Annotated in this window: 47 protein-coding genes, 14 tRNA genes and 1 rRNA gene; 12 read left to right on the plus strand and 50 right to left on the minus strand. The window is 41.4% G+C overall.

The window, feature by feature from the left end; genetic code table 11:
• Positions 1-121: 121 nt before the first annotated feature.
• From CFS60_RS13875 to CFS60_RS12835, 10 genes are all read right to left on the minus strand, one after another.
• The gene (locus tag CFS60_RS13875; RefSeq protein WP_159457913.1) at positions 122-262 is read right to left on the minus strand and encodes a hypothetical protein; all 141 of its coding nucleotides are present in this window, start codon (positions 260-262) and stop codon (positions 122-124) included.
• A gap of 246 nt (positions 263-508) precedes the next feature.
• Positions 509-1336 carry a carbohydrate ABC transporter permease gene (locus tag CFS60_RS12800; protein WP_088809397.1) on the minus strand — a complete coding sequence of 276 codons (828 nt, stop codon included), beginning with the start codon at positions 1334-1336 and terminating at the stop codon, positions 509-511.
• Positions 1337-1349: 13 nt separating this feature from the next.
• Positions 1350-2255 carry a carbohydrate ABC transporter permease gene (locus CFS60_RS12805; protein WP_088809398.1) on the minus strand — a complete coding sequence of 302 codons (906 nt, stop codon included), beginning with the start codon at positions 2253-2255 and terminating at the stop codon, positions 1350-1352.
• 19 nt (positions 2256-2274) lie between these two features.
• The gene (locus CFS60_RS12810; RefSeq protein WP_088839341.1) at positions 2275-3528 is read right to left on the minus strand and encodes a sugar ABC transporter substrate-binding protein; all 1254 of its coding nucleotides are present in this window, start codon (positions 3526-3528) and stop codon (positions 2275-2277) included.
• Between the two features lie 96 nt (positions 3529-3624).
• A complete protein-coding gene (locus CFS60_RS14110; RefSeq protein WP_255377387.1) occupies positions 3625-3759 on the minus strand; it encodes a hypothetical protein in 135 nt (44 codons plus the stop codon).
• A 16-nt stretch (positions 3760-3775) separates the two neighbouring features.
• Complete coding sequence (locus CFS60_RS12815) at positions 3776-4645, minus strand: sugar phosphate isomerase/epimerase (RefSeq protein WP_088809400.1); 870 nt, start codon at positions 4643-4645, stop codon at positions 3776-3778.
• Positions 4642-5622 carry a Gfo/Idh/MocA family protein gene (locus tag CFS60_RS12820; protein ID WP_088809401.1) on the minus strand — a complete coding sequence of 327 codons (981 nt, stop codon included), beginning with the start codon at positions 5620-5622 and terminating at the stop codon, positions 4642-4644. The genes CFS60_RS12815 and CFS60_RS12820 overlap by 4 nt, the downstream gene beginning before the upstream one ends.
• Positions 5619-6098 (minus strand): hypothetical protein, encoded by a 480-nt coding sequence (locus CFS60_RS12825; RefSeq protein ID WP_240310420.1) that lies wholly within the window; start codon positions 6096-6098, stop codon positions 5619-5621. Before CFS60_RS12825 ends, CFS60_RS12820 begins: the two co-directional genes overlap by 4 nt.
• Positions 6098-7261 carry a Gfo/Idh/MocA family protein gene (locus CFS60_RS12830; protein ID WP_088839342.1) on the minus strand — a complete coding sequence of 388 codons (1164 nt, stop codon included), beginning with the start codon at positions 7259-7261 and terminating at the stop codon, positions 6098-6100. The genes CFS60_RS12825 and CFS60_RS12830 overlap by 1 nt, the downstream gene beginning before the upstream one ends.
• A 2-nt stretch (positions 7262-7263) precedes the next feature.
• Positions 7264-8190, minus strand: coding sequence for an AraC family transcriptional regulator (locus CFS60_RS12835; RefSeq protein WP_088816421.1), 927 nt, complete (start codon positions 8188-8190; stop codon positions 7264-7266).
• A gap of 209 nt (positions 8191-8399) precedes the next feature.
• Between CFS60_RS12835 and CFS60_RS12845 the strand changes: the two genes are divergently transcribed.
• Positions 8400-9425, plus strand: a complete 1026-nt coding sequence (locus CFS60_RS12845) for a Gfo/Idh/MocA family protein (protein WP_088839343.1) — start codon at positions 8400-8402, stop codon at positions 9423-9425.
• A gap of 133 nt (positions 9426-9558) precedes the next feature.
• Here the strand turns inward: CFS60_RS12845 and CFS60_RS12850 are convergent, their stop codons facing one another.
• Genes CFS60_RS12850 through CFS60_RS12880 form a run of 7 tightly spaced genes read right to left on the minus strand, consistent with a single transcriptional unit; the run spans position 9559 to position 17703 of the window.
• Positions 9559-11190: a phospho-sugar mutase gene (locus CFS60_RS12850; protein WP_088839344.1), complete on the minus strand. Its 1632-nt coding sequence runs from the start codon at positions 11188-11190 to the stop codon at positions 9559-9561.
• Complete coding sequence (locus tag CFS60_RS12855) at positions 11175-12251, minus strand: glycoside hydrolase family 130 protein (protein ID WP_088809406.1); 1077 nt, start codon at positions 12249-12251, stop codon at positions 11175-11177. Before CFS60_RS12855 ends, CFS60_RS12850 begins: the two co-directional genes overlap by 16 nt.
• Positions 12252-12254: 3 nt before the next feature.
• Positions 12255-13169 carry a DUF1861 family protein gene (locus tag CFS60_RS12860; protein WP_088839345.1) on the minus strand — a complete coding sequence of 305 codons (915 nt, stop codon included), beginning with the start codon at positions 13167-13169 and terminating at the stop codon, positions 12255-12257.
• A 1-nt stretch (position 13170) separates the two neighbouring features.
• Positions 13171-14676, minus strand: coding sequence for an alpha-amylase family glycosyl hydrolase (locus tag CFS60_RS12865; RefSeq protein ID WP_088839346.1), 1506 nt, complete (start codon positions 14674-14676; stop codon positions 13171-13173).
• A gap of 13 nt (positions 14677-14689) precedes the next feature.
• Entirely contained in the window at positions 14690-15523 is an 834-nt protein-coding gene (locus tag CFS60_RS12870; protein ID WP_088809409.1) for a carbohydrate ABC transporter permease, read from the minus strand.
• Complete coding sequence (locus tag CFS60_RS12875) at positions 15510-16388, minus strand: carbohydrate ABC transporter permease (RefSeq protein WP_088816407.1); 879 nt, start codon at positions 16386-16388, stop codon at positions 15510-15512. The genes CFS60_RS12870 and CFS60_RS12875 overlap by 14 nt, the downstream gene beginning before the upstream one ends.
• Positions 16378-17703 (minus strand): ABC transporter substrate-binding protein, encoded by a 1326-nt coding sequence (locus CFS60_RS12880; protein WP_088809411.1) that lies wholly within the window; start codon positions 17701-17703, stop codon positions 16378-16380. The genes CFS60_RS12875 and CFS60_RS12880 overlap by 11 nt, the downstream gene beginning before the upstream one ends.
• Before the next feature lie 242 nt (positions 17704-17945).
• On the opposite strand from CFS60_RS12880, the gene CFS60_RS12885 reads away from it, so the two are divergent.
• Entirely contained in the window at positions 17946-18968 is a 1023-nt protein-coding gene (locus tag CFS60_RS12885) for a substrate-binding domain-containing protein (protein WP_088809412.1), read from the plus strand.
• 77 nt (positions 18969-19045) lie between these two features.
• Here the strand turns inward: CFS60_RS12885 and CFS60_RS12890 are convergent, their stop codons facing one another.
• The gene (locus CFS60_RS12890; RefSeq protein ID WP_088809413.1) at positions 19046-19546 is read right to left on the minus strand and encodes a GNAT family N-acetyltransferase; all 501 of its coding nucleotides are present in this window, start codon (positions 19544-19546) and stop codon (positions 19046-19048) included.
• Positions 19547-19659: 113 nt separating this feature from the next.
• Between CFS60_RS12890 and CFS60_RS12895 the strand changes: the two genes are divergently transcribed.
• Positions 19660-20250 (plus strand): biotin transporter BioY, encoded by a 591-nt coding sequence (locus tag CFS60_RS12895; RefSeq protein ID WP_088809414.1) that lies wholly within the window; start codon positions 19660-19662, stop codon positions 20248-20250.
• Between the two features lie 62 nt (positions 20251-20312).
• Entirely contained in the window at positions 20313-21011 is a 699-nt protein-coding gene (locus CFS60_RS12900; RefSeq protein ID WP_088825957.1) for a Crp/Fnr family transcriptional regulator, read from the plus strand.
• Between the two features lie 37 nt (positions 21012-21048).
• On the opposite strand, the gene CFS60_RS12905 is transcribed toward CFS60_RS12900, so the two are convergent.
• From CFS60_RS12905 to CFS60_RS12920, 4 genes are all read right to left on the minus strand, one after another.
• The gene (locus CFS60_RS12905; RefSeq protein WP_088809416.1) at positions 21049-21876 is read right to left on the minus strand and encodes an acyltransferase; all 828 of its coding nucleotides are present in this window, start codon (positions 21874-21876) and stop codon (positions 21049-21051) included.
• Positions 21877-21994: 118 nt separating this feature from the next.
• A complete protein-coding gene (locus tag CFS60_RS12910) occupies positions 21995-22450 on the minus strand; it encodes a DUF523 domain-containing protein (protein ID WP_088809417.1) in 456 nt (151 codons plus the stop codon).
• An 82-nt stretch (positions 22451-22532) separates the two neighbouring features.
• A complete protein-coding gene (locus CFS60_RS12915) occupies positions 22533-23444 on the minus strand; it encodes a pseudouridine-5'-phosphate glycosidase (protein WP_088809418.1) in 912 nt (303 codons plus the stop codon).
• The gene (locus tag CFS60_RS12920) at positions 23441-24559 is read right to left on the minus strand and encodes a carbohydrate kinase (protein WP_088809419.1); all 1119 of its coding nucleotides are present in this window, start codon (positions 24557-24559) and stop codon (positions 23441-23443) included. Before CFS60_RS12920 ends, CFS60_RS12915 begins: the two co-directional genes overlap by 4 nt.
• Before the next feature lie 282 nt (positions 24560-24841).
• Between CFS60_RS12920 and CFS60_RS12925 the strand changes: the two genes are divergently transcribed.
• The 5 genes from CFS60_RS12925 to CFS60_RS12945 all read left to right on the plus strand — a co-directional run bounded on the left by CFS60_RS12925 (position 24842) and on the right by CFS60_RS12945 (position 29410).
• The gene (locus CFS60_RS12925; protein ID WP_088816412.1) at positions 24842-26035 is read left to right on the plus strand and encodes a glycine betaine/L-proline ABC transporter ATP-binding protein; all 1194 of its coding nucleotides are present in this window, start codon (positions 24842-24844) and stop codon (positions 26033-26035) included.
• Entirely contained in the window at positions 26028-26879 is an 852-nt protein-coding gene (locus CFS60_RS12930; RefSeq protein WP_088809421.1) for a proline/glycine betaine ABC transporter permease, read from the plus strand. The genes CFS60_RS12925 and CFS60_RS12930 overlap by 8 nt, the downstream gene beginning before the upstream one ends.
• An 11-nt stretch (positions 26880-26890) precedes the next feature.
• Positions 26891-27787 (plus strand): glycine betaine ABC transporter substrate-binding protein, encoded by an 897-nt coding sequence (locus tag CFS60_RS12935; protein ID WP_088816413.1) that lies wholly within the window; start codon positions 26891-26893, stop codon positions 27785-27787.
• Positions 27788-28043: 256 nt separating this feature from the next.
• Positions 28044-28739, plus strand: a complete 696-nt coding sequence (locus CFS60_RS12940; RefSeq protein WP_088809423.1) for a cAMP-binding domain-containing protein — start codon at positions 28044-28046, stop codon at positions 28737-28739.
• Positions 28740-28744: 5 nt separating this feature from the next.
• Positions 28745-29410 carry a Crp/Fnr family transcriptional regulator gene (locus tag CFS60_RS12945; protein ID WP_088825954.1) on the plus strand — a complete coding sequence of 222 codons (666 nt, stop codon included), beginning with the start codon at positions 28745-28747 and terminating at the stop codon, positions 29408-29410.
• Positions 29411-29465: 55 nt separating this feature from the next.
• Here the strand turns inward: CFS60_RS12945 and CFS60_RS12950 are convergent, their stop codons facing one another.
• Positions 29466-30920, minus strand: coding sequence for a lytic polysaccharide monooxygenase (locus CFS60_RS12950; protein WP_088839347.1), 1455 nt, complete (start codon positions 30918-30920; stop codon positions 29466-29468).
• Positions 30921-31210: 290 nt separating this feature from the next.
• Entirely contained in the window at positions 31211-31972 is a 762-nt protein-coding gene (locus CFS60_RS12955) for an SDR family oxidoreductase (protein ID WP_088809426.1), read from the minus strand.
• Positions 31973-32133: 161 nt separating this feature from the next.
• On the opposite strand from CFS60_RS12955, the gene CFS60_RS12960 reads away from it, so the two are divergent.
• A complete protein-coding gene (locus CFS60_RS12960) occupies positions 32134-32703 on the plus strand; it encodes a TetR/AcrR family transcriptional regulator (protein ID WP_088839348.1) in 570 nt (189 codons plus the stop codon).
• On the opposite strand, the gene CFS60_RS12965 is transcribed toward CFS60_RS12960, so the two are convergent.
• From CFS60_RS12965 to CFS60_RS12985, 5 genes are all read right to left on the minus strand, one after another.
• Positions 32686-33399 (minus strand): 16S rRNA pseudouridine(516) synthase, encoded by a 714-nt coding sequence (locus CFS60_RS12965; protein ID WP_088839349.1) that lies wholly within the window; start codon positions 33397-33399, stop codon positions 32686-32688. The genes CFS60_RS12960 and CFS60_RS12965 overlap by 18 nt on opposite strands.
• 229 nt (positions 33400-33628) lie before the next feature.
• Positions 33629-33859 carry a hypothetical protein gene (locus CFS60_RS12970; RefSeq protein WP_088809429.1) on the minus strand — a complete coding sequence of 77 codons (231 nt, stop codon included), beginning with the start codon at positions 33857-33859 and terminating at the stop codon, positions 33629-33631.
• A gap of 249 nt (positions 33860-34108) precedes the next feature.
• On the minus strand, positions 34109-34459 hold the full coding sequence (locus CFS60_RS12975) for a hypothetical protein (protein WP_088809430.1): 351 nt from the start codon (positions 34457-34459) through the stop codon (positions 34109-34111).
• 79 nt (positions 34460-34538) lie between these two features.
• Positions 34539-36311, minus strand: a complete 1773-nt coding sequence (locus CFS60_RS12980) for an ABC transporter ATP-binding protein (protein WP_088809431.1) — start codon at positions 36309-36311, stop codon at positions 34539-34541.
• Entirely contained in the window at positions 36304-38031 is a 1728-nt protein-coding gene (locus tag CFS60_RS12985; protein ID WP_088809432.1) for an ABC transporter ATP-binding protein, read from the minus strand. The genes CFS60_RS12980 and CFS60_RS12985 overlap by 8 nt, the downstream gene beginning before the upstream one ends.
• Before the next feature lie 293 nt (positions 38032-38324).
• Here CFS60_RS12985 and CFS60_RS12990 point away from each other — a divergent pair, with 293 nt between their 5' ends.
• Together CFS60_RS12990 and CFS60_RS12995 are read left to right on the plus strand one after the other, a co-directional pair.
• Positions 38325-39101, plus strand: coding sequence for an ABC transporter ATP-binding protein (locus tag CFS60_RS12990; RefSeq protein WP_088809433.1), 777 nt, complete (start codon positions 38325-38327; stop codon positions 39099-39101).
• Positions 39091-40887, plus strand: a complete 1797-nt coding sequence (locus tag CFS60_RS12995; RefSeq protein ID WP_088839350.1) for an ABC transporter permease — start codon at positions 39091-39093, stop codon at positions 40885-40887. The genes CFS60_RS12990 and CFS60_RS12995 overlap by 11 nt, the downstream gene beginning before the upstream one ends.
• A 284-nt stretch (positions 40888-41171) precedes the next feature.
• Here CFS60_RS12995 and CFS60_RS13005 read toward each other — a convergent pair whose 3' ends face one another.
• The 21 genes from CFS60_RS13005 to rrf all read right to left on the minus strand — a co-directional run bounded on the left by CFS60_RS13005 (position 41172) and on the right by rrf (position 47879).
• Positions 41172-41576: a VOC family protein gene (locus tag CFS60_RS13005; RefSeq protein WP_088811077.1), complete on the minus strand. Its 405-nt coding sequence runs from the start codon at positions 41574-41576 to the stop codon at positions 41172-41174.
• Positions 41577-41605: 29 nt separating this feature from the next.
• Positions 41606-43174, minus strand: coding sequence for an amidohydrolase (locus CFS60_RS13010; protein ID WP_088839352.1), 1569 nt, complete (start codon positions 43172-43174; stop codon positions 41606-41608).
• Positions 43161-44402, minus strand: coding sequence for an MFS transporter (locus CFS60_RS13015; protein WP_088839353.1), 1242 nt, complete (start codon positions 44400-44402; stop codon positions 43161-43163). Before CFS60_RS13015 ends, CFS60_RS13010 begins: the two co-directional genes overlap by 14 nt.
• 107 nt (positions 44403-44509) lie before the next feature.
• A complete protein-coding gene (locus tag CFS60_RS13020; RefSeq protein WP_088839354.1) occupies positions 44510-44983 on the minus strand; it encodes a GNAT family N-acetyltransferase in 474 nt (157 codons plus the stop codon).
• Positions 44980-45411 (minus strand): MarR family winged helix-turn-helix transcriptional regulator, encoded by a 432-nt coding sequence (locus CFS60_RS13025; RefSeq protein WP_088839355.1) that lies wholly within the window; start codon positions 45409-45411, stop codon positions 44980-44982. The genes CFS60_RS13020 and CFS60_RS13025 overlap by 4 nt, the downstream gene beginning before the upstream one ends.
• Positions 45412-45507: 96 nt before the next feature.
• Positions 45508-46047, minus strand: coding sequence for a Crp/Fnr family transcriptional regulator (locus tag CFS60_RS13030; protein WP_088811082.1), 540 nt, complete (start codon positions 46045-46047; stop codon positions 45508-45510).
• Positions 46048-46436: 389 nt separating this feature from the next.
• A tRNA-Leu gene (locus CFS60_RS13035) sits at positions 46437-46520 on the minus strand.
• Between the two features lie 48 nt (positions 46521-46568).
• Positions 46569-46642: transfer RNA gene (locus CFS60_RS13040), tRNA-Cys, on the minus strand.
• 14 nt (positions 46643-46656) lie between these two features.
• Positions 46657-46728 (minus strand) — tRNA-Gly (locus tag CFS60_RS13045).
• A gap of 5 nt (positions 46729-46733) precedes the next feature.
• A tRNA-Gln gene (locus CFS60_RS13050) sits at positions 46734-46805 on the minus strand.
• A gap of 15 nt (positions 46806-46820) precedes the next feature.
• Positions 46821-46893: transfer RNA gene (locus tag CFS60_RS13055), tRNA-His, on the minus strand.
• 28 nt (positions 46894-46921) lie between these two features.
• Positions 46922-46995, minus strand: a tRNA-Trp gene (locus tag CFS60_RS13060).
• 13 nt (positions 46996-47008) lie between these two features.
• A tRNA-Tyr gene (locus CFS60_RS13065) sits at positions 47009-47092 on the minus strand.
• A 15-nt stretch (positions 47093-47107) separates the two neighbouring features.
• Positions 47108-47180: transfer RNA gene (locus CFS60_RS13070), tRNA-Phe, on the minus strand.
• A gap of 3 nt (positions 47181-47183) precedes the next feature.
• A tRNA-Asp gene (locus tag CFS60_RS13075) sits at positions 47184-47259 on the minus strand.
• A 4-nt stretch (positions 47260-47263) separates the two neighbouring features.
• A tRNA-Met gene (locus CFS60_RS13080) sits at positions 47264-47337 on the minus strand.
• 9 nt (positions 47338-47346) lie between these two features.
• A tRNA-Val gene (locus CFS60_RS13085) sits at positions 47347-47422 on the minus strand.
• 47 nt (positions 47423-47469) lie between these two features.
• A tRNA-Glu gene (locus CFS60_RS13090) sits at positions 47470-47541 on the minus strand.
• A gap of 32 nt (positions 47542-47573) precedes the next feature.
• Positions 47574-47661 (minus strand) — tRNA-Ser (locus tag CFS60_RS13095).
• A gap of 17 nt (positions 47662-47678) precedes the next feature.
• A tRNA-Asn gene (locus CFS60_RS13100) sits at positions 47679-47753 on the minus strand.
• Positions 47754-47763: 10 nt separating this feature from the next.
• Positions 47764-47879, minus strand: a 5S ribosomal RNA gene (gene rrf / locus CFS60_RS13105).
• Positions 47880-47886: the final 7 nt, after the last annotated feature.

The following is a 47886-nucleotide window of genomic DNA, read 5'->3' on the forward strand; positions in this document are numbered from 1 at the left end:
AAATAATCCGCCGAATAACGAAAGGCGCTTGCTTGTACCGCTTGAATACGAGCACGCATGGTGGCATTGGCCTTTTGTAAGGCTTCTTGAAAGGCACGTACTTCGGCAATACTAATCCGGCTCATGAGGACAACGCCTTTCGAAGCTCGGCTTGTTGCGCCTCTAGCTCTCGTAAGGTCTGATAAGGTTCCCCGCCGCTTGCCTCCCGTAAGTCGCTGGCATGGGTCCGCAGTTCGCTTTCGCTAATTTGAATTTTAATCATGTTCATCACCTCTTGGTTGTTTTATAAATGCATCCATTCCGGTTTCATTATAACACGTGGAAGTTATAATTTAGCAAATTGCATTCAAACTCAAAGAAACGAGACTGGGACATAAATGAAAAATAAGAAAAAATCCAGTAAAATCCATTTTCAAAAATGGCATAATTACTGGATTTTTTGCTTGTCTATTTTCCTTTTTTATGGAACAAAGTCTAACTATGTCCCAAACTCGTTTTCTCGCTTCTTTTAATTCTTCGAGCCACTAAGCGCAATTCCTTCAATAAATTGTTTCTGGAATATTAAGAATGCAATGATGAGTGGAATAATCGCTAGGAATGAACCCGCCATGATGAGTGGATAATTCGTTGCATACTGCCCACTTAATGAAGCAAGTCCGGCGGAAAGCGTCATTTTATCGGTAGATGTGTTGACAATTAATGGCCAAAGTAGCGAATTCCAGCCATATAATAGCGCGAAAATTGCCAAGGACACTAAGGCAGAGCGCGAAAGCGGCAAAATAATGCTAAAGAAAACCCTGATGCGCGAGCAGCCATCAATAATGGCCGCCTCCTCAATTTCTTTTGGAATCGTCATGAAGAACTGCCGGAGTAAAAACGTTCCAAAGGCTGAAAACAATCCGGGAATAAATAGCGCCGGAATGGTGTTGAGTAAGTTCATGTTTTGGATAATCAAATATTGTGGAATAAGGAAAATTTGAGCAGGTACCATTAAAACCGACAAGATTAAAATAAATAGCGCATTTTTAAAAGGGAAATTAATTCGCGCGAAGGCGTAGGCGGCCATGGCACAAAGGAAAACTTGGCCGATTGTAATGACTGCGGTCGAAACGAATGTATTTAAATAGAACTTCCCGAACGGAAAAATGACAAAGATGTCTTTATAATTGTGCCATTGCCATTCACTTGGGAAAATGGTCGGCGGAATGGCAATGGATTCTGCCGTCGTCTTTAGTGATGTCATAATCATCCAGAAAAAGGGGAAAACCATCATAAAGGCTCCGAGAATCAACAATAGATGGACAAGCCATTTTTTGGAATAGCGATTTTTAAGCACGTTTTCCACTCCTTTACTGGTAATGAACCCATTTTTTTTGTAGCCCAAAGTTAACTACGGTAATCACTAGCGTTAACATGAGTAGCACGACTGTAATTGCGGCACCATAACCTTTGTCATTCAAAATAAAGGCATTTTTGTAGAAAAGGTAGGCGAGTGATTGCACGTCTTGAAGTGCTGGATTTGTTTGGCTGTACATTAGGAAAATTAAATCATACACCTGAAGGGCTGAAATGAGAGATGTAATTAAATTGAAAAACATCGTTGGTGTTAAAAGCGGCAGTGTAATTTTGAAAAATTTGCGTATTGGTCCTGCCCCGTCCATTTCAGCGGCTTCATAAAATGTTGTTGGCACGCCTTGTAAGCCTGCTAAATAAATCACGATGGATGTGCCGAGCGAACTCCAAACGCCAACAATGATGAGCGCTATCATCGCGGTATTCGAATCCGTTAGCCAAGCTGGGCCATCTATGCCAAATAGGCCTAGGAATTGGTTGATAATCCCGTATTGTGAATTGAACATCCACTTCCATATCATCGCGACGGCGGACGTCATGGTCACGGCAGGTAAGAAATAGATCATCCGGTAGGCCGTGACGCCTTTAATTTTATTGTTGAGTAGCGTCGCAATGAAAATGGAAATCGCCATTGCAATTGGTACTGTGAAAATTGCATACGTTAGCGTATTCTTTAGCGCTTTCAACACTTCTGGGTCGGTAATCATTTTTTTATAATTGGCAAGGCCAGTAAAATTGTAGCCGCCAAACATGCCCCACTCCGTAAAGGAATAAAATACGCTTTGAACCATTGGTATCAAGTAAAAAATGAGTAGCCCCAAAAAAAGCGGACCAACAAAAAATAAGGCAGATAGCATATCTCTTTTCTTATATTTTTTCACAGAAAGTGTTTGTTTTGCCATGCTTATCAGTCCTTATTCATTATTTGTTTAATAGCGCGTTCGCTTTATCTGCGAGTTCTTTGCAGGCCGCTTCAATGCTCTCCTCACCTGTCCATGCTTTCGAGAGAACGTCACTTTCAATTGCGATGGCCGCGGAGCTGTTTTTTGTATTTGGTAGTGGCACCGCATAATCAACCGCTTCTGTGAAAACTTTTAAATTCTTGTCCGGATAGGCATTAATCCATGCATCAGCTGCACCTTGGTACGCTGGAATAACAACGCCTGATTCGGCTACTTTTTCACTTGCTTCTTTTGTGGATAAAAATGCGACCCAGCGCTTGGCGGCATCTTCATTTTTTGTCCCTGCTGAAATGACATTCGCGAGTGAGTTGGAAGTTGTCGCGCGCGTCTTCCCTTTTGGAAGCGGAGCTACGTCAATGTTATCTTTTCCATATTTTTCCTTAAAAATAACGGGTACCATGTAAGAACCTTCGATCGACATTGCAACTCGGCCATTAAGGAGCAACTCGGACCCTGTTGTCCCTGCCATATCTTTTAGTGGGGTTGCTGAGCCATTTTTTGTAAAACTGTACCAAAAATCAACGCCATCAATGGTCGCTTGATCTGAAAAGCCTGATTTCTTTCCTTTATCCACAAATGGGCTTCCTTCATTTTGATAAATGGTGTCATAATAGCCGCCTTGCCAAGTGAGTGGCGCTGCTAAGCCATAAATATTCTCATCTGCTTTTGTAAGCTTTTTCGCTGCATCTTGCCACGTTGCCCATGTCCAAGTGTCGTCGGGATAGCTTATTCCTGCATCATCAAACATTTTTTTATTGTAAAAGAGAGCATTTGTATCAAAATCTTTTGGTACGCCGTATAATTTTCCGTCTTTTGAATAAGCTTTTAAGTATTGTTCAGGAATTTTATCTTTATCAAATTTCACATCGTCAACTGGCATTAAAACGCCGTTGTTAATGTAATCTGGCGCTCGTGGGATATTGACCCAAAATACATCTGGCGCATTTTTTCCCGTGATGGCCGTTTCCAGTTTAGTAAAATATTGTGCAAAGGGTGTAATTTCAAATTTCACCTTTACATCTGGATTTTCTTTTTCAAAATCTTTTGCAATTTCTTGATAAACGGGTGCTTGTTCTTTATCCCAAAGTGCATACGTGATGACTTTCTGATCACTTCCGCTGCCGTCGTCACTACTGCTTCCTCCTCCACACGCCACAAGTACTAGGCTTAAAAGTAATACAGCTAAAGCAACTGCCCAACTTTTTCTTTTCATGTTAAAATAACCCCTTTCCTTTTTGTTATGGTTGGTTAATATGTAATCCGCTTCACCTTGCGAAAGATGCGGCGGATAACTTCTCCTTCTAGGGCGTTAATTTACTTGCTCGATTTCCACATTTCCACTGCCATAATTTTTGCCGCCACCTCCGCCGCTGCCCCCACATGCTGCGAGTGTTGAACTTAGAAGCAACATCACTAACACAATTGTCCATCCTTTTCTTTTCATCTCAAAATCGCTCCTCTCATTTTTTATAACAAGCTAATATATAATCCATTGCCTGGCTCGCATCTCTTGAAAGTTGCAATGGGTTCTCCCTATACGGGGTTAATTCACACGTAAGAGGGCCGTCATAACCAATTGTTTGAAGGGACTCCATAAGTTTCGGCCAGTTCATGTCGCCTGCGAGTAAGCCTGTGAAACCATGAATATTGCCAATAACTTTTGAGAAATCTTTAATATGCACTTTTTGAATGCGGCTCCCTAAAATAGCAACCCACTGCTCTGGATAAGCAAATTGCAACACATTTCCAGCATCAAAATATACTTTTACATTCGGATCGCCAATTTCATCAATAAACCGCTTCATTTCCAGCGGACTAAGCAGAAATTTATTCCACACATTTTCCACGCCAATGACAACGCCTTTTTCCTTTGCATACGGGGCCAGTTCAAGGAGCGCTTCTTTTGCTCTCTCGTAGCAAGTCGCATAATCAGCGTCCTCTGTCACAACGCCGGGAACAATTAAAACCGTATCGCCACCTAGAATGTGGCATGCATCAATCATTTTTCTAGCAATCATTTTGCCTTTTTCCCGCACTTTCTCATCATTAGCATTTAAAGGATACGACCAATGAAGCGCTGTAGCCACGCTTGAAATCGGTAGCGCAAATTTCTCTGACAGATTTTTTAACCCCAAAAGTTCTTGTTCTGTCGTTTCAGTCGTTAAAATTTCTGTGTCTACAAGGCCCAGTTCATCCGCGAAGTTCGCGTCGGCATGCGCATCCGCCATGTTTAGCTCGATTGTTTCAAAACCTGCTGCCTTTGCTTCTTGGAAAATTTCATTCCTCGTGAGCGTTGTTGGTAAACACCAACTATTGATTCCCTTCCTCATCTTATATCCTCCCAGTAAATCAGTTTCTCCTGTTCAATGGAAGCGTAAGCCATTTTTGTGAGCAGCACCGTGAATCTCCCTGCAGCGCCTGGTACTGGCGACGGCAAATCTTCATCGACCGCTTTTTTAAACGCTTCTAGCATGAGAAAATCCATATCTGTTTCATAATAGTCAAAATGAATTGGCTTTTCTTCCGTATAGCGAAGGCCCTTGCGGCCAAAGCCATCAACATGGACGTAACCATTTTCCGTGACTAGCGCAAGCGACGCATCGCCCCAAACGGGATAGGCTTCTGGACGGTTCCAAGATGTGTCTAAGCTCATGAAAACGCCGTCTTGAAAGCGGATATGAAGTAGCCCTGTATCTTCCACGGCAGCCCCTTCCGTCCAATTCTCACTTGTCGCAAAAACACTTTCAATTTTAGGTTGAAACAGCGCATAAACCATATCTGCCATATGAATGGTGTGGTCGATAATGGCACCGCCGCCTGACAATTCGGGTTCAGTAAACCAGCCGCCCGGATTTTTCCCATGATTCGTCGCATCAATTGCGAGCACGCGTCCGATGTTTCCGGCATCAACATTTGCTTTAAGCTCCTGCATTACCTTGGAGAAGCGAACGGGGTGTGCCACCATCAATTTGACTTTGGAACTTTCGCACGCAAGAATCATCTTGTCAGCTTCCGAAACGGATAGCGCCATCGGTTTTTCCACGATGACATGTTTCCCGTACATGGCTGATGCCACCGCATAATCAGCGTGAAACGCATTTTCCGAACAAATTAAAACTGTATCAATGTCGCTTTTTAGCAAACGATTTAACTCTTTAAATGCCGGCAATTTGTGGCGCTTGCAGAACTCCGCAAGCCGGCTGTTATTCCTATCAAACGCGCCAACAATTTCAACATCAAGCGTTCGCAAATGTTTCACGTAGCTCTCGGCATGCATGTGTGCCGTCCCAATAATGCCTATTTTCAAAACGACAACCTCCTTAAATCTATTACTTTTTCAGATAAAATCAGTTCAAACAACTGTCTTCCTTGCGCACTAGGCACCCTATGATCCTTGACGGATTCAGTATTTAAAAAGTTCGAATAAAAAGCATTTTCCGTAGTCGTGTCAAATTGGAACAGTCCCTCTAGGCCGGCAATTTCAAATTTCTTGATTTTCGATGAATTATGGCCACTAAAATCCAGCATGACATTAAAATGCGCCCGATTTCCCCACTTTCCCGTCACGAGAAAGACCGTTTTATCTTTACCGATACTCGAAAACATAATTTCAGCCTCGCCTTCTTGAATCCCCTTCATAAAAGCATAGACTTCTTCAATCCGTACTATCCGCGCCGTCTCTTCCGCAATTGGTTCCACTAGAAAATACCGAAAAAACGTAAGTTGCCCCAACTTCTTTGCCCTCGCAAGTTTCACTGCTAAACGCTCTTCGTTTTCCAACATCATCCCTCCACACGTATAATTTTATTTTCTTTAATGGCCTCTTCCGCTGCAATGACAAGCCTCGATACAGATGCACTGCTTCCCAAATTGGAACGCGGTTTTGCCCCACTTTCAATACACTTTAAGAAATCTAGCAACATTTCATCGTCACCACCGCCGTGGCCAGCCAGTTCTGGTACATGAATCATGGTTTGCTCCGAATTCAAGCGGTCGTTTATCACAATTTCATTTCGCTCATCATCGAAATATAGCTCTCCTTTTGTACCGAAAAACTGAAACTCGCGTCTGTAGAACGCCGAAAATTGGCATAATGAATAGGTCAATTTCGTATTATTCTGATAAAGAATTAAAAGCGCTTGATGGTCATCTACATTTACACTAGAATCAAATACGCAATCATCTGGCCAATCTTTTTGCCACTCGATATTTTTATATTTTTTTATGTTTAAGAGGCTTTCCTCGCAGCTCCATTTGATTTGACAAGTTCGGCAATGCAATTTTTTTTGTAAGGGCGCGCCAAATTTTTCCTTCGCTCCCCTTTCTCCAAAAACTTCTAATCCACCGAGCCCTGAAACTTGCACGGGTTCAGAGTTTATCAACCAGTTCAAAATATCTAAGCTGTGCGTTGCTTTTTGCAAAAGCAAGCTACCAGAACGCGCTTTATCGCGGTGCCAGTCGTGAAAAAAAGCATAGCCGCCGTAATGAATATGATCCGTGCCGTTCACGAGCCAAATGCGGCCAATCGTTCCCGCGGCAAGGATTTGCTTCACTTTATAATAAAGCGGCGCATATCTGAGGACGTAACCTACAAGAAAAACCCCTTGAAAACGCGCAAGTGCAGCTTCGATTTCGTTTACTTTTTCAAGGGACACTTCAAGTGGCTTTTCACATAAAATGTGCTTCCCAGCCTGCGCCGCTTTTATTACCAATTCTGCATGTGTGTCATCAGGCGTCGCGATAAAAACCGCCTCAACCTCTTTATTTTGGAGTAAATCTTCGTAATTTGTGTAGGCTTCCACATCGAAATCTTCAAATAGCACAAACTTTCTTTCGTCCGCATCTGAAATGGCCACAAGTTCAAAATCAGGATGTGGTATGATGGAACGCAAGGCAAACTTGCTTCCGCGATTCCCGAGACCAACAACACCAAATTTCACTCCCACATTTATCTTCCTTCCCCGTCTTCACGCAATTTTGTTTCGAGCGCCTGAATGGATCTGGCATATTCGCTCGGGCTAAGCCCAGTCTGTTTTTTGAAGCTGTTCGAAAAATAATGCACCGAATCGAAGCCTAGTTTTTGTGCAATTTGCGTAAAGGTATGATTGTTTTCTCGAATACATTTTTTCGCTTCTTCCATTTTTAACATTTTAAAAAAATTCATTACTGTGTAGCCTGTTTCCTTTTTAAAAATCGTTTTTAAGTACGTCTTGCTGAAAAAGAACGCTTGGCAAATGTCATCTAAACAAAGATGCCCGTATAAATTGTCATTCATAAATTGAATAATGTCGTTTACAATTGATTTCTCAAACTTTTTTTTGGTTGCTATACTAATTCTTTTTTGATTAACATTGGTCGTTTCATCGCGAATCAAGCGGATTAAAAACTGCTCTAAATAAATGTACAGCATTTGCTCGGCGCCAATTCGCGGGTGATCCAGCCGCGTTTCTTTTAAATAAAGTCGACCTAGTTCAGGTTTAAATACACCTTTCGCTTCTTGTAACATTTTCGCAAGTAGTTCTCGCTCACCAGTTGCAAGACGCATGATTTTATTTTCAAAAAAATGCATTCCTTCTGAGCTGCAGACGAAGCTTACAACAAGAACATTCGGTGCGGTAATCCCGTTTGCCCATAAATTATGAAATTCATTTGGCTTATGGAAAATAATGTCGCCTTCTTTTAATTCATAACCTTCCTTATCTGCTGAAACTTCTAGCTCGCCTTTATCGACATAGACCATTTCCCAAAAATCATGTTTCTCCCCAGCATACAAATAGTTCTTAGAAAACTCGAAATAGTAAACGGTTACAATACTTTCCACATTAAGCAATCGCTTCATCGGCTCAAGTGTCATTAAGAAATCACTGTTTATCATTTCCAGAAGCCTCCCTTGGCTTAATTTGATTATTACAGGCAAAAAGCAATCTGAAAAGCCTCTTTTTAACATTTAGTCTTTTTTTATAAAATTTGTGTCTTTGATTCTAAATATCACAATATCACTTCCTGTGTAAGGTATTAGTACAATCACTTTCTTGTTTTAAAAAAGCAAGTTTGTGAAATACAAATCAAAACGGAGGCTTTATCATGCTAAAAGTTGGTCTTGTTGGGCTCGGTTTTATGGGGCACGCTCATTTGCAAAATTACATACGTCTAATGGATGAAGGGTTCCCAGTTGAACTTGTCGCAATTTGTGATGTTGATAAAACCAAACATAGCGGTGCACAAGTAGAAGGAAATCTGGAAGTTCACGGCAAACAAATTGACTTCTCAAAATTCCGTTTTTATTCCAGCTTAAAAGAAATGGCCGAAAAAGAAGACTTGGACTATGTAGATTTATGTTTACCTACCTATCTTCATGCGAGAGAATCAGTTCTTGCGATGTCACTCGGCTTGCATGTTTTTTGCGAAAAACCAATGGCCATCTCAAAAGCTGCCTGCGAAGAAATGATTCAAGCCGCGAAAAAATATGACCGCAAACTAATGATTGGCCAAACGCTTCGTTTCTTCCCTAGCTATCAATATGTGAAAGAAACTATCGAGAGCGATCGCTACGGCAAGGTTGTAAGCGCTTCATTCTTCAGGGGTGGTGGAACACCAAAATGGTCGTTTGAAAATTGGTTGCTGCAAAAAGATAAATCAGGTGGCTGCTTACTCGATCAGCATATCCATGATGTTGACACCATCAATTGGCTATTTGGCAAGCCCGAAGCTGTTTCCACAACTGGCAAAGTGATTTTCAAAGGGAGTGGCTACGATATCGTTTCCTCGAACTACCACTATGCCGACGGAAAAGTCGTAAACGCACAAGATGACTGGACAATAAACGGCGAGTTCGGCTTTGAAATGCGCTACCGCATTAACTTTGACACAGGAACAATTATTTTAGAAAACGGCATTTTAACAGACTACCCAGAAGAAGGGGAAAAGTTTCAGCCAGCCATTAATAAAGAAGACGGCTATTATTTAGAGATTAAACATTTCGCCGACGCACTTTTAAATGGTCGCGACCCTAGCCTAGCAGTCCCACTTGAAAGCGCAAAAGAAACGATTAGCATCGCAGAACATGAACAAGCTTCCGCGGATTTAGGCGGCGAAAAAATCTCATTGTAGCACACTAGACCAATATACGTATAATCTTATACATCGTTTCTCCACATTTTCTCCACAAACTATACCAATTTCCATTTTCAGTATACGGCAATAAAAAAAGGAAGCCAAGACTTTTGATTATCTTGGCTTCCTTTTATATATGTGTAAGTATATTTTCGGTCAGCTTTTGAAGTGCTAATTCAGCCTTTTTAGCAGAATCTTCAACTACTTGAAAATAAATTTTACATTTTGGTTCTGTTCCCGAAGGGCGAATAAATGCGCGTTCACCGTTTGCAAAATCAAATTGCAACATATTCGTTTTTGGCAGCCCTAAATTGCCGCTTGCAAAATCAATTTTTTGTACGACATTTGGAAAAACGGTTTCTTTACGCAATCTTGTCAATAATTCATTCATTTTGTTTGTGCCATCTTCACCTTCAAAGGCCAAATTCGTTAGCGCTTCTTTATGATAACCAAATTCATCATAGAGCCTATCCAAAACGGTTAAGAGCGACATGCCTTTTTCTTTGAAATAAAGCGCCATTTCTGCTGTTAAAAGCGCCGCCTGAATCGCATCTTTATCGCGTACAAATGGCGCAACTAAATAGCCGTAGCTTTCTTCATAACCGAATAAAAAGTGTTCACCTGTTTTTTCAAAGCCAGCAATTTGTTCGCCGATAAATTTAAAGCCGGTTAGCGTTTCAACGTGCCGCGCGCCGTAATGGTTAGCCATTTTCCGTCCTAAATCGTTCGTCACAACGGTAGTCACCAGGACATCATTTTCGCTTACTTCGCCTTTTGCGGCAAGAAGATAGTGCAGCATGAGCGCCCCTAATTGGTTCCCCGTCAAAATTTTGTATTCGCCATCGTCCAAAACAGCTACACCAAGTCGGTCTGCATCAGGATCAGTCGCCAAAACAATATCAGCATTTTGTTCCTTCGCTTGTTTGAAAGCTAATTCAAAACTGGCTAATTCTTCTGGATTCGGCGAGACAACTGTCGGAAAACGGCCGTCTGGCTTGGCTTGTTCGGGGACTAGCGTGAGGTTTTTGAATCCGGCATTTTTAAGTCCTTCTGTAACGAGCTTTAGGCCGCTTCCGTGCAGCGGGGTATAAACGATTTTCAAGTGGCTTCCAAAATCCGTAATGAGATTTGGACGGTGCGTCACCACCTGAACGTTTTTTAAATACGCCTCGTCAATCGAATCCCCTACACATGAAATCAGTGGGCAATCGGCCGCTTCGACCGGTATCGCAAATAAATCTGCCTTTTCTTCCATAAACTGCATAATGCGATTCGCGGCTTCTAGCGTAATTTGGCAACCCGTTTCGTCGTACACCTTAAAGCCGTTGTAAGCTGCCGGGTTGTGACTTGCCGTTATCATAACGCCCGCTGCCGCTTGAAATTCGCGCACCATGAAGGAAAGTTCTGGCGTCGGTCGCAATTCTTCGGATAAAAAAACGGGGATATCTGCTGCCGCTAAGACGCGGGCGGTTTCAAGAGCGAAATCACGCGAATGAATTCGCGAATCGAACGAAATCGCAACGCCTTTTTGCCGCCCGCTCGTTTCACGCAAATATTCTGCCAGTCCGCTTGCCGCGCGACGAATGGTATAAATATTAATCCGATTGGGCCCAGCCCCCATTTTACCGCGCATTCCACCCGTACCAAATTCTAGATTCCGATAAAACTGGTCGTGCAAGTCGCGACTTGTTTTCAAATCGTTTTCAAGTTCCGCTGGCAGTTTTGCGTTCTGCCATCTCGAAAGCTCTACTTCGCTAAACATGACGTCCGCTCCAGATGTTCTAACAAATCGCTAATTTTCATTTCACAGCCAGCCATCGAAGTATCTGCTACGCCGTAATACATTTTAAGCAGGTCGCCCTCCTGAATCGTGCCGCATGCAAAAACTACATCGCCGAAAAAGCCGTTCTTTTCATATTCCGCAACAGGTTCTAAGAATGGTTCTGTTGTTCGTTTTAAAACAATAGACGGGTCGTTTAAATCGAGTAGCGCCGCGCCCATAACATAACGGTGCCCTTTAGTTGCCCCGTGGTATAAAACAAGCCAGCCGGCCTCCGTTTTAATCGGCGTACAACCGCCTCCAACACGACCATCATCGTAACTATTTTGGCGAACACCAATCAGGCGTTTATGGTTCCCCCAGTTGACTAAATCTGGCGAAGAAGCTAACCAAATATCAAGCTCGCCGATATTCTTTGCACTGGGACGGTGCAACGCATAATAACTGCCGTTAATTTTCTCAGGAAAAAGAAGAACGTCTTTATTTTCAGGCGCAAAAATATTGCCTTTGTAGTCATACGTTTTGAAATCTTTTGTTGTGACTAGCGCATCGGCCACGCCGCATTCTGAAACCGCGCTAAAGGTGATGTAGTAAGTATCTTCCATCTGCATCACACGTGCATCTTCAATACCAAACGTTTGATATTCATTAAACGGATATAAAAACGGCTCTTTGTCGAGCGTGAAATGATGTCCATCTTTACTGCGAGCAATTCGAATGTAGGAAATCGATGTTAAATAAATGAAACCGCCTAAATGATCTTTATGGCGAATCATACGTGGGTCATCAAAATTATAGGTTGGGTCATTTTTATCAAAAGAAACGCGCTCCAATTTTTGCTCCTGAACGTTAAAATAAGGCGCAACGACTTCATTTTCATGCGTCGCAATTGGTTTTTCAGCTACGCGAAGGAGAAGGAGTGTTTCATCTCCGTATTTCGCTACACCACCATTAAATGCACCGATAACTTCATAGCCATCATGATACGGTACAACATCAAGTGGTGTAATCAAAGGATTCTCTTCATAACGATAAATATTCATGTTTTATATTCCTACTTTCTTAAAAGGGTTATCAAGTTCTAAATACTGCGCACTAGCATCACTTATGCCAGCATATAAAATCGCGTTCTCATTTTGAAACACAAGACCACCACTAAAAACAACGTCGACTAAATCAGCGCGTTTAGCAGGACTTTCTATAAAATCTGACCGCTCCGCAATGATTTTCGGCCTGCAAATCGTATCGTCCTCCAGCCAAAAAACAAGCGGATAATAATGGCGATTATTTTCTTCATCAAAAAAAGCAATATGACCTAAAACGGCAATTTCACCCGTTTCAAGTTCGTAAATTTCGTTCGCGCCGCCCCAGTCCTCGTTGCTGAAATTGCCATTTAAAAGCGGCGCCGCTTCGATACGCGCTATCGTCAATTCATCTAACGAACGAATTCGCAACTGTCCAATTTTCCCGCGACCGCCTTTTTCACCTTGCGGCCGTGTTAAAACCATAATTTCACCATTATGAAGCTGTTTCAAGCGCAAGTCTTTCATGCCATTTGGTCCTGAGAAAAACAAAGTCATTTCATTTAAAGCCTTTACGCTATAAAAATTCGTGCGCCAGCTCAGTTTTGTGGCATCTTCAGGACTTGGAAATGTTTCAACGCCGCCTAAAATGAGTTCCCCATCAATAAATGTCATAAATGGATCTTGAAGTTCAAGCTCCGTCGCGCCTTGAATCCGCTTGTACGTCGTCAAATCGATTTCTTCAAAAAAGGCAATGAACGACGCCTCACTATCGCGTTTTTCAACCCTCCCAGCAATCATTTTGCACCCTTCGAGTTGAAACGGCGCGGTAATATTGTAAACATCAAATCCATCGACACCCAAAAATGTGATTTTTTTGCTATCGCCAACTTTTTTTGTTTTTCTGGATACTTCTAATAATTCACGTGCACTTTGCATTTTACGCCTCCAACTCTATCACTACGCCGCTAAACGGACTTACAATAAAATAATTTTCACTTTGCATCGCTTCGCCGAACGCCAATTTCCCACTCTTTTTAATAGAAAAATCCGTTTCGCCAAAGTTTGCCACAAATAAATAGCGCCCACGCACATATTGAATCGCGTCTTCCTCCAAAACAAGCTTTTTATACGCTTCCGTTTGAAAACCCGCTTGTCCTCGGAATTCCAGCAGACGTTTATAATAGCGGAACATCTCCAATTTATCCAAATCGGTTTCATTTCTTCCTAAAATCCAAGGTTTCCCTTCCGAAAATGACTTCCCGTCTGCAAACAGCATCGGACCACGCCCTACATCGCGCGTTTTTTGATTTGCCACTTCTAGCGCAGACTGCTCGCTCGCCCCGTCTTGAAGCGCCAAATGATAAGCTTGCATCCCTTGAATATCTCGCAATTCGTGAATGGCTCCAAAAACTTGGTTTCGCATGCCCACTTCCTCGCCATTATAAATAAACGGAATTCCCCGCGCCGTCAGCATGAGGAACGCCAAAAGCTTCGCCACACTTCTATTTTCATTCGCTAAGCGCGACATCAAGCGCCCCATATCGTGACTCCCAAAAAACAACGTTGGCAACCGCTCAGGAATCACTTCTTCCATACGCACTAATTCATCAAAGATTTTCGTTACAGCCAATTTTTCAATGCTTCCGAAGTTAAAATTAAATGTAACGTCCAGCAAATCGTTTCGACTGTAGGACGCAATTTCGTTCAAGTCGTCCGAACTAATTTCACCAACCAAAAACACATCTGGCTTGCAAGCACGACAAAAGCTCGCTAGTTCTGCTATAACCGCCTGAACACCCGGCTGATTACGGTCAAACTTATGAATCATTTCGCCTAACTCGTCAAACGGGTTATCTGGAAACGTTGTGTCTACCGTTAAATTGTTAATCACATCAAACCTAAACCCAGCTACACCTTCCTCTAACCAAAACTGCAAAATTTGTTTCGCTTCTTGCATTACAGCCGGCTTCGTCCAATTTAAATCCACCTGCTCTTTCGCAAAACTATGATAATAATACGCATTTTGTTCGGCACTATACGTAAAAGCAGAACCACCAAAGAAGGACTCCCAATTGTTTGGCGCCTCCTTCCAAACATAGTATTCCGGATGCGCTTTAAACCAGCTATGATTAATCGCCGTATGATTCAAAACAATATCAATGATGACCGCCATACCATTTTGTTTGGCCGCCGTCATAAAATCGCGAAAGTCCGCCATTGTCCCGTAAATCGGGTCGACATTCATATAATCGGACACATCATAGCCATTATCAACTTGCATGGAAGGATAAAATGGCGTGAGCCAAAGTCCTGTCACACCGAGCTCCCGCAAATAAGGAAGTCGCTCTTTTAAACCAATAAAATCACCAAATCCGTCCGCATTCCCGTCACAAAATGACTTCATATAAACTTCATAAAACACACTTTTTTCAAACCAACGCATTGTCTTCCTCACTTTATTTCAATGTAAATTGCATGCCTTCTTGGAACTTTTTCGAGAAGCAGAGGAACAAAATAATAAGCGGAACAGTTAATAAAACAGAAGCCGCATACATTGGTCCTGGATACGTCCCGTAAGGTCCAAACATTTGGGAAATCAACACGTTTAATGTAACGGTTGAGTCGCTTTTTGAAACTAGCAAATCCCAAAGTAAATTCGTCCATCTATCCGTGAATAAAAATAGGAAAATAACGGTTGTGATAGATTTTGACATTGGCAGTACAATTCTAAAGAGAATTTTCAAGTCACTTGCTCCGTCTAAACGCGCCGCCTCAATGAGCGCATCTGGAATAGCTTTAAAGAAGTTTGTGTACATGAAAACGGCCCACAAACTAAGCGCAGTCGGAATAATCATTCCAGCGTAACTATCGAGCAAACCGACATTTGTAATCATTAAGAACTGTGGAATAAGTAAAATAATCGCTGGAAAGAACATTTGGAAGAGAATCGCATTATTAACAAAGTTTTTTCCCCGAAAATTGACTTTTGCAAGTGCATAGCCAACCGTCAAACCGAAGAGTAGCATGAGTCCTGTTGCGATAGTAGATACGATGACGGTGTTAATGAACGAATGAATCCACGGTGCTGGCGCCGCTGTTACTGCATCACCAAACAACCACTGCCACGAACGCAAGGAAAATTCTGTCGGAATGAGTTTTTTATCGACTTGATCCCATGCGGCAAACGAGTTAAGCACAAGGTAAATGAATGGATATACCATGATGAGCATAAGAAGCGTCGTTAAAATATAACGAATAATCTTCCCGCTTTTTCTATTACGTCCAACCATTTCGTTCACCCCATTTTTCTAAAAGTTTTTTAATAACGCCGATTGATGCAAACGTCACAACTGCCGCAATAAGCGAAATCGCTGACGCATAGCCAGATTTCAAGTTAATAAACGCTTGGTTGTAAATTTCCATCTGCCACGTATTGGTAGCAAAATTCGGTCCACCGCCTGTTAACTGGTAAACTTCTGTAAAAATACCAAAGCTCACACCAACAGCTAGGACAAGCACTGTAAAGAGTGCTGGATAGAGCATCGGTATGGTGACTTTCCAAAACGTGCGGAACCGACCGGAACCGTCCATTGCCGCTGCTTCATAAATTTCATCGTTAATACTCGCAAGCCCTGAAATTAAAATCAGCGCGTAGTACCCCGACATCTTCCAAGCAATCATTAATGAAATAATAAATAACGCTGACATCGGCGTTCCTAGCCAGTCAATATCCCAGCCAAGATTATTTCTTAAAAAGACATTTAACGGGCTGTTATAAGACAACAAACCTTTTACAATTAGGGATGTTACAACGCCAGAAGATAAATATGGCAGGAAAAAAGCAACTAAATAGAGGCCTTTAAACCGAGGTAATCCATTCACTAAGACGGCAACTAGCATTGATAAGATTAGCGCCATTGGAACAAACACAATCAAGAATTTATATGTGACGAAAAACGCTGCATGAACAGATGAACTCGTAAGCGCCTTTTTAAAATTATCAAGCCCAACAAAGTTTATGTCCGGGCTCATCATATTCCAATCCGTTAGCGAGAGCCAGATGGCCCACACTAACGGAATTAGAAAGAATATTGCGGTAAAGATGAGGTATGGGCTAGTAAAAAACCAGCCCAATTTATTATTTTTATTTTTCATCTTCAAGCACCTTATTAATTTGCTTACTCATATCGCTCCAAGCTTTCGCGCCTTTTTTCTCACCTTTTACAACTGGATTCCACGCTTCTTCTCCAATAACTTGTTGAATATCGTTGTAATCCGCGTTATCCATCGCTGGAATCGCATTTTTAACATTCGCTGCATATACTTCTAATTGCGGATTTTCTTTAAAGAACGCTTGGAATGTTTCGTTTTCCGTTGCATCGTCACGTGCTGGAATTAGGTTTGTTGTTTCAAGGAATTTCAAATCATTTTTGTCGTCACTATAAACGAATTTCAAGAAATCCATCGCTGCTTTTTGCTCTTCTTTTGTTGCACTTGCATAAAACACAATACCTTTTGCATCTGAATAAGTGGAAACATCTGTTGAATCTTTCATATTATCTGGCACAAGAGGTGTTGTAACTGTATAGTTTTCACCATATTTCAAGTCAGGATATTTTTCCTCCCAGTTCGGGAATGTCCAAGGTCCAAGATCCGTCATAATACTTGTTCCAGTTTCAAAAGGATCTGTTACTTCACCAGTCAACAGTAGTTTTTCGTTTGCTAGCGTACCCATGAAGTCAAGTAATCCTACGCCTGCTGTTTTATCGGCTACAAGTTTGTTATTTTCTACAAAAGCATTACCGTTCGATGCCGCGTTATAAAGCGGGAAGAAGTCGAACCAACGCATCCATGCAGTCGGATCGGACAAATCACCTTTTGCCCATAAAACTTGGTCAGGATATTTTGCTTTTAGTTTTTTCCCCACTTCAAGTGCTTCGCTATATGTTTTTGGCGGCTCTGAATAGCCAAGTTCTTTCAATGTATCTAAACGCCAACCGAATAAAATTGGGTTCGAGTATACAGGTAAGACATATTGATTTTTATCCGAGAATGTCCAAGCTTTCATGCTTTCCGTCATATTTCTTTCTTTCACAACATCGTCATAACCAGCCACTTTGTTAACAGGTAAAATCGCTTTACTGTCAGCTAATTGAGCCGCAAAACTACGGTTGATGTTTTCTGAAATGGTTGGAGCCGTTTTTGATGCGATAGCCGATTGGATAGTCGCTTCAGAAGACGGACTTTCTTTCATTTGAGTCACTTCTACTTTTACATCAGGATTTTCTTTTTCATAAGCTGTCGCCATTTCCTTCCAAAATTTCACTTGGGTAGGGTTTGGTGCTGCCCAAAAAGTTACTTTCGTTTTTCCATCATCATTGGCTTCGCTTCCACCTGATCCACAAGCGGCTAAAATCGAGCCCGCTGCCACGACACTAAGTGCTGCATAAACTAACTTTTTGAATTTCATTACTAACTCCTCCTACTTCAATAATTGTAAGCGTTTCATAAACAATTACATTATTGCATTACAATTTTGTAATGTCAACAATTACTTTTCTAATAAAACTTAATAAAAGTGCATAAAAACGATAAAATTTCAACGCATATTAAAATTATTCATAAAAATACTTATAAAATTACATTCTCCTTTGCAAAAAAACTATTTTCTGGCTATAATAGAATTATTATGTCGTAAAAGAAGGAGCTTTTATGAAAAAAATTACGATGCAAGATATTGCTGATCGTCTTAACATTACGAAAAATTCTGTATCTCAGGCTCTCGGCAATAAAAACGGGGTAAGTGAAAAAACGAAACTAGCTGTTTTTAAAATGGCAGATGAACTAGGTTACCAATATAAGAAAGAAATTGCGCGCGAGGTCGTTAAAAAGAGATATGCTTTGCTTGCAAGTTCATTCGCGTTGGCGCAAAAGAGTTTTTTTGGGGAAATCATTGCGAGCATAAAAAATCAACTTTTAATTGAACAAGCTGAACTTTTTATTTTCCCAATTGGAGAAATCGAAGCTGAAAAAGGCATCTTGCCAATTGAGCTTGAAACCGAAGAGTGGTCGGGCGTTTTTCTACTTTCGCACATCAATACAGCCTATAGTTTGAAAGTCATAGAATTGAAACATCCCACCATCTTAATTGACCATCACCACCCGCACTTAAAAGCGGATGCAATTTTAACGCAAAATAAAGACGGCGCGTTTCTCGCCGTCGAACACCTTATCCAAAAACAACATGAAAAAATCGGTTTTCTAGGAGATATCCAGTTTTCTCCAAGCTATGCGGAGCGCTTCGAAGGTTATAAAATGGCACTCAAAACCGCAGAAATCCCCCTTAACCCTGCTTTTACAATCACGCGGATTAAAGAGGAACAAACTGCACTCTATAAAACGTTAGACCAGCTGGATGAGTTTCCAACCGCCTGGTTTTGCGTTAACTCAGGTCTCGGCTTTATTTTAAATACATACTTGCAGTCGAAAGGGTATACAATTCCACAAGACTTCTCTATTATTTGCTTTGATAACACCGAATTCACGGTTTTAAGCAATCCAAAACTGACAACGATGTGTACCAACCTAAGTGCAATGGGCGAAAAAGCCGTCGACCTCATGAACTGGCGTATTCGTCATTCAGAAAGCGAATTCGTCCAACTCTCCATTGCAACCGAGTTAATCGAACGCGATTCCGTGCAGATGTATACTAAAAAGAAAGTCGCCCGAAAATAAAAAACAAGCATATATCCAGTAAAATCCATTTTTAGAAATGGCCTGATTACTAGATGTATGCTTGTTTATTTTACAAATTACTCGTCCTCTTCCACATGATGCGTCAAATGAAGCCGAATCGTCGCAAGCGTATAGCCGTAAAAATCATCGTCAAACTCTTCTTCCACGACGAAACCTTTACGCAAATAAAAATGATACGCCGCGTCATTTCCCCGCTCCACATTCACATACATCGGAAGTGGCAAATGAAACAGGCTCATACCCTCATCTAGGAGCCTCGTACCAAAGCCTTTTTGTTTTAAAGCTGGATCCAAATAAAACGCCGAAAGCTCGCTTTTGCCTTTGGCAAGTTCCACGAAATTCGCAAAGCCAATGACATCCCCTTCTTTTTCAATGACCGCAAAAGCCGTAGCGCCAATTCGATTTTTAAGCGTTTCCAAATTATAAAATTTATTTAAAAAATGATCTTGCACATCAACTGGAATAATATTTTCATACGTGTCGTGCCAAGATTTTTCTGCAATTTGCTGAATTGCTGCCGCATCTTCAAGCCTTGCCTTTCTAACGTTTACAGTCATTTTGAACACCCCTTTAAGATTTCGCTTCTCTTTCCATACCCTTTTTTTCTTGAAAAAAAACGCATTTAATGTTAACCTTTAAAAATAAAAGTTAACATTAAGGAGTGAACAATTTGCCTAATACAAAATTAAAATTTCTAATCGTAGACGCGCTTTTTGCCGTCATTATCGCGATTTTAGCTCAAATAGCTATTCCGCTTGGCCCCATTCCATTTACCGGCCAAACATTCGCAGTTGGGCTTGCCGCCACCATTCTAGGTGCCCGCCATGCCACAATTTCCGTCACCGTCTACATACTACTTGGCGCGTTTGGCATCCCGGTTTTCCAAGGAATGACAGCCGGACTTGGCATCATTCTAGGCGTCACCGGCGGATTTATTATTGGCTTCATCGGCAATGCCTTTTTGACCGGCTTTCTGCTCGACAAGTTTGGCTACACAAATTTGAATGCCGCCATCGCCAATATTCTCGGAGCTTTTGTGACGCTCCTGTTCGGCATGTTTTGGTTGCAAATTAGCGCAGGCATGACGCTTGGCGCCGCTTTTTTCACGGGCGTATTCCCGTTTATCATTCCAGGCATCATCAAAGCCGTTTTGGCCGGCTACATCGGACTTAAAATTCGCCGTCAGCTCATCAAAAGCAAACTCCTTCCTGACAACACGCCGAACACGAAGGAAACGCTCAACACTACACAGTCTAAATAATTCAAAATCCCCTTTTTCTCCCGTATAATAAAAATCAAATACTGAGAAAAGGGGACTCGGTTATGGTTTTAGAAAAAGGGACAAGAGAGGCGCAAAAGCCCAGTCTTGCAGAGGTTTTATATGAAGCGGATGCAGCACAACTTCCGTATTTGCGCTTAAGCATCAAGCGCGGGGAGAATATCCTCCTTGAAGGCGAAAATCACCCATATTTTTACATAGTGACAGAAGGCGTAGCCGCAATGAGCAAAAATACATGTAAAGAAGATAGCATTTTATCTTTTTGCGGGAAAGGGGAAGGCATCGGATTTCTCCACATCGAACCAGATGCGGTTTCACCCGTTACGTATACGGCCATTAGCGAAATGACTGTGCACCGTTTTCCGCGCGATTACGCGCATAGCCGCTTTAAACGCCACTCAGAGTTTTCTGCTTTTGCACAATTGAATCGCATCGTTCAGCCAATCTTGCTGCGGGAAGCCGAGGCGCAACTACCTTCCGACCAAAAAATCCTAGCCGCTTTAATTCGCATTGGCGCTCAATTTGGTCGAATGGAGGATGACGGCGCGTGCCTCATTCCCTATTTTTTCACCCAAAAGATTTTAGGAAACTACGCCAATTTAGCGCGCGCCTATGTGGCGACTAACTTGCGGAAACTCGAAGAAGAAGGCATCCTTACGCTCTCACCGAAACCATGGCGAATTAATGAGTTCGCCGCTCGAAAAGCGCGCTTAATGCAAAAATTTAACCACGAAACCTTTTAGCTTCGTGGTTTTTTATTATGTCTTAGATCAGATTTTCTTATTTTTTAAATTTCCCGAAAACGCCTTTATTTTTCTTTTCAACGTAACAGCAAAGCTTGGAATTTGAATCTATGCTGTCAATCAACGTTTTCTTTTCAAAAGAATTACGCTTATTAGACAGCGCCTGACTTAAATCTTTCCATACACTTTGCGTTGAAGGTCCACTAAAAATAAATTTATTCGTTTCTACTTCTTTCGTGACATTTTCGCTAGGATGTACGAGATGCATCGAAGGCCTTTCCCAAAAAACACTTTCTTTCACGACTCTAGCTGGATTTCCTGCTACTACAGCGTTATTCGGCACAACAGACGTGACAATTGCATTAGCGCCAACAATGCTGCCAGAGCCAATTGTAGCTCCTTTTAACAACTTAACATCTTGTCCAATCCATACATGGTCCCCTATTAAAACCGATGCCGGTCTGTTTAACCGCTCCCCGCTTTCAATTTGATAGATGGGGTGTACATCAGACGTACGTATCCAACTTCCAAAAGAAAACATCGCATCTTTTCCAACGATAAGATTTTGATGTTCCGATATAATCGCATTTAAAACGCCATTAAAAGAAGCTCCTTCGTCGATAAACACTGTAGAACCTGCATGAATATTAAGATTTATCATAATTTGATTTTGAAGCGTTTTTTTAATATATACGACCGAATGATCTCCATGAAAAATAATTTTCGAATTTCTCAAAGTTACATTCTCATCTAAAATCAACAAGTTGTCCTTCCCATTAAACACCACTTCTGAATTTTGAAACTGGACTTTTTCTTGATTTAAAAACACATTATTACTCTGTTCTTCTACATTTCCCTTGATCATTAACGCTCTCCCTTTAGCCCAAATTTTCGTAGTGAAAATTAAAACCCTCACTCCAAAATTGTATTCTTTTCCAACACTATCAGTATATCAATCTGTAGAATTTAAATCAAAACTTTCGTCACTTTTCACTACTAAATTGCTCATCAGAAACGACGCTCAAACCGTGGAGCTGCAAATAAGCCGCCGTCACACCAACACCTTTTTTTAATCCCCCTGAAAATGTGCCATCATAAATTTGACACGCACCGCAAGACGGACTTTTTTCCTTCAAAATAACTTGCTCGATTCCAAGCTCGCGGAGTTGCTCTAACGTTTTGCGTGCACCTTCTTTGTAAATTTCCGTCACATCTGCACCTAAATTATCCACTACTTTTGCCGTACCAGACCAGACGTCTTTACCGTCTCCGCCCACAATTTCAGCCGGATTTCTAGGCGTGGGAAGTCCACCAAGCATTTCTGGACAAAGCGAAATCGCAGCGCCACTCTCCACCAATTTTTTCAATGTTTCATTTTCCTTATGCGCCCCGTCGTAACGACAAGGAATGCCCGCAAGACATGCACTCACCATCTTCAAAGCTTTTCACCCCTTTTTTTACTACTTTTATTTTAACAAAAAAACGCCATGATTTCAGTTAAAGAAACCACAGCGTTTAGTTTTACAGATTTTGATATGCGACAGCAATTTGAGAACCAATTAAAGCGTTGTGCTTCACCAGTTCGATGTTGGCTTCGAGGCTTTTGCCAGCCGTCAGTTCTTTCACTTTAGCGAGCAAGAATGGCGTGACGTCCTTACCGTGAATGCCGTTTTCCCGAGCCTCTTTCAAGGCCGTTTGAATGACTGCGTTAATTTCGTCAGCAGGCATTGCGTGCGCTTCCGGGATTGGATTAGCGATGACTGCGCCGCCGTCAATTTTCAAATCCCACTTCGCTTTCAAGCTTTCTGCGATAACTTTTGGTTCATCGGCACGGATAGTTAGTTCAATTTCGCTCGTGCGCGTATAGAACGCTGGTAGCACGTCCGTTGCGTATCCAATTACTGGAACCCCTTTTGTTTCTAAATATTCCATTGTTAAGCCTAGATCAAGAATCGATTTCGCGCCAGCACAAATGACTGCCACATTCGTTTTTGCTAACTCTTCAAGATCAGCCGATACATCCATCGTCGTTTCAGCACCGCGGTGAACGCCGCCAATTCCGCCGGTTACAAAAATCGCGATTTCAGCAAGTTCTGCACAAATCATAGTCGCTGCAACAGTTGTCGCCCCCAATTGTTTAGTGGCAACAAGATAGCCGATGTCTCGACGGGAAACTTTTGCCACATTATCACTTTTTGCAAAAAGTTCTAGCTCCGCATCTGAAAGCCCAATTTTAATTTGCCCATCCATAATTGCAATTGTGGCAGGTACAGCACCGTTTTCACGAATGATTTCTTCCACTTCGCGCGCCATTTCAACATTTTGTGGATATGGCATACCGTGTGAAATAATGGTCGATTCTAATGCCACAATAGGTTTTCCTGCTAATTTTGCTGCCTTCACTTCTTCTGAAAATGATAAATAGTTTTTCATTTGATTTCCTCCAAATCTTTTTGTAGTTCAGATGTCGACAAATTTTGCCGTACTGTAAATTCCGATAGCAATGTTTTATACGCATTGACACTCCCGGCAAGAACCGTTTCACGAAGCGTCTTCCCTTCAAGCCAAGCGTAAATGACAGCGGAACAAAAAGCGTCCCCAGCGCCTGTCACATCGCGAATCACAGGCGCCACAATTGCTGGTTCATGAATAATCCCTTCAGCTTGATTTCCTGCCATTGCACCGTGTTTCCCATTTGTGATAACGACGTTTTGAATCCCTGTATCTAGCCATTTCTGAACAGCTAAACGCCAAGCTTCATCGTTTTCAATTTTCATTCCAAAATGCGTTTCGGTTTCATCACGGTTCGCGATTAACCAAGTAACTTGATGCAAATCTTCTGGAAGACGCGCCATTTTAGGTGAGGATACGGGAACTAAGACGAGTGGCACTTGACTTGTTTCCGCAAAGTTACCTAAATAGGCAAGCGACTCTTTCGGGCAATTCAAATCGGCGACAATCGCACTGGAACGCGCGAGCAGGGCTTCATTTTTGCGCAGTGCATCTGGCGTCAGATGTTCGTACGCTTCCATGTCAGCAAGCGCCACAAGCAAATCCCCATTTCCTTCCAAAACAGCCGTATAAGAACCCGTTGAAATACTTGGAAAGGCGGTGACGTAATCTAAATTCATATACGTATCGCTCGCCCGAACAATCGCTTCCCAGTCAGCATCAGCGCCGCATGCCGTAAGTAATATCACTTCTTTGCCGAGACGTCCTAGGTTTTCAGCAATGTTCCGTGCGACACCGCCTGCGCTCTGCGAAGACCGAACTGGATTCGACGTCCCAAGCTGCGACTTTTCTTTCATATAAAATTTACGGTCCACGTTCGCGCCGCCCACACAAATGATTTGCTTCGATTCGTTTAAAATGTATGCTTTGCCTAGAATGCGCCCTTTTCGAATCAGACCAGAAATTAAGTTAGCGACAGTCGGTCTTGAAAGGTCCAAAATGTCCGCAAGTTCTTGTTGTGAAATGTATGGGTTTTTGCGGATAGAATTAAAAATAATTTCTTCCTTTTCGTTCATTTTTTGATTTTCGTTTTCCACGGAGAACACCTCCATTTCTAAACTTTTGTTTATTTTTTAAACACATGTTTATAATAACAATAAAAGCGCTTTATTTCAAGAGAAAGAAATTTTTTTCGGATTTTTTTCATTTTCTGAAAACCCCTGCTATGATGGGATTGAATACACTAGTGAAACACCAATATTTTCCCTATCCCAAGTCGAAAGGATGATTTTATCCCGAATCTTCGTTACAATGGTAAACGTTAGTTTTATTTTGTTATGTGAAATAAAACCAATCAACTACGAGAGGAGAATTAAGTTTTGAGTAAAATTGAAGTTAAGAATCTGACGAAGATTTTTGGTAAAAAAACTTCGAAAGCTTCCACACTGCTTACAGAAGGCAAATCAAAAACAGAGATATTAAAAGAAACTGGTTCGACGATCGGTGTTAATCAAGCATCTTTTCAAGTCGAAGAAGGCGAAATCTTTGTTATCATGGGACTTTCCGGAAGTGGCAAGTCTACACTCGTTCGTCTTTTAAACCGGTTAATCGAACCTACCAGTGGTGAAATTTGGTTGGACGGAAAGGATTTATCCAAGCTTGATAAAAAAGAGCTGCGCAAAGTTCGTAGAAAAAGTATGAGCATGGTCTTTCAAAATTTCGGACTATTTCCGAATCGTACCATTCAAAGTAATGTAGAGTATGGCCTAGAAGTACAGAAAATTCCGAAAAATGATAGGGCTAAACAAGCGCAAGAAGCACTTGAATTAGTTGGCTTAGCCGGTTATGGCGCGCAGTATCCTTCCCAACTTTCTGGCGGAATGCAACAACGCGTTGGGTTAGCCAGAGCGCTTGCCAACAACCCTGACATTCTTTTGATGGACGAAGCTTTTTCCGCACTCGATCCACTTAACCGAAAAGATATGCAAGACCAATTACTAGATTTACAAGACACGATGCAAAAAACGATTATTTTTATTACGCATGATTTAGATGAAGCTTTGCGAATCGGCGATCATATTATGATTATGCGCGACGGCTCGGTCGTTCAAACGGGTACTCCTGAAGAAATTCTCGCACATCCTGCAAATACATATGTTGAGAAATTCATCGAAGACGTTGACCGTTCGAAAGTTTATACCGCAAGCCACGTCATGATACGTCCTGAAATCGTTCACGTTGAAAAAGACGGGCCACGTGTTGCGCTGCAAAGAATGCGTGAAACTGGCACTTCAAGTATTTTTGTCGTGAAAAAAGGACGGGAACTAGTCGGCATTGCCCATGCAACGGACGTTTCAAAACTTGTGAAGGAAAACATCTCTTCGCTTGAATCCGTTATTCAAACTGACGTGCCAACCACCGATCCAGACACACCATTAAACGATTTAATGGATTTAATTTCCACGACATCGATTCCAGTCGCTGTAACTGAAAATGGGCGACTCAAAGGCATTATTATTCGCGGCTCCGTTCTAGCCGCACTTTCTGGAAACGAGGTGAACGCTAATGCCTAACATTCCTACAATTCCACTCGCAAGCTGGATTGACAGTCTTGTTGATAGCTTAACGCAATTTGAAGGATTTTTTAACGTTATCACAAATATTATCGGCGGAATTGTTGACGCTTTTCAGTGGGTTTTCGATTTGCTGCCGCCATACATTTTTATTATTTTAGTTCTCGCTTTAACCTATTGGCTAAACCGAAAAGGTAAGAAATGGGGGCTTATGACTTTCGAATTAGTCGGATTGCTGCTCATTTGGAACCTTGATTTTTGGCGAGACATGACACAGACGCTAACCCTCGTTTTAACCAGTAGCTTAATCGCTCTTGTTATTGGGGTTCCACTAGGGATTTGGATGTCTAAAAGCAACGTTGCTGAAGCATTTTTCAAGCCAGTGCTCGACTTCATGCAAACGATGCCGGCGTTCGTTTACTTAATTCCAGCTGTTGCCTTTTTCGGCATCGGTATGGTGCCTGGCGTCGTCGCGTCCGTTATTTTCGCCATGCCTCCTACTGTGCGCATGACAAACCTTGGGATTCGCCAAGTGTCGACTGAACTCGTAGAAGCTGCCGATTCGTTCGGCTCAACTGGTTTCCAAAAACTATTTAAAGTAGAGCTACCGATGGCCAAATCAACCATGATGGCAGGCATCAACCAAAGTATCATGCTCGCATTATCAATGGTCGTCATCGCCTCCATGATTGGCGCAATGGGGCTAGGAACGCGTGTCTACTTCGCTGTTGGACGTAATGACGCTGGAGGTGGTTTCGTTGCCGGAATCGCAATCGTCATCGTAGCCATCATTCTCGACCGTCTGACGCAAAGCTTTAATAAAAAATCAAAAATTGAAAACTAAGGAGGGCTACTATGTGGAAAAAATTAAGACTCGTGACATTGCTTAGTATCCTTTCGCTCCTTTTAGCTTCTTGTGGGACAGAACTTGCGCCTTATGATGCTTCAAAACCCCTCGGCGAGCAAATTAACTATACGATTACGGGAATTGATGCCGGCGCAGGAATTATGCTTTCCACGCAAAACGCAATTAAAGCGTACAACCTAGACGATTATAACTGGCAACTGCAAACGAGCTCCACCGCTGCCATGACATCCACACTCGAAAAAGCCATTAAAGATAAACGGCCAATCGTTGTGACCGGCTGGACGCCACACTGGATGTTCACAAAATTTGACCTTAAATTTTTAGAAGATCCAAAAAATGTTTTTGGTGATGCGGAAGATATTCATACAATTGTCCGTAAAGGTTTGAAGAAGGAAAAACCTTCTGCCTACGCGGTTTTAGATAAGTTTAATTGGACGCCTGAGGAAATGTCCGACGTCATGCTTGAAGTGAATGATGGCGCTGATCCCGAAAAGGCTGCTAAAAAATGGGTGAAAAACAATCCCGATAAAGTGGCCGAATGGACAGACGGCGTTCCAAAAGTAAGCGGTGATGACATCAAGCTAACGTATGTCGCTTGGGATTCCGAAATTGCCTCCACCAATGTCGTCGCCGAGGTTTTACGTAGCATCGGCTATAAGCCAACTATTCAAGCTATGGAAATCCAACCTATGTGGGCATCTGTTGCAACTGGCGCCGCTGATGGCATGGTCGCCGCCTGGTTACCAAACACAGCTGGCATTTACTATAAAGACTACAAATCAGATATTGAAGATTTAGGTGTCAATTTGAAGGGCGCCAAAGTTGGTCTGGCTGTCCCAACGTATATGAAAGACATTAACTCTATTGAAGATTTAAAAAAATAACGACTGTTAAAGCGGAAACCTCAGATTGTAACTTTATGCTAAACAAAATTCACCGCATAAAATCAGTCTGAGGTATTTTCCGGTTTATGGAAAATGCCTTTTTTCACTAAAACGACAAATTCTTGACACAATTCAACATCAAAATGAACTTTTCTCACCTAAAAAAGTATGCTATAATCACCGCAAATAGACAACAAATGCTGTAACAGAGCCATTTTGTATCCAGTGTACAATTTATAGTGAGGAGTCATTTTTTATGAAAACCATCTACCAATTCCTTACAACTGACGTCCAGCTAGCCAAAGAATATACAAAAAAAGTTGTATTTGTCCCCGAAGAAGTTGCCTACTGTAACGAAAAATCCTGCATGCGAGACTATATTATTTTTATAACAAAAGGAATGGCCATTTTAGAGATTCATCATAAAGGAAAATGGAAATTTAATACTTTTCTAGTTCCAAATGATTGCGCCGGTATAGATAACCTCTTAACCCCCCAGACAGCCAACCTCTTACCCTCGAAATTCAAATTAATTGGTGCCACAGACGGTGAATTCCTTGTCATCGAAAAGGAATACTTCATCAATCATTTTTATGCAAATCCACAAATTTTTTCCGCCTTATATGAAAAGCTTTCGTTGCGATATATCTACACTTCTTTTAACTGTCGCGAAAAAAAAGCCATGCTACGCCAGCGAATGGCCGATTTACTTCTCGAGTTTATTATCTTATCTGAAGCAACCGTTGAACAAAACGCGGTGCTTTTCCCCTACCCTATTAGTGCTGAAATGCTTAGCACCTATTTAAAAGCCTCTTTAATAACGATACAAGAGGTGCTTCATGAACTCACTGAAAAACAGATTTTGCTTGAGACGGAAGAAGCTTTCCACATTACAAACTATCAAAAATTGCAACAATTATCAAAAATAACTTGCCTCTCAAAAGAGGTGTAAATCCAATGCCTCCTTTAGATTTAATTGCTTCACTGCTGAATGAAGGTCACGGGAATAAATTGGAAGAAGTTTCTTTTTCACCAAACTTGGATATCAGCCAAAACCTTAATCGTCCTGACACACTTTTAGTTTTAACAGAAGGAATTGCTAAAGTCGAAGTAAGTCGAAAAAACAGTTGGGAATTTGAAACTTTAATAGCCGTAGGTGCTGTTTTCGGCATCGAACATTGTTTTTCAAACAGGAAATATGAGGATACTGCCAATTACCGGGCCATCGCTTTAACAGACGGTCAGGCATTTGAAATTCAAAAATATTTCTTTTTGCAATATATGTACACACACCCGGCACTCTTTCATTTCATCATTGAGGAACTGATTGTACGCTATAAGTTTCTCACTTTCAATTATCAAGAGAAAAAATCCCCTTTAAAACAAAGAGTGATTGATTTACTTATGGAATTTATTATTTTAACAAGGCAAGATCTTAAACAGCAGTACGTCACACTTCCTCTTTTTGACGAAAACATGGTGGCGAATCCTTTAAAATGTTCTACGCACCATATTGAAAATATTTTTAAGCGTTTAAGTAAGCAAAAGCTTATACTGAAAAGTGATGAAACTGGCATTGTTTTGGACTGCGAACGCTTAAAAAAACTTTCAACTTTTTCGTAAAAAAGCCTGAGCATTCCTCGGGGGGCTGAGGATATGCTCAGGGCATTCTTGTTGATTATTCCCAGGCACCACCAAGATCTGGGCTCTGACCTCTTACCCACCACTTGGCTTGATAAATCTTCCCGTTGTAGCTAACTCTTTCTCCAGCTGTATAAGCTTTTTGTGCATTCCACACTTGAACATGATCGCTAACTAATTGCCAAACGCTGTTATACTCTGGATTGTTCGCTCTCGTCCACCATTTTGCGCGATATGTTTTGCCATTATAGTTGACGACATCATTTTCAAAATAAATCTTGTTCGCTTGCCACACGTCATCTCCAACTACTGGCACGGGCGGAATTATTTCTCCTCCACCAATCACATTTACTGAAATCCCATTGCTTGCTTTCGAACGATTCCCTGCTGCATCAACCGCATAAACGGTATAATCGTAAGTTCCTTTTACTAAGTTAACATCCTCAAACATCGTTGAAGCTGTTGTTTTGACTTTTTCCCCATTTCGGTAAACTTCATATTGTGAGACTCTTACATTATCTGATGCCGCATTCCACATGAGTGAAACACTCGATTCTTTTTGTCCCATGACATGAAGATTAGCTGGTGCAGTTGGCGCGACAGTATCTACTGCTGGCACTTGAGTAGTACTTAGCGTTAATGGTTGGCTAACCGTTGATTTATTACCAGAAAAATCTTCTGCAACAACCGTATAGGTGTAAGCTTTTTCACTTTGTAAATTTTTATCTGTATAAGAAGTTCCAGCCGTTTCACCAACTTTTACGCCATTGCGATAAACCGTATATTTCGCCACACCAACATTATCCGTTGACGCTTTCCAACTAAAAGCAATACTATTTGCTGTTGCCATGGTTCGTTTCAACTGAGTCGGTTGAGTTGGCGCTTCTGAATCGCTGCTTGGTTTAGCATCGCCACTAATATTCGCATCAATCACTTGATAAAACGCATTGCCAGTATCTGCAATACTCCAGACACCTAAAATGACATAGTAACCAGAACGATCTGATGGAATATCAATCTGTTGACGAACTACTTTTTCAGGCTTCAAATTCCCGCCATCAATATGTTTAATTAATTCCAGTTCACTTCGAACTAAAGGCATATTCGGATTCCAGCCCTTTTTCGTAATATAATAATCCCAGCTAGATGTTGGATGCGGCGCAGTTAGTGTCCACTCCACCACAGTCGGTCCAGGATTAAGATTTACTTTATGCCATCGTGATGCAGTTTGCTCATCTAAAGGTGCATATTTCCCTGCCCCAGCAATAGTACCATCTACAGGTCCTCTACTTGGAAAACCTTTCGGACCTTCAACGCTTTGCGGTTCATATTGAACAGCTCCAACGTTGACATTTAGCCCTTTATTAGCTAAATATGCTCTACTTTCAGGTTTTGAAATATACCCATGAGCATCTGCATTTAATGTAAATCCTGCTGTTAAACACACACTAACTACACCCAAAAACACACCTAACTTCAATTTATTCTTCATAATTCTCCTCCTTTAAATTAAGTTTGAACCTGACACTAGGTTCATTCTCTAGCATACCGAGGCCAAACCAGATTGTCTGTAGATATTCTATGACGGATTTTTCTATCTTTTTCTAAAGAAAACGTTCTCATTTTTGTCACATTTTCTCAGTATCGCCAAATTATCAATGTCCCCCTTACAAAACCAATAACCTTTACAATTTTCCGTAATGGAGAACCTATTTAAACAAACTATCACAATTTGTTCACATAAAAAAAAGAGAAGAAAAATTCTTCTCTTTTTAAACCATTCTAGTAAGCCGTCCACCCAGCATCCGCCGTTATAATTGTACCATTTACAAAACTTGAATCATCTGACCCAAGGAATAAAGCAACCTTCGCAATTTCAGAGGCCTCACCTACACGAGGGTTAATGTTCATTCCCGCCATTGCTCGTTCTTGACCAAAAGCACTCGGGTCATAAATGGAAGTCCCAATATTTGTATTCACCGCTCCAGGTGCGATAGCATTACAGCGAATATTTTTATTTGCATATTGGAAACCAATATTTTTAGTTAAACCAACAACAGCATGTTTAGACGCCGTATAGGCCGCTCCTGCCCTCGAACCGAACAATCCGCCTGCTGATGCAATATTCACAATAACACCGCCACCATTTTCTTCAAATAACGGAATAGCCTTTCGAGCCGCCCGCATTACCCCCGTCGTATTAATAGATAAAACACGCTCCCAGAGGTCATCCGTCACTTCAGAAACGGGCACAAAATTATCCATGATTCCCGCATTATTTACCAAAATATCAAGCTTGCCGTATTTATCAACTGCAGCATCAATCATGCCATCAACATCTGCTTGTTTCATGACATTTGCCACAACCGCTAGCCCTTCACCACCACTCGCCACAATTTCGTCAACCGTCGCTTGCGCATTCTCCAAATTCAAATCTGCCACAACGATTTTCGCCCCTTCTTTTGCATAAAGCAGCGCAATTTGTTTCCCCATGCCTGACGCAGCCCCAGTGATGACAGCAACTTTTCCTTTTAATTTCCCCATTACTATTACCTCCTTGATTGCTTTCCAGCTAAAGTTTCTAGCTCTCCACTCAAGTATACAACCCATTGAAAGCGGATTCAATCAGTAATGAGAGTCATTATCGTTGCTTAAGCACCATTTTTCTGATATATGTTGAATAAGTAAACATTGGAGGGATAAAAATGGATAGACGTATCCAAAAAACGAAAAATGCCTTTTATCGTGCCTTCTTAGAATTACTAAAAACAAAAAATGTTCAGCAAATTACCATCACCGAGCTCGTCCAAGAAGCCGACGTCAATCGCTCTACCTTTTACAAGCACTATGGTGAAAAGGAGGATTTGCTACACGAATTAACAGAGTCTGTTTTAAACGATTTGCGCACCGCTTATGACGACCCTTATAAACAAAATAAAGCTTTTTCCACCAGAAATTTACAGCCGCACATGATTAAAATTTTTGATCACGTATATAGAAATCAATTATTTTATAGCCATGTCATCTCATCAAAAATAGGTCCCGGCTTTCAAAATCGTGTCTGTCATGTTATTCAAGACTTAGTTTTGCGCGATGCCACTAAATCCAACTTAGCCAACATCAATCCGCAAGTCCTCACAAGTTATCAGGCGCACGCCATTTTTGGCATCATCGTTTATTGGACAGAAAATCATTTTCAAGAAAGCGCGGACTATATGGCCAAACAGCTCTTCCTCATTTTAAAAGCACAGCACCAACTAGATACCGCGAAGTAACGCCAGTTCAGCATCTGAAAGAGGACGATAGGCACCAAGCGCAAGCTGCTCATCAAGCGTTAAATCGCCCATTTTTTCTCGCTTTAAATACACCACTTTTTTCCCAACTGCTTCAAACATTTTTTTCACTTGATGAAATTTCCCTTCATAAATGGTCACCCGAACGTCTGACTGGCCGCCGTGTACGCGGATAATTTCAAGACTTGCAGGCATCGCTTGATAGCCATCCAAGAAAGTGACGCCCATTTTAAATACTGCCGCATCTTCTGCCGTTACAACACCTTCTGTGCGCGCAAAATAAACCTTAGCAACATGTTTTTTGGGCGAAAGAAGTTCATGCGCCATCTGCCCATCTGTCGTTAAAATCAGCAAGCCTTCCGTATCTTTATCTAGCCGTCCAACCGGGAACAATCCTTGCCGCTTATCATTTTCTGCCAGCAAATCAATAACCGTCTTACTCGCCTTGTCTTCCGTTGCACTTAAAACGCCCTGCGGTTTATTCAACATATAATAAAGCTGTTCCGCATACATAACAGCCTCTCCATTGACCGTCACAATATTTTTCGCTGACACAACTTGAAAAGCCCCATCACGTACCCGTTTTCCGTCCACAAGTACTTCCTCTTTTTTTAAAACATTTTTCACAATCTTCCTTGTCCCAAAACCAGCATGTGCAAGCAATTTATCTAGACGCATCTTTTTTCCTCCATCACGAACTTTAATCTTTCTTTCATTCTATCAATTTAACATCGCTAACGCCATAAAAAAACAGACCCCCAGTAGGAAGTCTGTTTCTAATCTTACACACTACAAACGTATCATCGCACACATGGTCAAGAACAGCATTGAAAACAGGAAAGGCATTATTTGCCAGACCGTGCGGGGAAGCGAGCAAGGACTTTGAAAAATGCCAGTTACTGGCAACCTAAGCATTTCGTAATAAACTTTCTAGCTTTACCGCATACGCAGATTCGATTGCTTGACCAGCCAGTGTTTGTTTAAGGCGATACTCTTCTAATTTCAATTCTATTCGGACCAATTTTTCAAACGCATCGAGATTGTTGCAATCTTTAATTAAATCCTCTAGTTCCATAAAAAGCTCTTCAACTTGTTTAATATCATCTACAGAAGCTGGCTCAATATTTAGTTTTTCCATATGTCCTTCCTCCAATCGCTGCCTTTATCACTTTTATTTTACTCGAAAAAGGAGGGATTGAAACCTATTTTTGGAAAGTTTCACATTTTAGCCACATTTAAACCAGTTTCTTATTATATTTACAGATTAGCTATATGCCTCAGCTTCTGTAACTACATGAACCGCACCCCTTGCTGTTCCCGCAATTCCAAAAACAAGTGTTTCTAAAAGTGTAGTTTCCACAACTGAAGCACACATCATTTAATGCCACTATTCCTTCACAATTTTAATAATATCTTTATAAGCAATTTCCCGAACTGCTTTTTCTTTCGTTTTAAAATCCGCCTTCAAATAGACTTGGACACGGTCCTCCACATCAAGCGACGCCACGTTCAGCGCCCGTCCATCCTTCTCATTTTCAATTTTACTAATCGCATGAAGCTCCGTTTCACCTTGCAAATCGGTATCAAGAGAAGATAAGTCGCGCACAAAAACACTCGTATTTTCCCCCGTATGAGCCCGACTAATCACCCCGTCAAGCATCACATATGTATCCGCAGGTTCCGCATTTCCGCAGCCCGCTAAAAAAAGCAGTATAACTAGCCAACCAAATTTTTTCATTGCAAGCTCCTTCACCATTATTTTGTTCCATTATACATGAAAAGAGGCCAGGACATAATCCCAGCCTCTCTCTAACATTTTATTCCAATACAAATTGATTATGATAAAGTTCCGCGTAGAAGCCTTTTTGTTGCAGTAAACCTTCATGCGTACCTTCCTCAATGACTTCACCTTGGTGCAAGACAACAATATGATCGGCGTCTAAAATAGTTTTCAGCCTGTGTGCGATAACAAAACTCGTCCGACCGGAAATAACATTATCCATCGCCTTTTGAATTTTGCTCTCCGTAACCGTATCAACGTTACTTGTCGCCTCATCCAAAATAAGCAAGCTTGGGTTTGTTAAAATCGTTCGGGCAATGCTGATTAATTGTTTCTGACCAACACTAAAGATGTTGTTTTCATCACTAATTTCCGTATCATAACCTTTTTCAAGTGTCATAATAAAATCGTGAATATTGGCTTGTTTCGCAGCCGATACCACATCATCGCGGTGTGCTTCCGGTTTCCCAAAAGAAATGTTTTCGTGAATCGTACCGCTAAACAGAACAGAGTCTTGCAAGACGATTCCGACTTGTTTTCTGAGTGATTTCAGCTCAATGTCGCGAATATCTTTACCATCAAATTCAATCTCGCCGCTATCCACATTATAAAAGCGATTTAGCAAGTTCATGATAGTTGTTTTACCCGAACCAGTTGGCCCAACAACTGCCACCATTTTGCCTTTATCAAGCGTAATGTTGACATTTTTTAGAACCGGTTTTTCTGGATCATAACCAAAGTTCACGTTTTTAAGCGCAACTTGTGTATTAATACCATCAATTTTGCTCACATTTGGACGCTCAAACTCATCTTTTTCATTGAACACTTCACTCACACGACGCGCCCCAGTAATTGCAAGTTGTAACATGCTATACTGCGAGGAAATCTGCGTAAGTGGCATATAAAACTGTTGCGAATACTGCACGAACATTACGATTAAACCAAGTGCAACAGAACGTTCAAGGCTACCGTTTAAAGCTAAATATCCACCGAAGAAGATGACAATCGCCGTATTTAAAAGCGAAATACCTTGCATCACGGGGAAAAGTAAGCCTGAATAGACTTGTCCTTTATATGTTGCATTTTTAACCGTATTGTTGTGCTTCACAAAACCTTCAATCGTTTCTTCTTCGAGGCCATTTGTGATAATCACTTTTTGACCAGAAATTTTTTCATCGATATAGGCGTTTAGATGCCCCAAACTATCTTGTTGTAAGTCCACATATCTACGCGCCTTGCGAATAATAATCGCCGCAATGATAATCGCAAACGGTGAAGCAATTAGCGTCACAAGCGCCAACTCAACGTTTTGATTGAACATCATAATGATAACGCCGATCATTAAGGCCAGGTTAGATAAAACTTGAACGATCGCCTGATTAAGCGTATTTGAGATGTTATCCATATCACTTGTAAAACGGCTTAGCATCTCCCCATCATTATGACGGTCGAAAAAGCGAATCGAAAGTTTTTCCATTTTGCGGAACAAACCAATACGCATCCGGTTCGTTGCCTTACCAGAAACACCAGTCATAATAATGCTTTGAATAAATGTCGCTACAGAAGTTAACACATAAAACAGAAGTAGCATCCATAAAATATGATGGAACTCTGATTTATCATCAACACCCGTAGTAAATAGTTTTACAGCATAATTGGCAAGCTCTTGAATCGCATCACCAATAAATTGCGGCGCCTTAACTTGCAAATAAGTTGCACCAATAACCGCTAGGATGATAACAGAAAGTTGTAATTTATACGCGCGAAGATAGTGCCAGAAGAATTTTGTAATTTGTTTAAACTCACTCATTTCCCCACGCATCCTTTCCTTTTTGAGTTTCATAGATTTCTTGATAAATCGGGCTTATCTCAAGCAATTCTTTGTGCGAACCAACCGAAACAAGTTTACCCCCATCTAAAACTAAGATTTTATCCGCATGAATAACAGAAGAAATCTTTTGTGCAATAATAAATGTCGTTGTATCATCAAGCTCTTTGTTAAGCGCCTCTTTCACGAGTTTTTCAGAGCGAGCATCGAGCGCACTCGTACTGTCATCTAAAATCAAGATTTTCGGATCCCCGATAACACCGCGTGAAATCGATAAGCGTTGTTTTTGTCCGCCAGAAAAGTTATTCCCGCGTTCTTCCACAATCGCTTCATAAATTTTATCTTGACGTTCAATGAACTCTTTCGCCTGTGCAATTGATGTCGCTTTTTCCATATCATTGTCATTCGCATCTTTTTTACCATGGCGCAGGTTGTCAGAAATCGTACCTGAGAATAAAATCGCACGTTGCAACACTAACGAAACCGTTTTGCGTAGCGTATTTTTATTCACATGTACTAAGTTCTTTCCACCGATTAAAATCTCTCCTTCAGATGGGTCATAAAGTCGTGGAATTAGCTGCGCAAGCGTCGATTTACCAGCACCAGTAGCCCCAACAATCCCGACCATCTCGCCAGGAGCCGCCTTAAAGGAAATATCGCTTAACGCGTTTTGGTCATCTCCTTCGTAACGGAAACTTACATTTTTAAATTCGACACTACCAGATAAGTCTTCATCTGACGCATCTTCATCATATTTAATATCTGCATCTGTATTTAAAACTTCACTAATACGTCCAAGCGAAATGAACGCACGAGAAGCCATCATCGTAAGCATACCTCCGATAATGATTGCCATCATAATTTGCATTAAGTAGTTCATAAATGAAGCAATTGCCCCGATTACAGTTGGGTCGTCTTTTACCATATCCCCAACAAAATAAATCGAAACAACGACTGCCAAGTTCGAAACGAGCATAAACGCTGGAATCATAACAGAAAACAGTGTTCCTACAATAATTGTATGCCTTGTTAGCTTATCACTCGTATCTGAAAATCTTTTAAGTTCGTTATCTTCTTGGACAAAACTTTTGACCACACGCATCCCCGCTAAGTTTTCCTTAGCAATTGCGTTCACCTTATCTAGGAAAGCTTGGATTTTTGCAAAATGTTTCCCCATTGCCCCGAATGTAATCATAACGATTAATACTACGAGCACAACAAGTAAAATAATAACCCACCAAAGTGCAGGTAATGTCACTAACGCCAAAATAAAACTTCCGATAAACATGATCGGAATACGCGTTAAAGATTGAAGTGACATCATCACTAAATTTTGAACTTGTGTAATATCATTGGTTTGTCTGACAACTAAATTACCAGTCGAAAAACGTTCGATATTGCTAAATGAAAATGTTTGAACTTTTCGAAAGCTACTCTCTCGGATGTCAGCCCCCACGCCTTGGGCAATTTTTGCTGATAAAACCGTGTTTAAAATACCTGCGATTAAACCAACGATAGCAACTGCCACAAGAACAATACCGATTGACGTTATTTCATCCATTTTGTCTTCCATAATTGCATCGAGCACTTGTTGCAATAATTTAGGCTGCCAGAGTTGTGACGCTACCATAATGGCCACAAACAGCGTGGATAAAATCGTCTGCATTCGATATTTCTTCAAATGTTGAAATAAAATCTTCATTGTAAACCTCCCTGAAAAAGAATAAGACGAACACTTATTCTACTCGATAATAAAATCTTTTTCAACCCTCATTTGATTTATTTGTGAAAAATCAGTCTGTAGAATGAGAAAAACAGCTTTTAACATTTTAAAATCTCTAATTTAGCGTAGTTTTCTGACACGTTCACAAACTTGCTGCCGAAAATGACAAAAATGTAAGTAAAATAATCTACTTTTGTCACCTCGTTCGAATGTTCCAATCGCACAATTGCCTTATGATACTAATATAGACAAGCTATTAGGAGGAATTTTTCATGACAAACAATGTCGTACATGTAGAACATATTGAAAAAATCTACGGTAAAAAAAATCAAAATCAATCCATCGCATTAAAAGATATTTCTTTTTCGATGAGAAAAGGGGAGTTTATAGGTATCATGGGGCCATCTGGTTCAGGTAAAACAACCCTTCTGAACGTCCTCTCCACACTAGACCGCCCAACAAATGGGAAAGTCGAAATTGCTGGAGTCGATATTACCCAAATGAAAAACGACCAATTATCCGATTTTCGTGCTCAATCACTCGGATTTATTTTTCAGGATTTCAACTTACTTGAAAATTTAACGCTCTATGAAAACATTGCACTTCCCCTCTCTTTGCAAGACGTAAAACCGAAAAAAATCCGTGAGCGCGTACAAATTGTTGCCCGCCAGCTTGGCATCTCTGATATTTTACACAAATATCCTGCTGAAGTATCCGGTGGTCAAAAACAACGTACCGCAGCCGCTCGCGCTCTTGTGCATGAACCAGCGATTTTGTTAGGCGATGAGCCAACAGGTGCGCTAGATTCTAAAAATGCTTTAAGCTTACTCGAAACAATGACGGAATTAAATGAGGAACAAGATGTTTCCATTTTAATGGTCACCCATGACCCACAAAGCGCTAGTTTTTGCGAACGCATCTTGTTCATTCAAGATGGCGTGCTTTACAAAGAGTTAAATCGCGCAGGTAGCCGAAGTGACTTCTATAAAGAAATACTAGACGTGCTCGCAACTTTCGGACAAAATCGGGGTGACAGTGATGATATTTAAGCTCGCCTTATCGAGCATGCGTAGTCGAGCGAAAGACTATGCTGTACTTTTACTCGGTTTAATTATGTCCATTTCCATTTTTTACATGTTTGAAACACTTGCCTTAAACAAAGCCTTTATTCAAGAAAACGCGATGATTAATGCCGTCAGTTTTGTTTTCCAGGCGGGATCCGTTTTGCTCGCCATCATCACAATTGCCTACGTGCTTTACGCAAACTCATTTTTGTTTTCCTTACGCCAAAAAGAATTCGGCATGTACATGACACTTGGCGCTAAAAAACGTAAAATTTCACTGATTATGTTCATTGAAACGATGTTCATCGGCATCATTTCCTTACTGATTGGAACGGCGCTAGGTACAGGCCTTGCCGCCCTAATTGGTCAAGCTTTGATGAAACAACTAGAATTTCATTCGAGCACGTATGCACCATTTTATCTCCCGTCGCTCATTGTCACTTGTGTCTTTTTTGCCGCCCTCTTTATTTTGTCGGCATTTGCAAATTTGATTCAAATTTCAAAAGTGACCGTTTTAGATTTAGTCCACGGCGATGCCAAATCAGAAAAAATTATTATCCGTAAAAAAGCCATCGTTTTAAAAGCTATCATTTCGATTATCCTACTCGCAATTGGTTACTACTGCATGATAGATATTAAGCAAACGCAATATATCGGAATTATAGTGGCACTATTTACCATTACATTAGGCACTTATTTGTTTTTCGCAACCTTCCTGCCATTAATTATTCAAAAACGCCGCGAAAAACAAATTTTAAAAAGCAAACGACTGAACTCATTTACGTATGCGCAGTTAAATTTCCGTGTAAGCCAACTAACACGCGTTTTAGCAACCGTAGCAATGCTTATCGCGCTTGGCGTGGGCGCCATCTCAGTTGGATTCGCCTTTCAAAATAATGGGCCGCTACTCGCTGACCGAATGGATGCGTATGATTTAAAAATCGTCAATCCAACTCCGGCAGAGAAAGCTGTCATGAAAGAAATCGATTTCAAAGAAAAAACCACATATGCTTATAAACAAAAAAACGATACTGTCTATTTCAATGTCAGCGAACTTAATAAAAAACCAATTTTAGCACAAAACTATTCGCTAGATGGTGAAAGTGAAACGAAGCGTTTAAAAGAATACTCGGAAGCGACTCAAAACGCTTGGGACACTGCCTTATCTTTAGCTTTCCCGCAAACTGAAACGCAGAATCAAACTTTCAAAATCGTGTCTGCCGCTGATTTTTCTAATGTGGACGGCGACCTTGGCACAGTTTATTTTGGAAAAACAACGAACTTTGTTTCGCATCTCGATGAATTAAAGAAAATGGACGAATTGGAGAGTGCTCGCTACGGAAAAGAGATTACAAGCAGCAAATATAGCTCTTATAAAATGTACAACTCGTTTGCGATTGGAACAGTGTTTATGGGCTTCTTCCTCGGTTTCGCTTTCCTTACAATGATGGCGAGCTGTCTAATGTTTAAAATTTTGACTGGCGCTACTCAAGATATTCGCCGCTATGAAATGCTTGAAAAAATCGGTGTGCGTCGGCGCCTCTTAAAACAGTCCATTTACAAGGAAATGTTTCTTATCTTCTTATTCCCAGGCATCATCGGCTTTATTCATGTTGCGCTAGGCATGGAAATGTTCTCTTTCCTTCTCATCAACCCGTATTATCATTTTTATGTTCCCGTGTTACTTTTCCTAGCGATTTACTGTATTTATTATTTCATTACCGTGACACTTTATAAAGGAATCGTTTTGAAAAAAGCTAGTTTGGATTGAAAATAAGCGACTGAGGTATAATTGTTAGCTGAACATAAAACCAGGGTAGAAAATCTTTTCCGATTCTCTACCCTGGTTTTGCTAATGAACAGACGATATTATTATGTAATCCAGTAGCCACTTGAACACTACTGAATTTTTGTTTAAACCTCATTAATTTACCCATCTCTTTTTGGACTAGATGAATAAAAGCATCGCCCCTTCTTTTATTAATTAAATATCCTTGCATCATCCCAACAAAAAAACAAGCTTCCTCACACCAAAAGTGCTCAGGAAGCTTATTTTTATTTCTCGCAAACAAGTTGCCACGTTGGACCGAAGCGGTCTGTCACCCATGCCACTTTGCTGTAAATCCCCATCTCTTCTGGGCCCATCATAACTGTTCCACCGGCTTTTAGTCCCTCGAATAAGCGATCGAACTCTTCTTCATTTCGCGTTTCAATGAAAATCGAAGTTGCCCATGAAAAGTCAACGGCGTATTTCTTTTCCATGTCCATCGCCATGAATTTTTGATCGCCAATCTCGAATACTATCGTATAAACCTTGCCCAGCTCTCCCGGCTCACCTTCTTCAAAATAACGAGTTGATACGATTTTTGCTTCATCAAACAAGTCCACATAAAATTGAACCGCTTCTTCCGCTTGCCCACTAAACGTCAAGAACATACTAATTTGCGTTTTGTCTAGCATTCTCATCAACCTTTCCGTTTTCGTACATTTTAATACACTTTCAGCCCACTTACAAATGTTTGAATTACTTGAATGTCGCGCAAATCGTTCGTCTCCACTTCAAACGGGTTGGTTGCTAGAACTGTGAAATCTGCGGCAAATCCTGGCGCAATTTTCCCCCGAGAAAAAGGTTTATAGCTAGCTTTTGCACTACCGGTTGTGTAGAGTGAAATCGCTTCGTAAACAGTCAGCGCCTCATCTGGAAAGTAGCGTTTACCGTTTAAGTCGCTTGTCGCAGTGCGTGTAACTGCGGCATGAATTCCGTAAAAAGGATTGGGGACTTCAATTGGCGCATCGCTTCCTCCCGCTAGTGCAAAGCCGTTTTCTAGAAGTGTCTTCCAAGCAAATGCTCGTTTGGGATAATTCTCTCCTAAAACGTCAAGCGCCCAAGGCAAGTCGCTCGCCATAAACTGCGGCTGAACATCAAACAAAAGCGGCATTCCTTCTGCTTCTGCAATGAGCTCATCTGTTAACCACGGCGTGTGAATCATTCGGTCGTGCAAGCCACTTTTCGGCGGATATTTTTTCAGCACACGAACCACCTCTTGAAATGCCGCATCACCTAGAATATGAATCGCCACCGGAAGCCCCAGTTCGCGCGCTTTCTTGACGATTGCCACAAACTCCTCGTCCGAATGAATCTTCAACCCGTGATTGCTTGCGTCGTCCGCATAGCCATTCGCCATATATGCCGTTCTCGACCCCACAGTGCCGTCAAAAAAGATTTTCACAGCGTCCAGCTCCACAAAAGGATTTCCGTCCATGAAAAGCTCTTTTTCCTGCTTAAACGCAGCTAGTTCCGCGTGATGAATTAAAAGTTGCGCGCGAAATGGAAATTCTGCATTAATTGTATCGCGAAAAGCGCCGAGCGTTCCCTTAAAGCCATCAAAATAGTGCAAATCCTCTGAATGGGCCCCTGTAATTCCTTTTTTCCACAAATCACAAATCGCCAGTTCAAGCCACATTTTCATTTCAGCGGTAGTTGGAATTGGAAACGCCTGAATCGCCAAATTCGTTGCGTTATCTTTTAGAATGCCCGTCAATTTGCCATTTTCATCTGTGTCAATTTCACCGCCACCTTCAAACTTTGCGTCTTTAGACAAAGAAATAGCTTCCATTAATGCGTGATTAACCGTCACGCTATGGTAATCGATGCGTCTTACGAGTAGTGGTGTCTCGCTGATAGAATCCAAATCAGCGGCTGTGAGTAGCGTTTTGTCGTCCGTCCATTTATTTTCATCATATCCCTCTACAAAAAGCCATTCGGTTTCCGAAAGCTCGGCCAGACGCTGCTTAATCTTTTCCAAAGCTTGCTTCTTCGTTGTTGTTTCGTTTAAGTTCAACCGCGCTAGAGCTTGTCCGTACCAAAGCAGATGAATATGTGAGTCGACAAAGCCTGGAAAAACAGTTGCCCCGTTCAAATTGATGCGCTCTGCCTCTAAATGCGCCGCGGGGTCGACATCAATCGCCCGAATTGTAGCCCCATCAATTAAAACATTCCGCACAAATTCGCCTTCTTTTCCCATCGTATAAAAGCGAGCATTCTCAAGCAATTTCATGCATTTCCACCTCGGTTTCCACATCATTTAAATTCGCCTTTTTCTGAGTAAGTGCTTGTAGTGTTATCGTGACAAACGCAAGGAGTAGCAAACTGAAAATCCCTATAAACAAGGCTGTTATGCCGCCAAATTTCGTGACTACAACAGCGCCCAAAAACGGCGCTAGCATTCGTGCGGCTGTTGCCATTCCGTTCACTAATCCTTGATATAACCCCGCGCTCCCTTTTGGTGCTAGTTGATAGGCAATCGTCGGAATTGCTGGCCATGCGAACATTTCACCAAGCGTCAGGAAAATCATTCCTAGTACAAATCCGCTGTATACAGTTGCTTGCATTGCAAATACAAACGATAGCGCAAATAGCAAAATACCGATATAAACTTGAAGCAATAAATGCTTTTTGAAACGATGAATAAGCGGAATTAAAATCAACTGACCGAGAACGATTAATGCCCCGTTTAAACTCCAAAGTTTCCCGTACTCGGATGCCGACACACCAACATCTGCTGTCATATAGGTAGATAAATTAGACTGCCACTGTACATGTGGCAACTGGCAAAACAGATACGTCAAAAGTAGCAAACCCATTGAAATGAGACCCCATTTTGTCGCTTTCTCACGCGCCCCGCCACGTTTTCGGTGCTTTGTTTCCGCACCCAATTTTTCGGACTTCCAATCTATTTTTCTAAAAAAGATAAAGAAGAAAAGTGCATAAAAAATCGCGAAAAGAAATGCACCTAAATAAACTTGTCCCATACCGCGCTCCGCCAAGAATCCGGCTAGAAACGGTCCAACCGCAACACCAATATTTTGAGCTACATAAATGGCATTAAATCCAGTGCGCCCGCCGCTCGGATGTGTCAAACCCGCCGCCGCGTATAGCCCTGCAAACACCATTCCCATGGCAACACCCACAAGCCAAAGATTCCAAACAAAATAAGGATAGCTATGAAATGTCATCAAAAGAAACGTCCCCACAACTAAAATACAAGTTCCAATCATAAGCGAAATATACCCCGTTAACCGGTCAAAAATAATTCCGCCAACAACACTCGCCACCATTCCCACAAAAGAATTCACAAGCAACACAAGCGATGCATCCATGTCCGACATGCCAAGTTCTGTCGTCATATACACCATATTAAATGGCCAAATAAAGGATAGTCCTGTATACAAAAGAACCATCCCAACTATTACAATCCATAAATCACGAGGTAACCATCTGCTCAAAAAACTCGCTCCCTTTCTAAAAACAAATCACAAACATTAGTATAGCTCACAACTTATCTTTTGTAAAAAAGAAAAAAACAGCCGGGCGTACCCAAACTGCATTTTTCTTATAGCGCTTTATGATAAAACTTCGAATCCACATCCAAAATATCAAAATCAGCTGGTAAATCCGCTTTTGAAATCTCGATATAGCCATTCTTTTCGTAAAACCGGTGTGCCGCCTTAAATTTATCCGTCGTTCCTAAAAAAATATGTGACTTGCCGTTTTGCGCACAAAATTCTTCAAGCGTTTCTAAAAGGCGCTGCCCCGTTTGATATTCTTTTCCTCGATAATTTTCATCCGTAAAAAGCTTGCGAATGGTTGCGTTTGGCCCGTCGATAAACCATGTAGCAATCGTGCCCACAACAGTGTCTCCATCACGCGCAATCCAAAATCCCCCGTCAGCGTAGAAGTTCCCAATATCCATCAAATCTGGCTGATCCGAAAGCGAAATCGGCACATTAAACTCCTTCTGCTGAATGCGCAAAATCAATGCGACAACCTCTTCATGGTAACGTTCCGTATATTTTTCAATCTTCATGTCAATTCCTCCTTTGAAAGCAATTTTTCAATCACGCTCATCGCTTCAACCAAATCCCGCATCTCCTGATCCGTCAATTTCTGCGTCATTTCGCTAAGCGCCAAGTTCGCAAGCGCCACAAATTTCTCAATCTCCGCCTGCCCCTTTTCCGTAATAAAAAGTGCAAAGTGTCGTTTATCACCAGCAAGCTGCTGTTTTTGAATCAGCCCCGAAAGTTCAAATCTCTTCACAATGCGACTCATGTACCCTCGGTCAACCCCAATCGCATCGCCAATCTCAGAAGCCGTCTTCCCATTCTCAAAATCAATTTGTTGCAAAACCCTCACTTCAGTCAGCGGATAAGGATTATGATAGATTTTCTGGTCAAGTTTTCCTAATATGCTAGCATAAAAGCGATTAAATCGCCGAATCTCACTAATTTGATCCATCCAATTCCCCTTCTTTCATTTTTATTAGTATAAAACATATAGTTGACAAAATCAACTATATGTTTTAAAAAAAGCATTCAAACTGAATGCTCCTATCTATTCCTCTGTCATACAAACTGTTTCCCATTCTTCCTTTTCAAGCAAAATCCAACTACGATTTCGAATTTCAATGCGCTTTTCTTTAACTAAATCATTTTTAATTTTGATAAAATATTCCCGACTTACATTGCTATATTTTGCGAGCTTTGACTGATTACAAGCTATCGGAATATAAATTTCCTGATCATTTTCAACCCCAACATCCAAAGCAATTTGATATAAAACTGCCTCAATTCGTTCTCTGCCTGGCAACCGATATCTCTCAAGCGATTCAGTCATCCGCTTCATCGTATCGCAAACAATTTCATCCGTATACTTCTCACGCTCAATCTCCATTAGAAAACTTTTTCCCCTTGAAAAAAATTGAAACCATTCATGCTGAGAATCAAGACGAAAAATACTCCCTTGCTTTAAAACTTTTATTAAAGTCCCATTGGATTCCTGCACAAGGTATCCTTCTACAACTAAAAAAACACCTTCACCCTGAATCTGCTGGTTTCCAGTAAAAGCTATAACCTCTTTTTTTGGTATGTACATTTAATCTCCTCCAGATTCTATCACTCTATTCCTAATAAGGAAAAAAGTTAGCTGTTTGGCTGACAGCTAACTTCCAATGGGATTGCGGCAACTAAAAGTAATCAGATTCGTATAGGTGCCTGGTGAGCAAATACAATCTTTTTAGAAGTCACAATGTGATAACTCTATAATAACACACTTTTCTTGTGTTAAATTTGTCTATTTGTACATTTTTAGCCTTAAATTGTGACCATTTTTCTACAATTTTCCATTCTAGAAAATTCAATTAATTTATTTTAGCAATGTTATAATAAAAACTGCAACGAAAACAACGTAATTAAACGTTAATTTTAACGCATATCTAAAAAAAGAAAACCCCCAAAACCTATACAGGTTTGGGAGTGCTTGGATACCGGCGGCCGGGGTCGAACCGGCACGACCTTGCGGTCACTGGATTTTGAGTCCAGCGCGTCTGCCAATTCCGCCACGCCGGCATAATGTTTGAATAAACTTATTATAAAATTTTTGAAAGAAAAAAGCAATGGAGGCGCCAACCGGATTTGAACCGGTGATAAAGGTTTTGCAGACCTCTGCCTTACCACTTGGCTATGGCGCCTTAAAAAAGAAAAAAGCGGAAGACGGGGTTCGAACCCGCGACCCCCACCTTGGCAAGGTGATGTTCTACCACTGAACTACTTCCGCAAAAACTGGGCTAGCTGGATTCGAACCAGCGCATGACGGAATCAAAATCCGTTGCCTTACCGCTTGGCTATAGCCCATCAATAAAATTAAAGGGCGGATGATGGGAATCGAACCCACGAATGTCGGAACCACAATCCGATGCGTTAACCACTTCGCCACACCCGCCATAATTCAATTATAAAGTTTTATGTTATGGCAGGGGCAGTAGGAATCGAACCCACACTGGAGGTTTTGGAGACCTCTGTTCTACCGTTAAACTATGCCCCTATCAAAAAAATAATGGTGGAGGGGAGTGGATTCGAACCACCGAACCCGAAGGAGCGGATTTACAGTCCGCCGCGTTTAGCCACTTCGCTACCCCTCCGTATTAAAATAAAAGTGGCTTGGGACAGAATCGAACTGCCGACACCTTGAGCTTCAATCAAGTGCTCTACCAACTGAGCTACCAAGCCAAATGGCGGTCCCGACGGGATTTGAACCCGCGATCTCCTGCGTGACAGGCAGGCATGTTAACCCCTACACCACGGAACCACGATTGCGGGGACAGGATTTGAACCTGCGACCTTCGGGTTATGAGCCCGACGAGCTACCAGACTGCTCCACCCCGCGATAATAATATGGTGGAGGTTAACGGGATCGAACCGCTGACCCTCTGCTTGTAAGGCAGATGCTCTCCCAGCTGAGCTAAACCTCCATAAATAACATTCTAACTTAAAAATAAACTTTTGTCTAAAATAAAAGTGACCCGTACGGGATTCGAACCCGTGTTACCGCCGTGAAAGGGCGGTGTCTTAACCGCTTGACCAACGGGCCATAAAATAAAATATGTAGTAATCACTTGGAAACGGAGAGCAAGGGATTCGAACCCTTGAGACGGTTATCCCGCCTACACGGTTTCCAACCGTGCTCCTTCGGCCTCTCGGACAGCTCTCCAAGATTTTAAAATTAAATGGCTCCACAGGTAGGACTCGAACCTACGACCGATCGGTTAACAGCCGATTGCTCTACCACTGAGCTACTGTGGAATAATACATTGCCCGGCAGCGACCTACTCTCACAGGGGGAAGCCCCCAACTACCATCGGCGCAGAGAAGCTTAACTACCGTGTTCGGGATGGGAACGGGTGTGACCTTCTCGCCATAACTACCAGACAATGAA

Origin of the sequence: Listeria sp. ILCC792 (assembly GCF_900186135.1) — a bacterium.
Lineage (GTDB): Bacteria > Bacillota > Bacilli > Lactobacillales > Listeriaceae > Listeria > Listeria goaensis.

What these genes read in the sequence shown, in the direction of transcription:
- CFS60_RS13875 (WP_159457913.1), bottom strand. Translation starts at nt 262, where the DNA reads ATGATTAAAATTCAAATTAGCGAAAGCGAACTGCGGACCCATGCCAGC.
- CFS60_RS12805 (WP_088809398.1), bottom strand. Translation starts at nt 2,255, where the DNA reads ATGGCAAAACAAACACTTTCTGTGAAAAAATATAAGAAAAGAGATATG.
- CFS60_RS12810 (WP_088839341.1), bottom strand. Translation starts at nt 3,528, where the DNA reads ATGAAAAGAAAAAGTTGGGCAGTTGCTTTAGCTGTATTACTTTTAAGC.
- CFS60_RS14110 (WP_255377387.1), bottom strand. Translation starts at nt 3,759, where the DNA reads ATGAAAAGAAAAGGATGGACAATTGTGTTAGTGATGTTGCTTCTAAGT.
- CFS60_RS12815 (WP_088809400.1), bottom strand. Translation starts at nt 4,645, where the DNA reads ATGAGGAAGGGAATCAATAGTTGGTGTTTACCAACAACGCTCACGAGG.
- CFS60_RS12825 (WP_240310420.1), bottom strand. Translation starts at nt 6,098, where the DNA reads ATGTTGGAAAACGAAGAGCGTTTAGCAGTGAAACTTGCGAGGGCAAAG.
- CFS60_RS12835 (WP_088816421.1), bottom strand. Translation starts at nt 8,190, where the DNA reads ATGATAAACAGTGATTTCTTAATGACACTTGAGCCGATGAAGCGATTG.
- CFS60_RS12845 (WP_088839343.1), top strand. Translation starts at nt 8,400, where the DNA reads ATGCTAAAAGTTGGTCTTGTTGGGCTCGGTTTTATGGGGCACGCTCAT.
- CFS60_RS12850 (WP_088839344.1), bottom strand. Translation starts at nt 11,190, where the DNA reads ATGTTTAGCGAAGTAGAGCTTTCGAGATGGCAGAACGCAAAACTGCCA.
- CFS60_RS12855 (WP_088809406.1), bottom strand. Translation starts at nt 12,251, where the DNA reads ATGAATATTTATCGTTATGAAGAGAATCCTTTGATTACACCACTTGAT.
- CFS60_RS12860 (WP_088839345.1), bottom strand. Translation starts at nt 13,169, where the DNA reads ATGCAAAGTGCACGTGAATTATTAGAAGTATCCAGAAAAACAAAAAAA.
- CFS60_RS12865 (WP_088839346.1), bottom strand. Translation starts at nt 14,676, where the DNA reads ATGCGTTGGTTTGAAAAAAGTGTGTTTTATGAAGTTTATATGAAGTCA.
- CFS60_RS12870 (WP_088809409.1), bottom strand. Translation starts at nt 15,523, where the DNA reads ATGGTTGGACGTAATAGAAAAAGCGGGAAGATTATTCGTTATATTTTA.
- CFS60_RS12875 (WP_088816407.1), bottom strand. Translation starts at nt 16,388, where the DNA reads ATGAAAAATAAAAATAATAAATTGGGCTGGTTTTTTACTAGCCCATAC.
- CFS60_RS12880 (WP_088809411.1), bottom strand. Translation starts at nt 17,703, where the DNA reads ATGAAATTCAAAAAGTTAGTTTATGCAGCACTTAGTGTCGTGGCAGCG.
- CFS60_RS12885 (WP_088809412.1), top strand. Translation starts at nt 17,946, where the DNA reads ATGAAAAAAATTACGATGCAAGATATTGCTGATCGTCTTAACATTACG.
- CFS60_RS12890 (WP_088809413.1), bottom strand. Translation starts at nt 19,546, where the DNA reads ATGACTGTAAACGTTAGAAAGGCAAGGCTTGAAGATGCGGCAGCAATT.
- CFS60_RS12900 (WP_088825957.1), top strand. Translation starts at nt 20,313, where the DNA reads ATGGTTTTAGAAAAAGGGACAAGAGAGGCGCAAAAGCCCAGTCTTGCA.
- CFS60_RS12905 (WP_088809416.1), bottom strand. Translation starts at nt 21,876, where the DNA reads ATGATCAAGGGAAATGTAGAAGAACAGAGTAATAATGTGTTTTTAAAT.
- CFS60_RS12915 (WP_088809418.1), bottom strand. Translation starts at nt 23,444, where the DNA reads ATGAAAAACTATTTATCATTTTCAGAAGAAGTGAAGGCAGCAAAATTA.
- CFS60_RS12930 (WP_088809421.1), top strand. Translation starts at nt 26,028, where the DNA reads ATGCCTAACATTCCTACAATTCCACTCGCAAGCTGGATTGACAGTCTT.
- CFS60_RS12935 (WP_088816413.1), top strand. Translation starts at nt 26,891, where the DNA reads ATGTGGAAAAAATTAAGACTCGTGACATTGCTTAGTATCCTTTCGCTC.
- CFS60_RS12940 (WP_088809423.1), top strand. Translation starts at nt 28,044, where the DNA reads ATGAAAACCATCTACCAATTCCTTACAACTGACGTCCAGCTAGCCAAA.
- CFS60_RS12945 (WP_088825954.1), top strand. Translation starts at nt 28,745, where the DNA reads ATGCCTCCTTTAGATTTAATTGCTTCACTGCTGAATGAAGGTCACGGG.
- CFS60_RS12950 (WP_088839347.1), bottom strand. Translation starts at nt 30,920, where the DNA reads ATGAAGAATAAATTGAAGTTAGGTGTGTTTTTGGGTGTAGTTAGTGTG.
- CFS60_RS12955 (WP_088809426.1), bottom strand. Translation starts at nt 31,972, where the DNA reads ATGGGGAAATTAAAAGGAAAAGTTGCTGTCATCACTGGGGCTGCGTCA.
- CFS60_RS12960 (WP_088839348.1), top strand. Translation starts at nt 32,134, where the DNA reads ATGGATAGACGTATCCAAAAAACGAAAAATGCCTTTTATCGTGCCTTC.
- CFS60_RS12965 (WP_088839349.1), bottom strand. Translation starts at nt 33,399, where the DNA reads ATGCGTCTAGATAAATTGCTTGCACATGCTGGTTTTGGGACAAGGAAG.
- CFS60_RS12970 (WP_088809429.1), bottom strand. Translation starts at nt 33,859, where the DNA reads ATGGAAAAACTAAATATTGAGCCAGCTTCTGTAGATGATATTAAACAA.
- CFS60_RS12975 (WP_088809430.1), bottom strand. Translation starts at nt 34,459, where the DNA reads ATGAAAAAATTTGGTTGGCTAGTTATACTGCTTTTTTTAGCGGGCTGC.
- CFS60_RS12980 (WP_088809431.1), bottom strand. Translation starts at nt 36,311, where the DNA reads ATGAGTGAGTTTAAACAAATTACAAAATTCTTCTGGCACTATCTTCGC.
- CFS60_RS12985 (WP_088809432.1), bottom strand. Translation starts at nt 38,031, where the DNA reads ATGAAGATTTTATTTCAACATTTGAAGAAATATCGAATGCAGACGATT.
- CFS60_RS12990 (WP_088809433.1), top strand. Translation starts at nt 38,325, where the DNA reads ATGACAAACAATGTCGTACATGTAGAACATATTGAAAAAATCTACGGT.
- CFS60_RS12995 (WP_088839350.1), top strand. Translation starts at nt 39,091, where the DNA reads ATGATATTTAAGCTCGCCTTATCGAGCATGCGTAGTCGAGCGAAAGAC.
- CFS60_RS13005 (WP_088811077.1), bottom strand. Translation starts at nt 41,576, where the DNA reads ATGCTAGACAAAACGCAAATTAGTATGTTCTTGACGTTTAGTGGGCAA.
- CFS60_RS13010 (WP_088839352.1), bottom strand. Translation starts at nt 43,174, where the DNA reads ATGAAATTGCTTGAGAATGCTCGCTTTTATACGATGGGAAAAGAAGGC.
- CFS60_RS13020 (WP_088839354.1), bottom strand. Translation starts at nt 44,983, where the DNA reads ATGAAGATTGAAAAATATACGGAACGTTACCATGAAGAGGTTGTCGCA.
- CFS60_RS13025 (WP_088839355.1), bottom strand. Translation starts at nt 45,411, where the DNA reads ATGGATCAAATTAGTGAGATTCGGCGATTTAATCGCTTTTATGCTAGC.
- CFS60_RS13030 (WP_088811082.1), bottom strand. Translation starts at nt 46,047, where the DNA reads ATGTACATACCAAAAAAAGAGGTTATAGCTTTTACTGGAAACCAGCAG.